Source organism: Oligosphaera ethanolica (genome assembly GCF_030814695.1).
Taxonomy (GTDB): domain Bacteria; phylum Verrucomicrobiota; class Lentisphaeria; order Oligosphaerales; family Oligosphaeraceae; genus Oligosphaera; species Oligosphaera ethanolica.
Map to the genome: position 1 here is coordinate 2536647 of NZ_JAUSVL010000001.1, position 57671 is coordinate 2594317.

At 61.7% G+C, this 57671-nt stretch carries 40 protein-coding genes (1 of these 40 only partly in view); 26 read left to right on the forward strand and 14 right to left on the reverse strand.

What is annotated here, in order from left to right:
* Positions 1–1136: 1136 nt before the first annotated feature.
* On the forward strand, positions 1137–3329 hold the full coding sequence (locus J3R75_RS08695; protein ID WP_307261137.1) for a family 20 glycosylhydrolase: 2193 nt from the start codon (positions 1137–1139) through the stop codon (positions 3327–3329).
* A gap of 437 nt (positions 3330–3766) precedes the next feature.
* Here the strand turns inward: J3R75_RS08695 and J3R75_RS08700 are convergent, their stop codons facing one another.
* From J3R75_RS08700 to J3R75_RS08710, 3 genes are all read right to left on the reverse strand, one after another.
* Positions 3767–4609 (reverse strand): IS1634 family transposase, encoded by an 843-nt coding sequence (locus J3R75_RS08700; RefSeq protein WP_307261138.1) that lies wholly within the window; start codon positions 4607–4609, stop codon positions 3767–3769.
* A 33-nt stretch (positions 4610–4642) separates the two neighbouring features.
* Positions 4643–6514: a transposase gene (locus J3R75_RS08705; protein ID WP_307259140.1), complete on the reverse strand. Its 1872-nt coding sequence runs from the start codon at positions 6512–6514 to the stop codon at positions 4643–4645.
* Between the two features lie 134 nt (positions 6515–6648).
* Positions 6649–7503 carry an IS1634 family transposase gene (locus J3R75_RS08710; RefSeq protein ID WP_307261139.1) on the reverse strand — a complete coding sequence of 285 codons (855 nt, stop codon included), beginning with the start codon at positions 7501–7503 and terminating at the stop codon, positions 6649–6651.
* A 384-nt stretch (positions 7504–7887) separates the two neighbouring features.
* On the opposite strand from J3R75_RS08710, the gene J3R75_RS08715 reads away from it, so the two are divergent.
* From J3R75_RS08715 to J3R75_RS08735, 5 genes are all read left to right on the forward strand, one after another.
* Positions 7888–8502 carry an NADH:ubiquinone reductase (Na(+)-transporting) subunit E gene (locus tag J3R75_RS08715; RefSeq protein WP_307261140.1) on the forward strand — a complete coding sequence of 205 codons (615 nt, stop codon included), beginning with the start codon at positions 7888–7890 and terminating at the stop codon, positions 8500–8502.
* Between the two features lie 2 nt (positions 8503–8504).
* Complete coding sequence (locus J3R75_RS08720; protein ID WP_307261141.1) at positions 8505–9590, forward strand: NADH:ubiquinone reductase (Na(+)-transporting) subunit F; 1086 nt, start codon at positions 8505–8507, stop codon at positions 9588–9590.
* 147 nt (positions 9591–9737) lie between these two features.
* A complete protein-coding gene (locus J3R75_RS08725) occupies positions 9738–10523 on the forward strand; it encodes an RnfABCDGE type electron transport complex subunit D (RefSeq protein ID WP_307261142.1) in 786 nt (261 codons plus the stop codon).
* On the forward strand, positions 10520–11746 hold the full coding sequence (locus J3R75_RS08730) for an FMN-binding protein (RefSeq protein ID WP_307261143.1): 1227 nt from the start codon (positions 10520–10522) through the stop codon (positions 11744–11746). Before J3R75_RS08725 ends, J3R75_RS08730 begins: the two co-directional genes overlap by 4 nt.
* Positions 11747–11770: 24 nt before the next feature.
* Positions 11771–12436, forward strand: coding sequence for a hypothetical protein (locus J3R75_RS08735; protein WP_307261144.1), 666 nt, complete (start codon positions 11771–11773; stop codon positions 12434–12436).
* Between the two features lie 149 nt (positions 12437–12585).
* On the opposite strand, the gene J3R75_RS08740 is transcribed toward J3R75_RS08735, so the two are convergent.
* The 6 genes from J3R75_RS08740 to J3R75_RS08770 form a co-directional block, all read right to left on the reverse strand.
* Positions 12586–14421 (reverse strand): VWA domain-containing protein, encoded by a 1836-nt coding sequence (locus tag J3R75_RS08740; RefSeq protein ID WP_307261145.1) that lies wholly within the window; start codon positions 14419–14421, stop codon positions 12586–12588.
* Between the two features lie 39 nt (positions 14422–14460).
* Complete coding sequence (locus tag J3R75_RS08745) at positions 14461–15390, reverse strand: dihydroorotate dehydrogenase (RefSeq protein WP_307261146.1); 930 nt, start codon at positions 15388–15390, stop codon at positions 14461–14463.
* Between the two features lie 160 nt (positions 15391–15550).
* On the reverse strand, positions 15551–19306 hold the full coding sequence (locus J3R75_RS08750) for a beta-galactosidase (protein ID WP_307261147.1): 3756 nt from the start codon (positions 19304–19306) through the stop codon (positions 15551–15553).
* Between the two features lie 63 nt (positions 19307–19369).
* Positions 19370–20413 carry a hypothetical protein gene (locus J3R75_RS08755; protein WP_307261148.1) on the reverse strand — a complete coding sequence of 348 codons (1044 nt, stop codon included), beginning with the start codon at positions 20411–20413 and terminating at the stop codon, positions 19370–19372.
* 745 nt (positions 20414–21158) lie between these two features.
* Entirely contained in the window at positions 21159–22241 is a 1083-nt protein-coding gene (locus tag J3R75_RS19850; protein ID WP_370882366.1) for a peptidylprolyl isomerase, read from the reverse strand.
* Positions 22238–23365, reverse strand: coding sequence for a hypothetical protein (locus tag J3R75_RS08770; RefSeq protein ID WP_307261149.1), 1128 nt, complete (start codon positions 23363–23365; stop codon positions 22238–22240). The genes J3R75_RS19850 and J3R75_RS08770 overlap by 4 nt, the downstream gene beginning before the upstream one ends.
* Positions 23366–23515: 150 nt before the next feature.
* On the opposite strand from J3R75_RS08770, the gene rph reads away from it, so the two are divergent.
* The 18 genes from rph to thiC all read left to right on the forward strand — a co-directional run bounded on the left by rph (position 23516) and on the right by thiC (position 49678).
* A complete protein-coding gene (rph, locus tag J3R75_RS08775; protein WP_307261150.1) occupies positions 23516–24250 on the forward strand; it encodes a ribonuclease PH in 735 nt (244 codons plus the stop codon).
* A 45-nt stretch (positions 24251–24295) separates the two neighbouring features.
* Positions 24296–25060, forward strand: coding sequence for a hypothetical protein (locus J3R75_RS08780; protein WP_307261151.1), 765 nt, complete (start codon positions 24296–24298; stop codon positions 25058–25060).
* Between the two features lie 920 nt (positions 25061–25980).
* Positions 25981–26838 carry a rod shape-determining protein MreC gene (mreC, locus tag J3R75_RS08785; protein WP_307261152.1) on the forward strand — a complete coding sequence of 286 codons (858 nt, stop codon included), beginning with the start codon at positions 25981–25983 and terminating at the stop codon, positions 26836–26838.
* A gap of 13 nt (positions 26839–26851) precedes the next feature.
* Positions 26852–28810, forward strand: coding sequence for a glycoside hydrolase 5 family protein (locus J3R75_RS08790; RefSeq protein ID WP_307261153.1), 1959 nt, complete (start codon positions 26852–26854; stop codon positions 28808–28810).
* A gap of 413 nt (positions 28811–29223) precedes the next feature.
* The gene (locus J3R75_RS08795; RefSeq protein WP_307261155.1) at positions 29224–30372 is read left to right on the forward strand and encodes a carbohydrate kinase family protein; all 1149 of its coding nucleotides are present in this window, start codon (positions 29224–29226) and stop codon (positions 30370–30372) included.
* 133 nt (positions 30373–30505) lie between these two features.
* Positions 30506–31846 (forward strand): sensor histidine kinase, encoded by a 1341-nt coding sequence (locus tag J3R75_RS08800; protein WP_307261156.1) that lies wholly within the window; start codon positions 30506–30508, stop codon positions 31844–31846.
* A gap of 9 nt (positions 31847–31855) precedes the next feature.
* Positions 31856–33226, forward strand: coding sequence for a sigma-54-dependent transcriptional regulator (locus J3R75_RS08805; protein ID WP_307261157.1), 1371 nt, complete (start codon positions 31856–31858; stop codon positions 33224–33226).
* Positions 33227–33861: 635 nt separating this feature from the next.
* The gene (locus tag J3R75_RS08810; protein WP_307261158.1) at positions 33862–34605 is read left to right on the forward strand and encodes a prepilin-type N-terminal cleavage/methylation domain-containing protein; all 744 of its coding nucleotides are present in this window, start codon (positions 33862–33864) and stop codon (positions 34603–34605) included.
* 57 nt (positions 34606–34662) lie between these two features.
* Positions 34663–35391 carry a DUF1559 family PulG-like putative transporter gene (locus J3R75_RS08815; protein ID WP_307261159.1) on the forward strand — a complete coding sequence of 243 codons (729 nt, stop codon included), beginning with the start codon at positions 34663–34665 and terminating at the stop codon, positions 35389–35391.
* Between the two features lie 731 nt (positions 35392–36122).
* Positions 36123–38723, forward strand: a complete 2601-nt coding sequence (locus J3R75_RS08820; protein WP_307261160.1) for a cellulase family glycosylhydrolase — start codon at positions 36123–36125, stop codon at positions 38721–38723.
* A gap of 103 nt (positions 38724–38826) precedes the next feature.
* Positions 38827–39723 (forward strand): hypothetical protein, encoded by an 897-nt coding sequence (locus J3R75_RS08825; protein WP_307261161.1) that lies wholly within the window; start codon positions 38827–38829, stop codon positions 39721–39723.
* Positions 39724–40176: 453 nt separating this feature from the next.
* Positions 40177–42030 (forward strand): ABC transporter ATP-binding protein, encoded by a 1854-nt coding sequence (locus tag J3R75_RS08830; protein WP_307261162.1) that lies wholly within the window; start codon positions 40177–40179, stop codon positions 42028–42030.
* Entirely contained in the window at positions 42027–44537 is a 2511-nt protein-coding gene (gene mutS / locus J3R75_RS08835) for a DNA mismatch repair protein MutS (protein WP_307261163.1), read from the forward strand. The genes J3R75_RS08830 and mutS overlap by 4 nt, the downstream gene beginning before the upstream one ends.
* Positions 44538–44549: 12 nt before the next feature.
* Positions 44550–45095 (forward strand): hypothetical protein, encoded by a 546-nt coding sequence (locus J3R75_RS08840; protein WP_307261164.1) that lies wholly within the window; start codon positions 44550–44552, stop codon positions 45093–45095.
* The gene (thiE, locus tag J3R75_RS08845) at positions 45092–45730 is read left to right on the forward strand and encodes a thiamine phosphate synthase (RefSeq protein ID WP_307261165.1); all 639 of its coding nucleotides are present in this window, start codon (positions 45092–45094) and stop codon (positions 45728–45730) included. The genes J3R75_RS08840 and thiE overlap by 4 nt, the downstream gene beginning before the upstream one ends.
* Positions 45731–45814: 84 nt before the next feature.
* Positions 45815–46780 (forward strand): UDP-glucuronic acid decarboxylase family protein, encoded by a 966-nt coding sequence (locus J3R75_RS08850; protein ID WP_307261166.1) that lies wholly within the window; start codon positions 45815–45817, stop codon positions 46778–46780.
* Positions 46781–46840: 60 nt separating this feature from the next.
* A complete protein-coding gene (locus J3R75_RS08855; RefSeq protein WP_307261167.1) occupies positions 46841–48001 on the forward strand; it encodes a glycosyltransferase in 1161 nt (386 codons plus the stop codon).
* Between the two features lie 375 nt (positions 48002–48376).
* A complete protein-coding gene (gene thiC / locus J3R75_RS08860; protein WP_307261168.1) occupies positions 48377–49678 on the forward strand; it encodes a phosphomethylpyrimidine synthase ThiC in 1302 nt (433 codons plus the stop codon).
* Between the two features lie 389 nt (positions 49679–50067).
* Here thiC and J3R75_RS08865 read toward each other — a convergent pair whose 3' ends face one another.
* The 5 genes from J3R75_RS08865 to J3R75_RS08885 all read right to left on the reverse strand — a co-directional run bounded on the left by J3R75_RS08865 (position 50068) and on the right by J3R75_RS08885 (position 55522).
* Positions 50068–51336 (reverse strand): hypothetical protein, encoded by a 1269-nt coding sequence (locus J3R75_RS08865; protein WP_307261169.1) that lies wholly within the window; start codon positions 51334–51336, stop codon positions 50068–50070.
* Between the two features lie 35 nt (positions 51337–51371).
* Complete coding sequence (locus tag J3R75_RS08870; RefSeq protein WP_307261170.1) at positions 51372–52301, reverse strand: glycosyltransferase family protein; 930 nt, start codon at positions 52299–52301, stop codon at positions 51372–51374.
* 58 nt (positions 52302–52359) lie between these two features.
* Entirely contained in the window at positions 52360–53397 is a 1038-nt protein-coding gene (locus J3R75_RS08875) for a glycosyltransferase family 4 protein (protein ID WP_307261171.1), read from the reverse strand.
* A 48-nt stretch (positions 53398–53445) separates the two neighbouring features.
* A complete protein-coding gene (locus J3R75_RS08880; RefSeq protein WP_307261172.1) occupies positions 53446–54897 on the reverse strand; it encodes a metallophosphoesterase in 1452 nt (483 codons plus the stop codon).
* Between the two features lie 286 nt (positions 54898–55183).
* Positions 55184–55522, reverse strand: coding sequence for a cupin domain-containing protein (locus J3R75_RS08885; RefSeq protein ID WP_307261173.1), 339 nt, complete (start codon positions 55520–55522; stop codon positions 55184–55186).
* A gap of 932 nt (positions 55523–56454) precedes the next feature.
* On the opposite strand from J3R75_RS08885, the gene J3R75_RS08890 reads away from it, so the two are divergent.
* Entirely contained in the window at positions 56455–56982 is a 528-nt protein-coding gene (locus J3R75_RS08890) for a MarR family winged helix-turn-helix transcriptional regulator (RefSeq protein ID WP_307261174.1), read from the forward strand.
* A 45-nt stretch (positions 56983–57027) separates the two neighbouring features.
* Positions 57028–57671: the 5' portion of a lysine 2,3-aminomutase gene (kamA, locus tag J3R75_RS08895; protein WP_307261175.1), read on the forward strand. 664 nt of this gene lie beyond the right edge of the window; only the first 644 of its 1308 coding nucleotides appear in the window; its start codon is at positions 57028–57030; its stop codon lies off the right edge, out of view.

Below are 57671 nucleotides of genomic sequence, written 5' to 3' on the forward strand. Positions count from 1 at the left end.
AAATCTTGTGATAGAAAGAGAGACTTGACACAGTAGTTCCGAACCCTTTGTCTGCGCCGTGGGCTCTATCCCTGGGCTGGTATGCGTCGTGCGCCCGTCTCCCGGCCGTGGTGCGGGCGTCCCGCCCGCACCGTCACCTGGGATCATGACCTTACCCGACCTCCAAACAGCCACACGCAAACGTGCCCGCCGCAGCAATCAATGAGTTCCATTGCCTCTTTGGCCCCAGTCAGCTGCGCCGACTGGGGCCAAAGAGGCCGAGGAACACGGACCAATAGGGCGCGCCACCCAGGGCGGCGCGCGCCTTCGGCGCCGCTTGCCCTGGGCTGGTATGCGTCGCGCTTTCAGCGCTTCTGCCGCTTCGCGGCGGAAATGCGCGACGAGAAAAGGCTGTCTGGCTGAACAAGTGCCATGGATACCGTAAAGTGAAGAGCATCGGTTTCATGGGAGCAGGTTAGTGTAAAAAGTTTTCTTCATAAGAAGAGAATAGCTCTTATTTACACATGGTATCATTGGTTGGCAACTACAAGTGTTCATCACAAGATTTCGCACATTAACAAAAACTAATGCCACATAGGAAACACCGGGCAATTAGACCGATCAGACCGATCAGACCGATCAGACCGATCAGACCGATCAGACCGATCCGTTGGGACCGTGGGGACGCCTTGGACTCCTGGGAGCGCCGCCGTCCCGGCGGCACTGCTTGGCGGCAGCGTTGTGGCGAGGACTCACGGACTCATGAGGCATGGTCCCATGCATTGGACCGTGGAGACTTTCTGGACCATGGGGAATGACGCCTTGGACTCCTGGGAGCGCCGCCGTCCCGGCGGCACTGCTTGGCGGCAGCGTTGTGGCGAGGACTCACGGACTCATGAGGCATGGTCCCATGGCTTGGACCGTGGGGACTTCCTGGACCATGGGGAATGACGCATTGGACGCAGGGGACTGCATGAGGACCTCTTGGACTGACCGATTACATCTGTAAAGTCCTCTGCGGTAAAAAAATAGTTGTTTTCTTACCGAAAGATGGTAGATTAATAAAGTATCTTCCGGTTTGTTGCAGGACAGCTGTAACATGTTGATAGTCAACGAGATTTGTGCATTGATTCACGCGCGAGCAAGGAGACGAGAACATGGCTAGCCGCCGAAAGTTTGAAGTCCCGGAATTATTTCCCCAGCCGAAATGTCTTGAAACTACCGGTGGTGACAGTGATCTCGCCCTGGATGTGCGTTTAGTCACGAGTGATGTTTCTCCCTTGCAGCGGAAGGCCGTGCGTTCAATTTTGACTGCTGCTGGCGTGCGGGTGGTGGCCAACAAAAAGAAGTACGTGGTTGACGCGCGGGTGGAAAACGCCAGCGCGTTTACGCTGGACGATGTTCCCGAGGCCTGCCGCAAGGACTACTACGAATTGCGCATTACGGGCAGCGAAGTGTACATTCGTGCGCCGGAGCAGGAGGGCACGGTCTGGGCGACACACACGTTGGCCGGGCTTTTCCGCCAGCTGATTCGGGGCCAGGTCCTGCCCAATTTGCTGATTCGCGACTGGCCGGTGCTGCCGATCCGTGGCGTCTTCGTCGAGAACAAGTGGGGCCCGGACCGCATGAGCGTCGCCGATTGGTGCCAGGTGATTGACGAGATGGCGGCGGTCAAACTCAACACCATTGGCATCGGGCTCTACGGCTGCTGGGGCCGCTGCCGTTTCGAAGGCGGCGACCGCCCCACGGAGTTCTTGATGGTACCCGTGCCTGGCCATGAAGAGCTTAAGAGCGAACACCTGCTGCGTTGGTATTCACCCGAACGCGATGAATGGAAATTCGAGAGCTATTTGCCGGCCATGTACGAGGGCGATTTCCTCCAGGAAGTGGAGACCTATGGCCGTGAGCGCGGTGTCAGGGTGGTGCCCTTCGTTAACAGCTTTGGCCACAATACACTGATTCCGCGCTTGATGCCGGAACTGTCCGCGAAGGACGCCAAGGGCAAGCCCACCGGCGTCGGCTACTGCATTAACTCCAAGGAGACGCGCGAGTTCGTCGAGGCCTTCTACGGCTCCATCGTTGAGCGCTATTTCCCCATGGGCACGGATTATTTCCATATTCAACTCGATGAAGTCTGGCCGGACTACCCGTGGCCGGACGCGCCGACCAAAACCGGCGAGCCATGGTGCCAATGCAAGACCTGCAAGAAAAACAGCAAGGAAAAGAATTTCCAGGACTACGTGCTCTGGCTGGTTGACATGCTGGTCAAGAAGGGCGTGAAGAAGGTCGTGATGTGGAATGACCAGCTCACCCGCCACATGGACGCTTTCGACACCGATTTCGTCAAGCGCCTGAAGAAGGCCGGTCTGCAGGACCACCTCGTCCTCCACTGGTGGTGGTACAACAACGACGCGCTCAATGACAAGACGCGCGTGGCCATAGGCAAGAAACAGGGCGTGGACGGCTGGGTCGCACCCATGACCTGCTATTACAACTGGAGCACCTACGACTATCGCCTGCCCAATATTGACATGATGATGCACATGTGCGAAGACGAAGGCGGCGTTGGCGCCGTTTCCTACGCCGTGCATGACCCGTCCCACCTCGATCACGAAGCACTGCTGGCCGCCTACGCATGGGAATCCTGCAAGGGCCAGACCATGGACAAAGTCCTCAAACGCTGGAAAAATGCCCACTTCGGCGTGGATGCGCGTAATTATACCCAGGCGACGGACAATATCCTCGCTGCCGTTCGCGAGCCGCTTTACGGCATCTGCCTGCAATACCAGTACAGCTACGTCGGCAAAGACCCCAACGGCTGGCCGCGCTTCTTCCCGGAAGAGGCCCTCAAGCGCCTGGAAGGGCAGCCGGCGGATAGCAAGGTCATTGAACGCCTGCAAGCCTGCGTCAAACTCGCGCAGGACGCCGATGCCCTCCTACTGAAGATGCTTGACAACGAGGGGCTCATTGACGCCGAAAAGGGCTGCCTCAAGAGCCTCCGCGGCGAGGCGCTGCGCATCCATGCCATCGCCGGACTCTTCGTCTGGCTGCTGGAGCTGCGAGCCGACCTGCAAAGCGGCAGCGTCAAGAAGAGCCAGGTCACGGCCTGCGCCAAAGCCCGCGACGAATATGTGCGCTTGCTGGAGCAGTTCGAGCACTGCAAGCCCCAGTGGGTCACCCCGGCAGCGCTCCAGGCACTCTGCGTGTCGCTGGCCTTCATGGACCAGCTCCACGGCGAACTCAAGTCCTTCGCCGGCAAAAAGAAGGCCGCCGATATCCGCTGGTCCGCCGAACTGCCGCCCCCGCCCCCGCCCGTGGTCAAAGAAGAAGATGAAGACGATAATTGCTGACGAATTTGCATTGATCGTCCCAGGCCCTATGGTAAGTATTGGTGATGTCACTACGGCCTCTGAACAATTCTTAAATCGGGATCACATTTGATCTTACTGTTACTTGAATAGCAGAGTGGACAGTTAAGTGACATCACCTTTTAGGTGACCTAATAACGAAGACGGACAGCCCCCCGCGGCTGCCCGTCTTCTTTTTTGTCCCCAGGCTAAAGCCTGGGGTTAAGCATGGTTAAGCGCCCACGGCGCAATAACATCGCCAGCGAATGACAGCGGTTTTCGGCCCGGATTGATAACCCAGGGACGGCGGCGCTCCCAAGAGTCCAAGAGGTCCCCAAGCAGTCCCCTGAGTCCAATGCGTCAGTCCCCACGGTCCCGAAAGTTCCCACAATCCAATCCATGGGATCATGCCTTATGACCTGGATTCCCGGGAAATATAACTATGCCTCCGGGGCGGGGGTGGCGGCGGCCGCCGCCTCCGGCTTGTAGGTCTTGGACGGCTTGCCATCGGGGGCCAGGATGCCGAAGGCCTCATAGATTTGCCGTTGTCTTTCAGTGATTTCGCTGTATCGTGCGCGTTGCCCCTGATAGTCGAAACGCTCAATGACGTCGAGTTCATCCAGCAGGCTCTGGATGGAATAGTTGCGGTACAGATTCCTGCTTTTCATGACCTTGTGGATGTAGGAGATGTAGATCAGAGCGACAAATTCCACGAACAGCTTGCCTTCGAGGTTTTCAACCGAACTGACCAGCGTGCGGTTGAAATCCAGGCGGTTCTTCAGATTGTTGAAGGTCTTTTCCACCAGGTCCTTGTTCCGGTAGCACTCCAGAGCCTTGTCTCCTTCTTTCACGTCATTGGACAACAGCACGAAGTAGCCAAAATCGTTCGTGTGCTGCTTGATAGCCTCATCATTGTACTCGACTCGAGTTCCCTTGACCGGTGTGGTTTTGATGGTCAGCAGCCGTTGCGCCCTCTTCAGCTGCGCGTCCGTGGCTTTGCCACTTTGCACGGCGGTCTTGAGTTCCTTCAGGTCGTGGTTGAACTGGGCCCTTTCCGCCGCCGCGCGCTGCTCATTATAGTACACGTGGACGTACATGCGGCGCTTCCCCCGTTCTTCACCGCCATTGCGCATGCTCCAGGCATAGTCCCAATTGATCATGGTGCTGATGCAATAGACATCGTCAGCCTCAATATAGTTGGCGTAGTGAACCAGCCCGTCCCTAACCGCTTTCACGCTGCTGCAGGCCAGGGTCGTGTCCGGATGCAGGCCGCCGATGAACACAGATTTTCATATTCCGAAAATACCCCTAATTGTCTAGGAGTTCGACGCCCCGAGGAATTCCAGCTTGCGACCACCGAGCCACGCAATTGGCTTCCCTTCCAGGCTCTTTGAAACTTTTAGCAGAAGAGGCAGGTCACGTTTCTTCTTGAGGCGGACGGTGACTTTCGCGTCAGCGAATTCGACGTCGGCGCCGTTGTCCACGAACTTGTTGAAGAGCGTTTCGGCCTCGCAATGTTCGTAGCCCGGCATCTCCATAGCCAGGAGCCGATAGAGGTTGTGCGCCATGATTGACATGGTCAGATCGAAATCGACCTTGACGACGATGGAGGATGAGGGTTTGTTGAGGTGGAAAAAGTAGATTTGCTCCGCGATTTCCTTCTCTATCAGCCAGCGCCGAGTGTAGGTGCGGATAAGCTGAGCGGCTGGAGACACGACGTCATTGGTGATAATCAACGCGGGTTTGATTTTGCCGTGGCCGGTGATGGCGATCTGCCTGATTTCGCCTTCGTAGTCTTTCAAGGTGACCTTGGCGTCATGCACTTTCAGATTTCTGAAGCCATCGGCGCTTTCCACCCGCATGGACTGCCACTGCGATTGGGCAAGGGCGGCAATCTCCTCCAGCATGTTCTTGCCACGCCTGCGGATGGTCAGGAACTGGATGCCCTCCTTGTTCAGCCGGTCCAGATTCTGGTAGGTGGTGAAACGGCTGTCGAAAACCAAATAGGTCGGATCCGGACCCCCGGCCTTGCGTCGAAAGTCAAGGAACTCCAGGACGACCTGTGATTCGCCCGAATGCCTTACCGTGCTGTCTGCGTAGAAGATGATCCCGGTGTCGGGGGAATGCGCCAGCGCGGCCTGTATGCTCTTGATGGCTTCGTGGCGTTTCCCGGACCAATTGTTTTCCAGATGACTGCCGTCTCCCCAGCAGGGGATGGCGGTGAAATCCAAGCTTTGCGGCCCATCCGCAAGGCCATGTTCCCGCCAAAGTTTGTTCATGGAGGCCAGCAACGCCATGTTCATGTCATGCGACACGCGAAAGGAGTAGCTGGAAAGCCACCCGGTCTTGGGCAACACGTTCAATCCGGCGAAGAGGCCCAGACCGGCGTCCATGCACCATTGGTCATCATGGCTGTAGCGCTTGCAGCCCGACAGTTTCAACGCGATGAATGCCAGCAGGGAGTTGACGCTCGGAATGACCCTGGTTCCAGGAAAGTCAGCCGTTTCCAACACCTTGTCGATGCCGTACTTGGACATCAACATCAGGAAAACGAGGATGCCGCCGCAGGACGTGGAAAAGTTGGCGGGAACGTCATCAAGCAAGGCCGAAACGGGAGCTTCCAGAACGTTTTCGGCCTCCTGCCCCGCTTCCCTCATGGACCTACGCCGCGGTAGACGATTAAACCCGTTTTGGTGAAGAACTTGCCAGATATACGACTGGGAAAGATGAGTTCCGAGGGCGTCCAGCTTCACTTTGATTTCCGGGACGGAAAGGTACTGCTTGCGCAGTGCGACGATCTGCTGGTCGCACTCACGTGAATCCTGCCTGGCCGGACGACCACGTCCGGCCGCCGCGAAGAAGAACTTTTCAGGATTGCCGCCCATACAGTCTTTTTTGAAATCCCTGATCAGCGAGTAGACGCTCATGACTGTATAGCCGAAGCGCCGGGCAATGGCATCGGCCGGCAGGTTATCCAAATAATAGGCGCGGAGAGCCTCGTACTTGCGTTGCAGAGGCAGGACGGGTGTCTTGAAAAAGGCTTCGGGCGTAAGCTTGGAAAAAGTGTCGACGTCGTTCATAGCCCATCCTGAATTAGGGTTAATTAGAATAATTAACACCAATAACATATAAGCTAAAAACAGGCCGTCAAGCGCAAACGCTTCAAGAAATCGCTGTTTTTCAGGCAAAAACAAGGCCTTTCATACGGTTATTGCCACTCGTCTTATATTTTTGGCTGACACTGAATACATTCTATAAACCCTAATACGGATGGCGTTACAAAGCCTCAGACACAGGCTTTGAACAAGGCGAGTAAAAAACATTAGGGGTAATTAGCGATGTGAAAATCTGTGATGAATTTATAGTGCGCGTGATACAGGGCGTTGACATTCTTCGCGCTGAAGAAGCCCATATCCCAGACCAGTTTCACCTTGGCGAACTCAAGGAACGCCGCGTCGGCAATCATGTTTTCCATGGTGCTGATGTCACTGATGTTACCCGGCAGCAAGCGGTAGTAAACGGGGAGTCCCGACTCCTCCCCAAACACCATGGCCAGATTGATCTGCGGCAGGCGCTCGCGATCCTTGTTGTGACCGTACTTGACCTGCTTGATCAGTTCGGAGTACGACGAGATGCTGGTCGTGTCATAGGCAAGGTATTCCCGTTCCAGGCGGCGCTTGGCCTGCAGGCGGAAAAAGTCCAGCTTGGCTTCCTCGGGGATGCTGCCGAACAGGCGACTGATGCCCTGTGACCCCAATGCGTGGGTGAGGCGATGCCAGTGGGAAAGCATCCAGCGCGGAAAACGATAGACGGCGCTTTCTCCCTCCTGTACCAGAAAGTAGGCCAAAGAGATGATCTGATCTTTCATGGACGGGAAGCTCTGGGCGATATCCGCCTCAACGCCAGTCACTTTGCCGATATGATCCAACAAATAGCCGGCACCGTAAAAACGACGGTCCGCCGATTTGACCACATCTACAGCCGACAAGGCCTGGCCGGCCAAGTAGGACTTGCTGGGAATGAAGGCGCCTTGCTCGTCCAGACGGCCGATGTAGGTGCGCCGATGACGGCATTGCTTTTTTTCCGTGTCCCAGTAAGGGTAGTCCTCGTAGACCCGCGGAACGCCATTGATCACCTGAACCCGCCGTTTCGGCGAAGCGCCTTCAGAATCTGCCATGGTCTTGCCTCCGTGAACCAGTGATAGACAACAACAAGATGGAACTAGTTATATAATATAACAATGAAGAGCAAAAAACAAGCCGGGCAAGAGCCCGGCAGACGTTTTTTTTAGCTCAAAATGAAAGGCGCGAGGCGCGCCTTGTTATATTTCCCGGGAATCCAGGTTATGAGTCGTGTGTCCTCGCCCCAGCGCCGCGCCAACCGGTCCCCACGATCCCAGACGTCCCCTGGGACCGGCTGCTATCAATGCGTGAGGCGTTACTGCGGGTAAAAAAGGTTCATCGCGTGGCTGCTTTCGCTTCCTGCCGGAGGTGTTATATTCAGTGCTTTTCGTTAAGGCCCGGCACCTCTGCCACTATTCATCACGCGGACAACACAACCCATGGCAAGCACGACCAGCTACACGTTGATCCTCCTGGGGTCCATACTCGCGAACAACATCCTCCTGGCCAAATTTCTGGGCATGTGCTCTTTCATCGCGATATCGCGGAGCATGCGGACAGCGTTTGGCATGGGTGCGGCGGTGACCTTTGTGACCTTCTGCACGACGCTGCTGAACTACGCGATCTACACGGGCGTATTGCGGCATGGGTCGCGCTTCCTGCCGGCTGTTGATTTGAGCTACCTGAGTTTTCTGATCTTCATCCTGGTCATTGCGGGCTTTGTGCAGCTGGTGGAAATGGTTTTGGAGCGCTTCATGCCCTCGCTGTACTTCAGCTTAGGCATTTACTTGCCGCTGATCACCGTCAACTGCGCTATTCTCGGCGTCAATCTGTTCATGATCGACCAGGGGCTGATTTACGACTTTGCGCAGACGGCGGTGTACGCGCTGGGTTCGGGCCTGGGCTTCTGGTTGGCGATCTGCCTGATGGCGGGCATCCGCCATCGTCTGCGTGAGGCCGACATCCCGCTGCCCCTGCAGGGCCTCGGCATGGCCGTCATCATCACCGGACTGATGGCCATGGCATTTATGGGCTTTACAGGGATGGTGAACTGACGATGATTTACCTGTATGCAATTCTGGTGCTGGCCGCGCTGGGCGGCGGCTTGGCCGTGCTGCTGCTGCTGGCCGGGCGCTATATCTGCAACTACGGCGAGTGCCGCGTGAAAATCAACGACCGCGAGCCCATAACCGTGCAGGGCGGCGGCAAGCTGCTTGACGCGCTCTACGCCAACGACATTTTCATCCCATCGGCCTGCGGTGGCCAGGGCACCTGCGGCTTTTGCAAACTCCGCGTTCTCAATGGCGGCGGGCCGGTCCTGCCTACGGAAACGCCTTTTCTCACCACGGTTGAACTCAACGCCGGCGCCCGCCTGGCTTGCCAAGTGAAAATTCGCAACGACCTCGAAATCGTCGTCAAGGATGAGTATTTGCTGGTGCAGCGTTTTGCGGCGACGGTGTCCGCCGCCCGCATGGTCACGTCGGACATCCGTGAGATCCGCCTCAAACTGCTTGATCCCGCGCGGATCGACTTCCGGCCCGGCCAGTACATCCAGATTGCGGTACCGCACAAGCGCGAGACAGTCTTCCGCGCCTATTCGCTGGCATCGCCGCCGAGCATGGCAGGTGAAGTCGAGCTGCTGGTACGCCTCATCCCCGGCGGCCTGGGGTCGACCTACTTGCACCGCGTTCAGCCCGGTGACGCCGTGATCTTCACCGGCCCCTACGGCGAATTCGAACTCGATACTGCGCCCGACACCGAGCTCGTCTGCGTCGGCGGTGGCTGTGGTATGGCGCCCATGCGCTCGCTGCTGCGACATGTCGCCGAAACGGCTCCCGACCATCCCTGCTGGCTCTTCTTCGGCGCTCGCACCAGCGACCAGCTGATGTATCGCGAAGAACTGGAGGCACTCGCCCAAAAAATGCCCAAGTTGCGCCTGCACTTCGCCCTCTCCGAGCCCGATAAAAGCCCCGACTGGACGGGCGAAACCGGCTTTATCCACCAGTCCGCCGAGCGCCACCTGCAGCCCGGACAGGCCCGGCAGGCTTTCCTCTGCGGACCGCCGCAGATGCTTGCCGCCGCCCGCAAGGTCCTCAAGGACAAAGGCTTGGACGACAAGGCGATTTTCGCGGACGAATTCTAGTCCTGCGGCCCCTGCGCGGCGCCCCTTTGGAGTATACGAGAAAACAGGTAGCTGATGTCAGATCAAGAACATAAGAAAACGTGCCCATGTCTTGCCCTGCGGCGGGTCCTGGCGGGACCGCCTGATGCGGTCGCGGAGGAGCGTTATTTGTTGGCAGCGGGCGCGTCGGCGTTGCTGTGTCTGGCCTATGGCGCGACGGTCCTCGGGCCGCGTTTGCTCTGGCTGGCGCTGCTGGCGGCGCTGTCCGGCCTGGCGGTCGAGCTCGTCTTTGCCCGTGTGCGGCGCAAGCCTCTGACCGGCGGTGCCGTGGTGCACGGCCTGTTGCTGGCGCTGCTGCTGCCAGTGGCGCTGCCGTGGTGGATGGCGGTGCTCGGCGCAGTCTTTGGCACGGTCTTTGCGAAAGAGGTCTTTGGCGGTGCGAAGAACTGCGTGTTCAACCCGGTGCTGGCCGCAGCGGGCTTCGTGGTCTACAGCTACCCGACGATCTTTTCGGGGGCGTCTTTTGCGCATTTGTCGCCCCTGGCCGATCCTGCGAACGCGTGGCAGATTGGCGCTCTGCTGTGTCTGTGCTGCGCGCTGCTGATGGTCGTCGTCCGGCCCAGCGCGCTGTGGATCTACCTCGGTATCGCCATCGGCGCCTATGGCATCGCGCGTTATGCCATCCCTGAAACCGCTTTGCCTTTCGACGGCGATCTGCGGCTGCTGTTCACGGCCAATGGCTTTATGACCATCGGCTGCCTGCTCAGCGTCGATCCCGCCGGCGCGCCGCAGCGCTGGTACAACCGGCTGCTTTTCGGCCTGATCATCGGCGTGGCGGCGGTGACCATGCGCTGTTTCTCGCTCTATGAAAACGCGATGCTGTCGGCGCTGCTGCTGGCAAACATCTTCGCGCCGACGCTGGACCTGCTCTTCGCGGGGAGGGCCAAGGCATGAAAGAGCACCCCCTGTACGTCGTCGCCTACACCCTGCTGGTCTGCGCGCTGTCGGCGCTGCTGCTGACCACGGCGCACGTCCATTGGGCCGGGCGCATCGCCGCCAATGAGAATTTCGCCCGCATCGCTGCCATGGTCGGCGCCGCCGGCTTCCTCCGCGATGGCATGGAAAACGACGACGTCATCGCCGTCTTTACGCGTCAGGTCAAGGCCGTTGAGCACGGTGACATGGCGCTCTTCGAAGCCCGGGACGGCGCTGGCGCCGTCGTCGCCTACATGGTTGATATCGAAGGCAAGGGCCGTTACGGCGCAATCCGCGGCATCCTCGCCTTTGCGCCTGACCGCCAGCACATCCACGGTCTGCGCATCTACGAGCAGAATGAAACGCCGGGGCTCGGCGGCCGCATTGGCACCATGGAATGGCTCAGCCAGTTTGATCAGCTACCCATGGTGGTCGATGGCCAGCCAGGCATTCGCATCAGTTCCAGCGAACGCGGCCCGAACGTGGTCGATGCCATCACCGGCGCCTCCATGACGACGTTTTCGCTGGCGCAGATCATCAACACCATGGTCCATCGCTTTCTGAGCGGTGGCGCCGCTGTGCAGCCCCTCGACCTCGGTGTGGGCGCCGACGCCGTTACCCGCGCCACGCCTGGCTACCCGAAGGGCTTTACGCCGCCGCCACACCTGCGCGAGGAAATCCGCCGGGCAGACTTCATGGTTCCCGATGGCATCAGCAATCTTGCGCTGAACTGCCCGGTCAGCAGCAACCTTGGCGACGAAGAGCCGTTGCGCGGCACGGTGTCGCAGGTGACCGATGGCATCAAGAAGAGCGACGAGCAGGACTACGTCGAGATGTTCCCCGGCGAGCCCCAGTGGGTGCAGGTCGACCTCGGCGCCAGCAAGGAAATCTTCTGCATCTGCGTCTGGCACTACTACAAGAATCCCATTGTCTATCGCGATGTTATCGTGCAAATCGCCGATAATGCCGAGTTCAGCGACAATGTCCGCACGGTCTTCAACAACGACCACGACAACAGCAGCGGCCTGGGCGAGGGCAAGGACACGGCTTTCTTCGCGCGCTGGTGGGGCGAGCTCGTGGATACCCGCAGCGGCGAGGACAAACTTGATGGCACTTTCGCGCGTTATGTGCGTGTCTATACCAACGGCGGCGAGGCGGATGAAGATACCCGCTTCGTCGAAGTCGCCGTGTACGGCCGTTAAGGCAGGAAAAAAGGAGTCGATACCATGATTTACCGCAGTTTTCTGGCGCTGGCAATGCTGTTTGCGGCGGGCGCCGTCCTTGCACAGGACGCCGCCGCCGACCTCACCGAGCTGAAGATCACGCTGCCGCGGCCGCTCTTCACCGGCACGCCGAAAGAACTCAAGACGCCGAACCTCGAACCCAGTCGCAATGGCGAAAAACGCCCGCCTTTCATGGCAGCCAAGGGCCTGGTCAATCTCGCCGCGAAGAAGAGCGTCACCAGCAGCGACAACGAGCCCGTCGTCGGCGACCTCGAATGCATCACCGACGGCGATAAAGAGGGCATCGAAGGCAGCTACGTCGAGCTCGGCCCGGGCACGCAGTGGGTGCAGATCGACCTCGAAAAGAAGGCGACCATCCACGCCATCGTGCTCTGGCATTTTCACTCGCAGGCCCGCGTCTATCGCGATGTCGTCATCCAGACCGCGGATGACCCGGACTTCATCATGAACGTCAAGACCATCTTCAACAACGACCACGATAACAGCAGCGGCCTCGGCGTCGGTAAAGACTACGAGTACATCGAGACCTACGAAGGCCGCCTCATTCCCGTCCCGGCCGTCAGCGCCCAGTACCTGCGCTTCTATAGCAACGGCAATACCAGCGACGATATGAACCACTATATCGAAATCGAAGTCTTCGGGAAATAACCGCCTTATTCCCTCACGCGAAGGCGGGAAATCTGTGGCCGCACGGCATGCCGTGCGGCTACGAAGATGCCCCGTGGGGCATGCCGAGCGGCTAAGAAGATGCCCCGTGGGGCATGCCGAGCGGCTTGTGCGCGCGTGCGCGGGTGTTCTCACCATGGTTTGACGCCCGGTGGGCGTGGCGGGCGGTAATGCCGCTGCAACTGCAGGTCGCGCCAGGTGCCGACCGGCGCGTTAGTGGTTCCCGCGTTTGCTCCGCCACCGGTGGCGGAGCCCGTTGCGGTATTGGTGTCGGGCGCAGCGTCGGCGGGGCCATGGGCAGCGCCGGCATTGGCAGTGCCGGGTGCAGTGCCGGCATTGGCCGTACCGTCCGCACTGGCGGTGGCGTCGTGCGCGCTTTGCGTGTCCTGCGCTTCATTGGGCCGCGAGCCGGCAGTTGCTGCCGCCTCCGCCTCGCCTATGGCGGCATCGCTTGATCCGTCCTTTCCCGACAGCGCTTTGGCCGCCTGGAGCACCCGCCATGCCGCGGCGAGAGTCTGCAGGGTCGCGGCGTTGCCGGGGTTGAGGCGCAGTGCTTCGCGACTGAGCTCGCGGGCCGCCGTGGCGTGCTGCGCAGCGGCGTCCAGCGCGCCGGTGCGGATGGCCTCCTCGGCTTCCACGATCAGCAGCGCCGACCAATTGCTCAGCAGCCTGGCGCGCTCCGCGTCAGTGCCGTCATGCCGGGCGATAGTTTCGCGGATGGCCGCCACGGCGTCCGCCCGCGCAGCGGCATTGCCACGCAAGCCAGCGGGGACGGCGTCGGCAGTCGCGACGAGTGACCACGTCAGCAACGCCAGCAGCGCGCTAGATATGGCAGAGGCCCGCCTACCGTGAGGAGTGCCCGGCGCAGCCGCACCGTGCCGTGCCGTGCTGTGTATTGTCGTGCTGTGTATTGCCGCACCGCGCGCCGCCGTGTTGTGTATCGTTGTGTTGTGTATTGCCGTGTTGTGTATTGCCGTATCGCGCGTTGCCGTGCCCTTTCCGGGTGTATGGCGGGCGCGGGTTGGTCGTCGCGGCCACCTTGCCGCGAGTAGCGCCGCGAGCGCGATGAGCCCCAGCGCGCGCGCAGCCAGCCAGCCGCTGCTGCTTCTACCATCATTGCCAACGAATTGCCGGATTTGCGCGCTAACGGCCGTTGCTGGTGCGTCTGCCGTGAAGAATTCGGCGGGTTGTGGTGACAGCGCGGCGAGCGTTTTCAACGCGCGGTCGTCTGCGCGGCTGGTGGCGACTGCGCCGCTGTTGGGGTCGTTGAGCCACAGCGGCCCCTGGGGGCTGGGCACGGGCGTGTCCTGCCCGGGGATGCCAGTGAGCACATGCAGCAGCGGGTAGGCTCGGGCGATCCACGGGATGTCCTGCAATAGCGGATTCGGGTCATTGATCTCGCCGTCACTGAGCATGATCAACACGGCATTCGCCGGCTGCTGGGCATCTGCGCCGACAAGGGCCTCCAGCGCCTGCAATGCCTGGCTCGGGCTGCTGCCGGCCGCCAGGGCCAGCGATGGCTCCACCGCCGCCAGGGCGCGACGGAATGCGCGCTGATCGCGGCTGGGAGGAAAATCTACAATGGCATTGCCGGCGAAGCTGACCAGGCAGAGCTCGCACTCGGGCATGGCCTCGACGATCGCCGTGACGAGCTCCTTGGCTTCAGCCAGGCGCGCACCGCGCTGGCCCGCCGCGAGCATGCTGGGGGAGCAGTCCAGGAGAAAATACAGTGTTGGCGGCGCCGCCTGGCGCGCGGCGCGGTCATGTCGGGCGAGGAGCGCGGCGGCCGCCATGGCGATGGCCGCGACAAGCAGGCACAGCGCGGTCACGCCGCCACCGTCGGGTATCAGCGTGGCCGGATCGCGGTAGCGGCTGGCAAAGAAGCGTCTCGTAGCCCGCCGCCGTCGCCATTGCACCAGCGCCGCGGCGCCGCAGGCGATGATGGCGACTGTCACAAGCGTTGGCATGATGGCGATCCTCCGGCGCGCCGGGCGGCGGCGTTGCGGCTAGGCCTGAGCCTGGTGCATGACGCCGACGATGTTATTGACGTTGGCGATGCCATGGCGGTCCAGCCAGGCGTCGATGCCGTCGATTATCTCCACGAGGCAGCCGGGGTTGCTGAAGATGGCGGTGCCGATGGCCACGGCGTTGGCGCCGGCCATCAGAAACTCAATGGCGTCAGCGGCGCTGTAGATGCCGCCCATGCCCAGGATCGGCACGGTCACGGCTTCGCGGGCCTGAAACACCATGCGCACGGCGACGGGCTTCAAGCCCGGGCCGCTCAGGCCGGCGATGCGGTTGGCGATACGGAAGCTGCGCGTCTCGATGTCGATGGCCATGCTCGGCAGGGTGTTGATCAACGATATTGCGTCGCTGCCGGCGTCGACCACGCTGCGCGCAAAATCGCCGATGTGGGTGACATTCGGGCTGAGTTTGGTGATCAGGGGCAGGGTCGTCACGTCGCGCACGGCCTTGACCACGGCCGCCGCCAGCTTCAGGTCCGTCCCGAAGGCAATGCCGCCCTCTTTGATGTTCGGGCAGGAAATATTGATTTCCAGCGCGGCAATGCCCTTCTTCTCGGCCTCTAGGCGGGCGGCGACTTCCGCGTAATGCTCGATGGTCTTGCCCCAGATATTGACGAAGACCGGGCAGGGCACCTGCCGCAGGTAGGGCAGATAATTTTCGTCGCTGATGAATTTGTCAATGCCGGGATTCTGCAAACCGATGGCGTTGAGCATGCCGCCGTACACCTCGGTGGTCCGTGGCACGGGATTGCCATGGGACGGAAAAGGCGACACGCCCTTGACGGTGACAGCGCCCAGGCGATTGAGCGGGACGACGTTGCTGTACTCTTTGGCGTAGCCGAAAGCGCCAGAGGCGGTCACGACCGGATTGCGCATGGCAATGCCGGCAAAATTGATGGATAGATCGGCCATGGGTGCTCCTATGTAGGGCTATCTGCGGTTGAGGCTGTACAACTGGTTAACTAACGGCGAAATCTTCATACAAGGATAAATCATAGCGCCGGAGGCGCAATCAATCGACAAGGCAAAATGAGAACGCTATAAATGCAATCGTCTTGATAACCAATCGGATTTATTCGAGGATGCGGCAGCCGCTGGTGAATATCGGCGTAGCCGGCACGGCGGCGGGGCTGCTGTGGGGCCAGAGATCGAATTCAGCCAGGATGAAGTCTTTCGGATCGATGCTGACGGCGTTGGTGAGATTGATGCGCGTCCGTACGGGGCTGTGGTTGACCTGGTTGCTGATAGCCGCCCAGGTCTTGTTCTGGGCACAGCGCCGCAGAGTCACGGCCATGCCGGGGCCCTTGCCGGTGAGCAGGTCCACAACCGTGCCTTTGTTGGCGGTGACGGATGCTGGCAGCGCGTCGCGTCGCTGTTGGCCGTTCATGTCGGTCTGCCACTGCGGCGCGGTGTCTTGATTGCAGCCCAGTTCATAGACAATTTTGCGGAAACGCAGCGGCTGGTTGCCCCGGTTGGTGAAAAACACGTCGGCCTTGAGGTGATTGGGATTGAAAGTCCAGACTTCGCGGACGCTGATGCCCGTGCCCTCGTTGCTGATGGTTCGCTCCAACTCCAGGGTGGCGCTGGTGGCACTGGCCTGATAGGAGAGCAGTGTGACCTGCTCGGCGTGCTCGGGGCCGACTTCGAAGCCGTCGTCGGTCAGCAGCACTGGCCCGCTGCGCTCGGGCATGAAAGGCATGAACTCGCCCTGCTCATTGCGCAGCGCCATGGACTCAATCCAGCCGAAGACGGTGTTGAAGATGATGCGGTAGCTATCGCCTTGGAAAGTCGCCCGGCCGTCCTGGTCAAGCTCGGTGGTCAGGCGCGGCGCCGGCGCCGGCAGGGCGCCGCCGGCGGCTGGGGTAGCCAGGGTGTAGACGGCGACGCCGTCGTCTGCAACGTCGGCATTGAAGCTGATGGCGTCGGCGCCGAGCGCATGGCGCAGGCTTCGGCCGTCCGCCGCAAAGAGCGCGAAGTCCTGCTCGGCAAGCCCTTCCGGCAGCGCCAGCGGCACCGTCACTGCTGTGCCCGGCGAGGCGCCACGGGAGCCAACGCCAAGCAACGCGCGCGGCGTGAATCCCGCCGGGGCCTGTGGCGTCGCGGCCGCCAACGTCGCCGTCACGGACTCCGAGCCGACCGCCGCCGGGAAGACGACGTTCGTCACCACGTCTGTCGTGCCGGCGCGCGCCTGGAGCGTGTAGTCGCCGCTGCCTGGTAGCGTGATGATCACCGGCAGCTCGCTTTCTCCGGCTTTGAGGACGGCGTCATAGCCATCCGCCGGGCGGATCGTGCCCCGCCGGCCCTGCTCGTCGCTCACACTAAGCACGAGCTCCTGGCCGGCGAGCTGCGGGGCAGCCGACAGCTGCAGCGTGACGGCGGCATCGCCACGGACGGCTACCGGCGCCGGCGGCGGCGTCACCACTTCGTTGTTCCAGCCCCAGCGCAAAATCGGCGGGGTGAATTCCTGCCAGGGGTTGAGAATGCGGTCCTGATAGACCATGCGCACGTCAAGCATGGGCTTGACCAAAGGCAGCGACTTGGCGCTGAGCACGCCGTCCATGCCCGCCGTGAAGCGCACCTGCGCGACCACGGGGTAGTCGATGGCAAAGAAGTCCGTCGCGGCATCCTCCGGCACCGTAATGCGGAAGCGTAGTTCGGCGCGCACGCCGGGAGCGAGGTCACTGAAGTCGTTATTCACGAGCTGGCCGAGAGCCCAGCCGGCTGGCAGCTGCAGGCGCACTTGGCCTGATACTGGCACTGCGGCGAGGTTATCGATGGTGACCGTCGCCTCGGCGACGTCGCCGGGATGCAGCACGTCGGGCATGCTGATGCCCACGACGGGCTGCCATTCGCCGAAAAGGAGCATGCCGGCTGGCTTGGGTGCCGGCAGCGTGAAGGTCAGGCCATCGGCCGTCGCCTGGCCTTCCAGACGCTGTACGTCGGCGCTCTCCGGGCGGAGATACAACGCGGGTTGCGTCTGGCCTGCCTGGCCCCCTTGGGCGATCGTGACAGTGACGGGCGCGTCGCCGTCTTCCTCCGCGAGATTGGTGATGGCGAGGACATTGAGTTTGCCGTCTTGCAGCAGGCGCGCGTCCATCTGCCCAGGCTGGAGGCCCTTGACGCTGAGCCGCAGCGCCGGCGCAATGTCTGCGTGGTCGCGCAGGATGGCGCCATAGGTCGCGCTGGCCGCGGCCAATTTCTCGGCGTTGGTGACGACGCCCCCGAGCTTGCTGCAATCCAATGCGCAGAAAAGCAGCTGGCCCTTGCCGATGCCTTCCCGGTGGCTGTAGCCGCTTTTGCCCTGCTCTTGCCACTGCCGGATTTCCCAGATGGCGCCCTTGCTGGCGTTGGTGGTGGTGGCCGCGAAGGGCTCGTCGCGGGTGATGTGGCCGAACTCATTGCGCAGCGCGCTGCCGGGGTGGCGGATGACCGTGCCGCCGGCGGCGGCGTAGTCCTGCAGCAGCTGGTAGCCGCAGTCGGAAACAATGGGCAGGCCCGGGAGAATCACGGCCTGATAGTCGCCGATGGCGTTTCCCTGGAGCTGATCGAGGTTGATGAAGGCGAAGCTGACGCCAGCGCCGTCCAGGAGCCGGGCGACATTAGCAGGGGCGTTCAGCTCGTTCCAGACGCTGCCGCCGGTCGCGTGGGCGAAGTACTGCGAGTCGTTGGAGAGGACGATGGCGACGCTGGCCGCGCTGCGGGTCCTGGCCAGCACCGGCGCGAGGCGCTCGGTGAAGGCGCTGATTTTGGCGACGGCCGTGTAGCGCTCGGTGGGCTTGCCGGCCATGTCGAGCATGCCGTGGATGCCCTCCTCGCGTCCTTGGGTGCCGGGTTTCCACATGTACCACATCAACGCGCGGCATTCGCGGGCGAGGGCGACATTGGCCTCAATGTACAGATCGCGTTTGTGCACCTTGGTGATCCAGTGGTTGGGACCGGCGTGGTATTCCATCATTACAAAGGGCTTGTTCCAGGCGGCCGCCGCGCAACGGCCGCGGTCAAGGCTGGGCAGTAGATTGTGCCAGCGGCCGATGGCGTAGAGGTCCAGCGCCAAGTACTCCGTCTGCCGGCTCAGCTCGTAGAGATCCCAGCCGTCCAGCCCCGTCGTGATGTAAAAATTGTCCGACACCGCCGCGCCCGGGACGACGCCGCGGATGAGATCGCCGGACTCGCGGAAATAACGGGCGAAATTCCACGCGGTGAAACGCCGCCATTCCAGCCAGTTCGGCAGCTGCTTGGCGAGGTCGTCGCGCGGCGCGTCGATGCTGGCGAAGTCCGCGTAGCTGCTCTGCCATTTGCGGTTGAGGTCGGCGATGTCGGCGTAACGACTGGCCAGCCACTGGCGGTACTTGCTGACGCTGCCCTCGCTGTAGTCGAAGATGTCGCCGCTGTGGTAGCCGAATTCGTTGTGGATTTTCCAAAAGCGGATGCGCTCGGCACCGGGCATGGCCGCTGCGCGCTTCGGTACGTAGCTGTTCCACCATTCCTCGACAGTCGGCGCATTGAAATTGACGTGGGTGAAGAGCCCGACGGAGTTGAAGAGCATGCCATTGGCGGCCTCAAAGGGCCGCGCGGCGGCCTGCGGTGGCTTGCCCGATACGCCGCCGATAAAGGACATGTCGTGCTCCTTGGCCCACTCGACCAGATTGGGGTTGTAGCCGACCAGATTCAAGCCGCCCTGGCGATAAAGCTCACGCCATTCCGGCGTGCTCGGGTAGCCCCAGGCGCCCGTGAGATACTGGCCGGTTTCCACACTTGCAGCGACGGCAGCGACGGCGGCGAAAGCATACCAGGCGGCGGTAATAACGACTATTTTTGCTGTCTTCATGGCAGGTTCTATCCTCTGTGACACATTGTGCGGGTGAAGGGCGCGACAATCAGGGCTTGGCGTTCAGGGCTTGGCGGTCATTTCATAGAGTGCGACATCGCGGATGCGAATGCCGCCGCGGTCGCGGATGCCGAAGACCAGATGGTAGCCGTCGTTTTCACGAGTCGTGAAACTGACGACGCGGCTGTTCGAGCTGCCCTTGGCGTCATACCAGTTCTGCCAGCCAACGTCGGCCTTGATGGTGTTCGCCGCCCGCACCAGCGAGTAGAAACGCGCGTTGGCGCCGGCCAAGCTCTGGGTGATGTCGTAGCTGAACTGCAGGCGGTAGGTCGTGTTGGGTTTGAGCGTGATCTTCGCGGTGTCGCTGTGCAAGAACTCATTCCAGCCATCCACCGTGGAGACGAATTCGGCCGCGCCGGCCACGAATTCAGCCGCGTGGTCATTCTGGTTGTTGTGGTCCTTGACGCGGACCCACCCGTCGTCGCTAAGCGGGCCCTGCCAGAGCGGCGTCATGCTCAGCGTCGCCGCGCGCTGCGGCGGCCATGCCGGCCGCGCCGGCGGCTGGTAGGGGAAGAGCCCGAGGTAAAAGACCACCGGCTGGCCAATGGGCAGAAATTCCTTGCGCGTCGGCAAGTACGCACTCAGAGCGGTGACCTGCTCCTTCTGCGACGCCGGCTTGTCCAGCGCTATGCTCAGCAGGTGCCACTGACCCATTGCCGGCGGCACGCCATCAAGCAATACCTGCGCTTCGTGCAACGATGAGTTGGCGCCGGGGGCATTCGTAGAGGTGATTTTCAGCCAGGGCGATGCCCCGGGCTGCTCGGCATAATAGGGCAGCGACAACTCCGTTTCCTGCCGCCAATCCAACGGCACTCCCGGCACATAGCGCACATCAAGCCAGTCCGGCGCGTGTGCCGTCAGATAAAAGGTGAGCTTGAGGGAGTACATGCCCTCTTTGCCTGGCGCCGGCGCGACCTCGGCCAGGACATTGCCGCAGCCAATGGCCTCGCCGCTGTACTCCCAGGCCGTCTGCGACGTGACAAAATCAACGCCGCGCGCCGCCATGACGCTCAGCAGACATAACACAACTAGTCGTTTGCAGATCATGGTGCCGTCCTCGTTTTCTGGCTGCTTCTGAACTCACGGCCGCCGGCAGCGCGAATCCAGCTTCTTTACGGGCAAAATCAAAAACTCAATATAAAAGACTATCGCCATAATTGCACCCGCCCGCCCGCGCAATGGCGAAAAAGAAGTTCGGACCGCTTGGACTCCGGGGACCGCTTGGCAGCGGCGTTGGGGCCGCTTGGGACTCCTGGGAGCGCCGCCGTCCCGGCGGCGCTTTTTGGCGCGGCGCTGGGGCGAGGACTCAGGGACTCATGAGGCATGATCTCATGGATTGGACTGTGGGGACTTCTGGGACCGTGGGGAATGACGCCATGGACGCCGGGGACTGGTTGAGGACCGCTTGGACGCCGGGGACTTCTGGTCGCGGCGCCGTCCCGGCGGCATTCATCCTGGGCGCGGCGCCGTCCCGGCGGCCATGAACCTGGGCGCGCCGCCGTCCCGGCAATGCGGGATTATGTCCATCGCGTCCATACTGTCCATACTGTCCATAGAAACGCCCGGTGCCTCGCGGGGTGAAAAAACAAAGGGCCGGGCGCGTCGATGTTATTCGACGCGCCCGGCCTGGAGAGTTGCTGAATCCGTTCCCTGGGAAGGGGGCGGGGCCGTTCGCTGTAAGTGGACTCCGAACCCGTTCCCGGTGAGTACTGGTTCCGTGCTACTTGAGTTGAGAACCAGTTCTGTTTGGTAGCAACAGTTACTGCTGGGGCGCTGGCGCCGGAGCGGATAATTACTGCTGGGGCATGGGGGCGGGGACCTGCATGGGCATGGCCGGCGGGGGTTCGGCGATGAGCATTTTCACGTTGTGGGCTTCGCGCAATTCCTTGGCGTAGTTGGCAAAGACTTCCTGGCCTTTTTCCTGCTGGAGGGACTGGGTGATGCTGTCCTTGACGTCGGCGAAGGCCTGGACGTTGGTGGCGCCGGCCTTGATCAGGTGGTAGCCGAACTGGGTTTCAACGGGGCCACTGACCTCGCCGTCTTTGAGGCTTTTCATGGCGTCCTCAAAGGGCTTGACCATCTGGCCGGGGCGGAAGGCGCCGAGGTCGCCGCCCTGTTCTTTGCTGGGGCAGTCGCTTTTTTCCTTGGCCAAAGCGGCGAAGTCGCCGCCTTTGTCAAGCTGGGCCTTGAGGTCCTCGATTTTCTTTTTGGCGGCGGCCTTGTCGGCATCGCTGGCGCCATCGGGGAATTTGGCCAGGATGTGTGCGGCGTGGTACTCGGTGAATTGGGCGGCGTTGTCGTCGTAGAATTTTTGTGCATCGGCCTCAGTGACGCCGGTGCGTTTGTCAATGAGGTCCTTGACGGTTTGTGATTCAGCGACGCGTTTGATGAGTTCTTCTTCGCTGACGCCATTGGCGGCGATGATCTGCTTGTAGACTTCTTCGCCGCGTTCGGCTTTGATACCATCAAGTTCGGCCTTGACCTTTGCGGTGTCGGGCATGATGCCCTGCTTGGCTGCCTCGGCGATCATCAGCTTCTGGGCGACGACGGATTCGGCGAGGTGGAAGGCGAAGGTGGCGATTTCGGCCTCGGGGATGTCCTGCCCCTGTTGGAGCGCCATCATGAGCTGCGGGCGGATGATCTGCCGGATGTCGTCGCCGGTGACCTTGCCATTTTCGTCGTAAGTGGCGACGACGTCTGGGATCACGGCGAGGAGTTTGTCGGCCTGTATGGCCGGATCGACGGCGGGCGCGGCGGGTACGGCCACGGCGTCGGCAGGTGCGGGCGGTGGCGGTGGCGGGGCGTCATTCTGGGCGAAGAGCGGCAGGGAAATCACGGCGCTGGCAATGATGATCGAAAGCGGCTTGCGGATCATGGTCGTTCCTTGTTTGATGCTACTGGTTGCGTTTCACCCACTTGTTTGAGCCGGGCGAGAAAATCAGTGACGCCCGGTGCCGGCGATCGCCAGCACCAGGCGGTTACGGCCTGTTTCGGTAGAAGGACAAAGTTAAGGTAGTCCTGCAGCAGATCTTTTGACAGCGGTGGTGGGCTGGGCAGGCTGTGCAGGTAGGAAAAGAGCTCCTGATAATGGCGCGGATGGTGATTGGCGCGGGCTTGGAGCCAGGCGCCGCAGAGCGAGGTCGTCGTCGGCAGTAGTTGGCAGTGTTTTTGGATGGCCAGTCGCACGGGCTGGCTGAGCACGGACCATTGCAGGGTAGCGGCCAACGCGGTGGCCAGCGTGGCTTCCTCGGCAGGAATGCTCTTGTCGGTTGCGGAAAGAACAGCATGCAGGGACGCGGTGGTGGTCTTTGCATTTAAGTGCATAATATAGCGTTGTAAAGGATGCCCGGGGACTGCGGTGGCAAATTCGTCCAGGATGGCTGCCTGGCGTTGCCGCAGGCCGCTGAAGAGCGCGTGGTCGAGTTCGCGGAGAAGGCGCAGCGCCGTCTGTCGTTGTTCCTGAGAGCGCATGGCGGCGAGCTGCTCTTTTTCGGTGTGATAGAATGCCTGAAAGGCTACCGACTGTTGCAGCACGGGGAGGAACGGGTCGAGTTTTGCCAGGGCCTGCTGACGCTCGGTGGCGTTTTGCCATGGGCCGTGGGCGAGGAAATCGGCCAGGGCGGCCAGGGCGGGAGCCACATCGCGGATGGCCAGCAGTTTGGGGCCGGCCTGGCCGTCGTGGATGACCTGGTCCAGCCAGAGACGCAGCGCTACATGATCGGCGCGGGCGATTAGCGCGTTGGCCTCGACGAGCAGGCGCCGCTGTTGTTCGTGATGCAGGGCGGCTTCGGCAAAGGCGTTATCGGCGTCGATGTCGAGCAGTCGTTGCAGGTCGTCGATGGCGGCATCGGTCTGGTCGTTGCTGATGTTGTCGCAGGCGCTGACGATGAGTTGGCTGCGCACGCGGTTATATGGCGGTGCCGACCGTTTACCGCAGCCGCATAGGAAGACCGCAGGTAGGGCGAAGGCGAGCAGGAGATTGAAAAAATAGCGCGGCAACTGGCAATGTTTCCCAAGTCATTCAAGTTATAGGCGCACAGGGCGCGAGCTGCAGGTACTGACGTCGTCGTCATTTGCAGGCATGCCAACGCTACTGTAGCTGTTCATGCAACGAAACGATAAGATACATCCGGCAAGGAGATAGACAACATGCCACGTTTGGACCAGCGGGAAGCGAATGAGTTGCGCCCGGTGTCATTTGTTCCTCATTATCAGCGTCATCCTCTCGGGTCGGTGCTGGCCTGCTGCGGCAATACCCGGGTGATTTGTGCGGTGTCGCTGGAGATGGCCGTTCCTCGCTGGATGAAAGAGCAGAATGTCGCCGGCGGTTGGATTACCGCCGAATACCAGATGTTGCCATCGGCGACGTCGCAGCGCAGTGAGCGCGAAGTCATGCGCGGCAAATTATCCGGCCGCTCGGCTGAGATCCAGCGCCTGATTGGCCGGTCCTTGCGGGCGGTGGTAGATCTGGCCAAATTGCCGGGCATGACCCTGCATATTGACTGCGATGTGCTGGATGCCGACGGCGGCACCCGCTGCGCGTCTATTACGGGCGCCAGCGTCGCGTTGGAGCTGGCGGCGGCCAAGCTGTTGCAGGACGGCTTGATCAGCGAGTCGCCTATCGTCGCGCGCGTCGCAGCCGTAAGCGTCGGCATGGTGAATGGTGAGCCCCTTTTGGATTTGTGTTACCAGGAAGACTCGGCGGCCGAAGTGGACATGAATGTGGTCATGACGGATGGCGGGCGCTTTGTTGAACTGCAGGGCAGCGGCGAAGAAGCGTCGTTTTCCGAAGATGAGTTGGCGGCCATGCTCAAATTGGCAAAAAAAGGCATGAAGGACATTTTCGCCCTCCAGGCTGGTGTGATGCAACAGGCCGGACGCTGATCCGACTGAGGAAAGAAACAGACCATGACAGAGGGCGGCGCACACATGAAACGGATAGCCTGGGGATGCTTTGGACTCCTGCTCTTGACTGCTTTGACTGCTGCCTCGGCTGCGGTCGCCTTCCCCGTGAAGATTCACGCCGGGACCATCGAGAAAATGGAACGGCTGGAAACGCCGCTGGCCTTCGTCAAACTCGGCGAGGCGTTGGCGGCCGGCGACACGAGCGCCCCGGAGATTGTGCCCGCGTGGCTGCGTGAGGACCGCCCCGCGCCGGAAGGACAGGTCTATGTGGTATTCACCGTCGCCGTCCTGTCCGACCGCAGCCTCAGCCGCTTCGACTACGCTCTCGCCGCCGACGGGCAACAATACCCGTGCCTGGGGCTGGCACTCGAACAGACCAATGTCTTCGATGAACGCCGTATCGAACAACGCGGCGCCGGCGTCGTCAAATTGGCCTTCGCTTGCCCTGCCACCGCCAGCGATGCTAGCCTTGTCAGCCGTTACCCGGACCTGCCGCTGAGCGCCGTGAACGATATCGTCCTCATCGAAAAAATCCCCGAACCCGAACCCGAACCAACACCAGCCGCGCCGGTCGCCGAGGGAGCCGCGCCGGTCGCCGATGGAGCCGCGCCGGTCGCCGATGGAGCCGCACCGGTCGCCGATGGAGCCGCGCCGGTCGCCGATGGAGCCGCGCCGGTCGCCGCGCCGGTTGAAGCCGCGCCGACCCCGGCTCCTGCCGCGGCGCCTGCCCCGGCTCCTGCCGCGCCGAAGCCGGCGCCCAAGCCGGCCGATGACATCTTCACCTTCTGACGTTTTCACCACGCGGGTCGTCGCCAGCGCGCCGCTATGGCTGGCATTGGCGCGCGGTGCTGTATTTCTCGGACGATCGTGTTCTGCCATGGCAGACCGTCCTCTGTCTAGCCTTTAGTCCCTCAGTCATATAATGTTTTCCGTGTTGGGAACCGCCATCCAAATTGCCCTGAAAGGGCACGCATTTCAACGTAGCCCCGGGCGCAGCCCATAAGCGTTAAGCAGTTCATTTTTTTCGATTTCCAATCCAAAATTCCCCTTTTCAAAGCGACAAAAAACAGATAAAAATGTCTTTTCTGCCAAAAATTAAGAATTTTGGAAGGCAACATTGAGACTTCTGGAAACAACTTAACGCTCATGGGGCGCAGCCCGGGGTATGAGGAGCAATAAAAGCATGCCCTATAAGGGCGTTGCAACAACATCAAGCATGCGTGGTGGGTTGCCCTTGAGGTGCCCTTTCAGGGCACTGAACGTTAGGTCGTTTTACCCCGGCCTACGGCCGGGGCTACGATGAAGACGCCCCTCCGGGGCTTCGGCTCCGGGGGTTCGGCTCCGGGGCTTTGGCTCCGGGGCTTCGGCTCCGGGGCTTCGGCTCCGTGGCTTCGGCTCCGGGGCTTCGGCAAGAGGAACACCACGGCGGTGCAGTCCTGATAGTGCTTTGTCCTTTTCCCTCAATTTTCGTTAATGTGCGAAATCTTGTGATGAACACTTGTATTTGCGCCAATGTGACCGAAACTCTTCTTTTGCGAAAGGCTTTTTTACAATAGACTCCTTGTTAGGTAGTTATGCATGAATTTGCCCCGTAGGCGCTGAGAAAGGCTTCAGAACGACTGTGTCAAGTCTCTCTTTTTATCACAAAACTTCGCACATTACCCAATTTTCCGGCCTACCGCCATTCCTTCTATTTTTGGTTCTTTAGGATGATACGCAATACCTTCCGGCATTTTTTGTTTGTTGTGGTCAGTCTGGCCATCGTGTTGTTGCTGGTGTTAGGCAGCAGCGGCGCTGGGCGGCGGTTGGCCCTTGGCGCGGCCACGCCCTTTATTTATGCGTGGCGCGGCGTTGAGCGCGGTGCCGCGGCGGTGATTGGTTGGCTCATGCCCGGGGAGGACCCCCGGACGCGCGAATTGCTTGAGGCCCGCACGGCCTTGCGCCTCGCGCAGATTGACGTGGCGGCGACGGAGGATTTGCGGCGGGAAAACAGCGAATTGCGGGCGCTGCTGGCGCTGCCGGGTCTCCCGGAGTGGCGCGTGGTCGCGGCGCCGGTATTGACGCGCGATCCCGCCAGTTGGAACCTTGGTTTCACGATTGGTCGCGGTGCCGCGGACGGCGTCACCGTCGGCGCCGTGGTGATGAGTGGCGCGGCGGTGCTGGGGCGGGTCAGTCGGCTGCATGAGCGTAGTGCGGAGGTCGTGACCATTGCTTCGCCGGCATGCCGTTTCAGCGTCGTCGTTGCGGGCACGTCGGCAACGGGCGTACTCAGCGGCCTCGGCGCTTTCAGCACCCGCAGTACACCGCTCTGCCAGGTCGATTTTTTGCCTCGCGACTTGCAGGTCATGCCGGGGCGGCAGATTGTCACCTCGGGGCTTGGCGGCTGGATGCCCGGCGGCTTGCCCATCGGCAGCGTCATTGTCGGTGACAATGGCGATACCACCACTATCCTTGACAATGCTCGGGCGCGGCTGGCTGTGGCGCCGTTGGCGGATTTTAGTACGACGCGTTTTGTGGCTATCATCTGCCCGTTGCCGCAGGCGCCACAGCCGCAGATCATTGAGTAGAAAGGACTTCACTATGCTATTTCAGACACCAGGATCTTTTGTGATCGGCTGCAATTATTGGGCGTCGCACGCCGGTACCGACATGTGGAAGGACTGGCGGCCGGACGTCGTCGCCAAAGACTTCGACACGCTTGCCAAAAACGGCCTGCAGGTCGTCAGGGTCTTTCCGCTGTGGCCGGATTTTCAGCCGCTGACGCAGCTATATGGCGGTGGCGGGCGCCGTGTCGAAATTCGCCACGGCGAAAAACCCTGGCCGCACAATGAACTCGGTCGCAGCGGCATTGACCCGGTGGCCATGGCGCACTTCCAGGAGTTGGCCGATCTTGCCCAGGAAAAGGGCTTGAGTCTGGTGGTCGGGCTGGTCACGGGCTGGATGAGCGGCCGCTGGTTCGTGCCGCCGGCGCTGGAGGGGCGCAATCCGCTGAAAGATCCCGTGGCGATGAAGTGGGAGCTGCGCTTCGTTCACACTTTCGTCAAGTATTTCCAGAAGCACCCGGCGATTGGCGCCTGGGATCTTGGCAATGAGTGCAATTGCATGGGCGGGCTGAGCGACCCTGCGGAAGCGTGGCTGTGGACGGCGGCGATCGTCAATACCATCCAGGCCGTTGACAGCACCCGGCCGGTGGTATCGGGCATGCACAGCCTGAAGCCGACGGGGGCCAATGGCGTCTGGCTGATGGAAGACCAGGGTGAGCTCTGCGATGTCCTTACCACGCACCCGTATCCGCGTTTCACGCCGCTGTGCGATCTCGACCCCCTCGACACTCTGAGGCCCTGCCTGCACGCCGTCGCCGAATCGCGGCTCTATGCCGATCTGGGTGAGGCGCCGTGTCTGGTGGAGGAAATCGGCACCCTCGGACCGATGTACGGCGAGGACGATACCGCCGCCGCGTACATTCGCACCGTGCTCTTCAATGCCTGGGCCGGCGACTGTCGCGGGCTGCTTTGGTGGTGCGGTTTTGAACAACTGCATCTGGAGCAAGCGCCCTACGACTGGCATGTCCTCGAACGCGAACTCGGACTCTTCCGCGGCGATGGCAGCCCGAAACCCGTGGTCAAGGCCATGAGCGATTTCCGCCGCTTCCTGGACGATCTGCCCTTTGAGGAGCTGCCCAAGCGCCTGATCGACGGCCTGTGCCTGGTCACCGCCGAGCAGGACAGCTGGGCGCTGAGCTACGCGGCGTATGTGCTGGCCCGGCAGGCCGGCGGCGAGCTGAGCTTCCAGAACGCCGTTGCGTCGGCGCCATTGGCGGACGCGCCGCTGTATGTCCTCGCTGGCCTCAATGGTCCTGGCTATATGAACCGCCGTCGCTGGCTGGAGCTGCTGGACAAGGTCGCCGCCGGCGCCACGCTGTACATGTCATTGGACGACAGTCTCATTCCCGAGGTCGAGAAAGTCATTGGCGCGTCGGTTGTCAGCCGTAGTCGACGCCAGCAGGGTGGACGGCTGCAGAGCTGCGCCGGTGCTGCCGTCGCGTTGGACCTGCCCATTGCCGCTGGCACCGTCCGCTACACCCTGCGGGCGAGCGAGGCAACGACGGTAATGGCCTGCGAGGACGACGGTAATCCCGTGCTCATCTGCAGTGACTATGGCAATGGTCGCGTGGTCACCCTCGGCGTGCCCATGGAAAAAAGCATGGCCGCGACTCCCGGTGTGTTCACGGGCGACGACGCCTGGCCCTTCTGGCAGCTCTACCGCTGGCTCTTTGCGAGCGTCGGCAGCAAGCGCGCCGTGCAGAAGCAGCACCCGGAACTGCTTTTGAGCGAACACCCGATGAACGCCCACACGCGTGTGCTGGTGGCGGTCAATGCGTCGCCGCAGGACATCTGTGACGAGTTGCAGCTCGAGGATGGCTGGCTCCCCAGCGAGGCCGAACCGCTGCGCGGCGCTCGTGGCGAGGTCCGCGACGGCCGCTGGCGGCTTAGCGTCGCCGCCAATGACGCCGTGGTCCATATCATCAAAAAACAGTAAGGTGCTGTTCGATAATTACATTTACAACTATATCCAGGCCCGCTGAAGGCGCCCACCCTCGCGAAAGCAGCATGCAAAGGTGAGACAGTGCAAACAAGAAAAGTGAGTTCCATTGCCCCTTTGGCCCCAGTCAGCTTCGCCGACTGGGGCCAAAGGGGCCTAGGAACACGAACATTGTCGCCGCAATACCCAGGGCGGCGCACGCTTTCAGCGTGCTTGCCCTGGGCTGGTATGTTTCGCGCTTTCAGCGCGTCTGCCGCTTCGCGGCGAGGGAAATAGTGACCGGTGGCAAGGCATTTCGGCAAAGAGCGTTTGCGTTGAAAAGTGTAAAGTTAATTAATGAACGACTCCTAATGTACTAGCACGGCAGTCGCGCTAGTTTTGCGGTCAGTCGAAGGAAGGAGAGCATGGGGATGTTGAAACGCGCAGTCGTCGCCGGGCATATCTGTCTGGATATCATACCACATTTTGATCATCACATCAGCCTGGATCCCGGGCGGCTTTACGAGGTCGGTTCGCCGACCATCGCCACGGGTGGCGCCGTCTCCAACACCGGCATGACCATGCATCTCTTGGGCCAGCCCGTCACCCTCATGGGCAAAATCGGCGACGACTCCTTCGGCAAGTCCGTGCTGGACGTCGTGCGTGCCCGGGCGCCCGAGCTGCTGTCGGGCATGGCGCAGTCGCCGGCGGTGGCGACGTCCTACACGGTCGTGGTGAACATCCCTGGCACAGATCGCATGTTCCTTCACTGCCCGGGCGCCAACGCCAGCTATTCCTCGGCGGATGTCAACTGGCCACTGGTGGCGGACGCCCATCTTTTCCACTTCGGCTACCCGGCCTTCATGGCTGCGATGTACGCCGACGATGCCTGCGAGCTCCTCGCCATGTACGCCCGCGCCAAGGAACTTGGCGTGACGACGTCGCTGGATCCGGGTATGCCCGACGCCGCCGGCCCGGCCGGCAAAGTCGATTGGCAGCGGGTGCTCACGCGCCTCCTGCCCAGTGTCGATGTCTTCATGCCCAGCGCCGACGAGCTGCTCTACATGATCGACTCGGCGCGCTTTGGCAAAGGCGACGAACTCAGCGGTAACGAGCTCGCCGAACTTGGCGCGAAGATGCTTGCCATGGGCGTGGCTGTCGCCGCCGTCAAACTCGGCAAGCGCGGCATGTACATCCGCAGCGCCGGCAAAGCGCGCCTCGAAGCCATGGGCGCCGGCCGGCCGGCCGCTCTCGACGCCTGGGCCGATCGCGAACTGTGGTTTCCCATCTTCCAGGAACGCTGTTTCCGCGGTGCCACGGGTGCCGGCGATGCCAGCATCGCCGCCTTTCTGACTGCCATGCTCCGCGGGCTCAGCCTCAGTGACGCTGGCACTTTCGCGGCCGCAGTGGGCGCCTGCAATGTCGAAGCGCCGGACTCCCTGTCGGGCATCCAATCTTGGGATGCGACCATGGCGCGCATCGCCGCCGGTTGGGCCAAACAGCCGTTGCCGGCGCTGGACCGTGGCTGGTCGCTGGATCAGGCCGGCATCGCCCACGGCCCCGCCGACAAGCAAAGCTGAGCGCGTTAGTCGGTCGGTTATTGGTTACAGCTAGTTCTGATGTCTTTGGTTTTCAGCGCCAAAGGCGCTCAAACACCGACGGGATGGCAGTTGCGGTAGGGTAGTCTATGAGGCGCAGAGGCGACAACAACCAATGGCTGACCGATTACAGATGACCGAACACCAAACCACTCCCGCCGCTTTGCGCCGGCGTCTGCTGTTCACGCTGGTGTTGCTGGCGTCGCTGAGCGCGGCCTTGGCTGGTGCACTGGGCCTGTGGATGGCCAGCGTCAGCCTGGAGCGGCGGCTGGTCCGCGCCAGCAGCGACAACCTTGCCGGCATTGTCAGCAAGCTGCATCTGCCCATCAGCGCGCAGCTCATGGCCAATTTGCGCGACGTCAGCGGCTGCGAGTTGGCGGTGACCAACGCCGGGCGGGTCAGCGTCAGCACCCTCGCAGATATCGACGCCGCCGAGCTGTCGCAGGCCTTGGCCGCTGCACCACCCCGCGTCACCCTGCAGGGCGAGCGCTACCGCGTGAGCTGGTCATGGCTGGATGACGCGACGGAGCAGCGCTTGTGGCTGCTGTTGCCACAAGCGAAGCTGCGGCAGGCCTTGCGCGAACAGACTCTGGGCATTGGCGTGATCACGGCGTTGGCGGCGTTACTCGCCGTCGGTGCCGGGGTGTGGCTGGCCACGGCCTACCAGGGGCTGATCGCGCGTCTAGCCGAAGCCGATCGCCGTCTCGCCCGGGCGGAAAGCCTCGCCCTCGCCGGCAAGATTTCGGCGGCGGTCGTCCACGAACTCCGCAATCCCCTCAGCGGCATCAAGATGAACGCGCAGGTTCTGGCCGAAGAACAGCGCGAGGCCAGCGGCGAAGACAACGAATGCCTCGCGCTCATCGTCCAGGAAGTCGATCGCATCGATCTCTATCTGCGCGGCCTGAGCGATCTGTCCAGCAGCCCGATGGAGCAGGGCGCCGCCACCGCCACGGCCGGCGGCGAAGGCGACGCTGACGCTGTAGCCCCGCCGGCGCCCACGCCTTTGGCCGAGGCGTTGGCAAGCCTGCGGGTGCTGTTGGCGGGGCGTTGCCGCCATGCCGGCGTCGCGCTAACCGTTGCGGTCCCGGTGGACTGCCGGCCGCTGCGGCTGGCCTGTCCGGCGGGTGACCTGCGGCGGGTGCTGCTGAATGTGGTGAACAACGCCCTTGAGGCCGTGCCGACCGGCGGCGCCATCGCCGTCAGCTGTTGCCAGCGGGATGCGCGTAGTGTGGATATAGCCGTGCGCGACAACGGCCCCGGCGTGCAAATTGCGCCCGGGGAGGATATCTTTGCGCCATTCACCAGCAACAAACGCCACGGCTGTGGCATTGGGCTGCATCTCTGCAAGGAAATCGTGACCCGGCACGGCGGCGGCATCCGCTGGGAAAACAATGCCGATGGCGGCGCTTGCTTTGTACTGACGCTGCCCCTGGCCACCGGCGCCCCGAAGGACTGAACGATCACTATGGCATCACCGCGCATTCTCATTGTTGACGACGAAGAAGCGATTTGCTTCGCCTTCTGCCGCTCGCTCGCGAAACGCGGCTATGACGTCCGCGCGGCCAGCAACGCGGTGGACGCGCGCCGGCTCTGCCGCAGCTGGCGCCCCGCACTGGTTTTTCTCGACCTGCGGCTGGGCGACAGCGACGGCATGGCGTTGCTCAAGGAATTCAAGGGGGCATGGCCGGAGCTGCCCGTGGTGATGATGACGGCCTACGGCTCGTTGGAGCTGGTTAGCCAGGCAATGGCCTGCGGCGCGCTGGATTATCTCACCAAGCCGCTGGACATGGGCCGCGTCAACGCCCTGGTCGCCGAGCTCTTTGCCAGCCACGCCGGCGATGACGCCATTGTCGAGCCCGAGGGCGGCTTTGTGGGCAGCTCGCCGCTGATGCAAGAGCTGTTCTCGCAACTGCTGCGCATGGCGGCGCTGGATGCACCAGTACTTCTCAGTGGCGAAACCGGCACCGGCAAAGACCTCGCCGCGCACTTGCTCCACGCCCGCAGCCGGCGCCACGGCGGGCCATTCGTCGCCGTGAACTGCGGCGCGCTGCCCGAAAACCTCGTGGAAAGCGAGCTCTTTGGGCACTGCAAGGGCACTTTCACCGGCGCGACTGACGACAAAATCGGCCGCTGCGAAGCCGCCGACAGGGGCGTACTCTTTCTGGACGAGATCAGCGAGTTGCCCTTGTCGGCACAGGTGAAGCTGTTGCGTTTTCTCGACCACGGCGTGGTGGAGCGCCTCGGCGCCAGTCGTGGCAACAAGGTGGACGTGCGCGTCATTGCCGCGAGTAATCGCGATCTGCCGACGGCAGTCGCGGCGGGGCAGTTCCGCGCGGACTTGTTCTACCGCCTGGCGGTCCTGCAGGTGCGGACGCCGCCCCTGCGCGAGCATCCCGAAGACATCCCCGCGCTGGCCCAGCACATCCTGCGACAACTTGACCAACGGCTGCAGCTGTCGCCCGACAGCGTCGCCGCACTGCAGGCCCGGCCCTGGCCGGGCAATGTCCGCGAACTGCGCAATGCGCTCTACCAGGCGGCCACGCGCGCCCGCGGCGATGTCATTACGCCTGCGAATCTGGCGGCGGTCATGGCGACAGTCGGTAGTGCCGTCGCCGGCGCCAGCGCCGGCGAACGCAGTCCCGGCCGGCTCCTCGCCGATTACGTCGAAAGCGTCGATCTCAACAGCGGCACGGCCATGAAAGACGCCGTCGAGGCACTGCAACGGCGCCTTTGCGAACGCGCTTTGCGCGAAGCCGACGGCAACCAGACGCAGGCTGCCGCCAAACTCGGCCTGCACCGCAATTCGCTGCGACGATTGCTCGACGACCTGCAGTAAGCGACGGCATTGAACCTGGGAGCGCCGCCTTTTTCCTGGCGGGACACTGGGCGTTGTTATGGACGCTATGGACGCTATGGACACTATGGACACTATGGACACTATGGACACTATGGACACTATGGACGCTATGGACGCTATGGACACTATGGACGCTATGGACGCTATCCTGGCCGCCCCAGTCAGTCTCCGGTATCTAGGCAGTCCACAACTAGTCCCCTGCGTCCAAGGCGTCATTCTCCATGGTCCAGAAAGTCCCCACGGTCCAATCCATGGGACCATGCCTCATGAGTCCGTGAGTCCTCGCCCCAGTGTTGTCACCAAGGCGTCCAGCCGGTCCCAGTCGTCCCTAAGCCCGTCCATCTCACTCCCTGACCGATTACCCGGGTGCCTTTGGCGCTAATGGTTCCGTAAGCGCCTAGAGATCAATGATAAATGTATATTTTCTGCATGGATTATTGTAGCAACAATGCACATCAAACACCCACACTATTGTTTTTTGCGGCAATTTTGTTATAATGTCGTTCGTTACTAAAAATTGACGATACTATCTCGCCGGCTGAGCAGTCATCGCCTTGGTGTTGTCTGGCCTGCGGGCAGAGCTTTCCACCCACGTACAAACAAGGAGTTCGTTCATGAAATTGTTTCGCTTTACCCTGATTGAATTGCTGGTTGTGATTGCGATCATCGCCATTTTGGCGGCCATGCTGCTGCCGGCGTTGTCGAAAGCCCGTGAGAAGGCTCGGCAGATATCCTGCACGTCGAATCTCAAACAGCGCGGTATTGACCTGATGATGTACGGCGATGAAAACGAGGGCAACATGCCTCTGGAACGCTGCCGTTACACCGGCGGTTGGAGTTGGGCGTATGAAATTCAGCCCGGCAACAATCCGACAACCGGCGATGCCGTCAAGTATATGGACAAATCCTGGCAGTGCCCCTCCGGTAGCACATCGGGCTTGTCTGTCTACAGCACCTATGGCAGCAAGAAGTACTCCTTTGGCACGACCTACGAAGCGAATTACGGCAATCCGCGCAACAGCGCTACGCACATGGGTGGAACGGTAACTGCCTCCGCCATCAACATGCACAAGTGCACCAAGCCCTCCGAGTACATGCTGCTGTCCGATTCGGCCAACGCCGCGACTGGCCGCATCCACTATTTCCTGAATCCTAACAGTACCACCGAGCCGGCCGGCATCCATTTCGTCCACAATGGCATGGCTAACCTACTGTGGGCCGATGGCCATGTCGACAGTTGGAAGTGGCGGCCGCTCCGCACGCTTTTCGTCAGCAATGGTGCCAATAACCTCGCGAACCTCGACGGCATGTACCTCGCCCTCGACGGCAAAATCACCTGCGCCGCCGCATTGCAATAAAATCGCGCTGATACCAAGGTAGTCCCGCCACCCAGAAAAAAAGAGAGGAAGGACAGCATGATGAACCGACAACGCAAGGCATTTACCCTGATTGAATTGCTGGTAGTGATCGCGATCATCGCGATCTTGGCGGCGATGCTGCTGCCGGCACTTGCCAAAGCCCGCGAGAAAGCGCGGCAGATTTCCTGCACCTCCAATTTGAAACAGCTTGGCTTGGCCCTGAATATGTACACGGATGATGCCGAGGGCATTCTTCCGGAAGGCTGGCGCAATCCCCCGGCCGTGAGTTGGTGGGATAAAATCAAGGGCTACATCGGCGATTCCACCAAGGCGGCGGTTTGCCCTTCGGCCAGCGATCTGACTGGAAATAACAGCCGCGGCTATGGCGGCAACCCCAACTACTTCGTGTACAACAACGCCACTTCCACCAACATCATGGCGGTAAATCGCCTCGCCAGCCCGTCCTTTTCATCCGTGTTCACGGACGCCCAGGACTGCGGTACCGGCGTGTCGAGCGTCATCACCCAGCCCACTCTCTGGGCCGGCCTGCAGCGCGTCGCCAGCCATTACCAGGCGTACCCGCCGTCTAGCCTGACCTGTAGTTCGAAATACTACGCGACCATCGACACCAACACCTGCCGCCTGCCCGTGCCACGGCATAACGACGGCATGAACGTGGCCTTCCTCGATGGTCATGTCGGCTGGCTTAATTGGCGCGGCTACTTCGGACCACTCCCCAACGGCTACCCGTACGGCGACGCCGCATGCCATTGGGACGATAAATAGCCCGGGCAGTTAACTCGTATCCCGCCGGTAATTGCCTGCAATCGACGGCAAGCGGGCAGGGGGCATTCCTGGCCAACACAGCAACACTCTCCGACCGATTTCCCGGCGCCTGAAATCGGTTAGTGATTGAGAATAGCCGGCTGCCCGCGCTGCCTCTTTACTGGCGGGACACTGGGTGTTGCTATGGACGCTATGGACACCATGGACGCTATGGACACCGCCAGTCAGTCCCCGGCGTCCTAGCAGTCCACAATCTGTCCCCGGTGTTTTCCCCACCGGGGTGGTTACTTACCGATTACGTCTCGCGGCCGTGGAGTGGGCGTCTCGCCCATTCCGACAAGACGGCTCATTAAACCGTCCTCGTCATCCACGCCGACCGTACCCGGCCCGTCTCCCCCGCCGCACGAGCCGTGCGCACAGCGGCTGGAAGCCGCTGCTACTCTGGGCCCGCTATGGCTCCGCTGCCGCGAAGGTCGGCGGAAGTCAAGGTCGACTGGCTGGGCGGCGACTGGCCGTGGGTTTTCGGCACATTGTCCCCGGTGTTTTTCCCACCGGGGTGGTGTCTGACCGATTACGCCCCCTTTCACACCTGCGTCGGGTTGATGCTGTCAAAAGGTCGCATGCCGGGCTATATTTGACGCTTGCGTTGCGTGCCGGGCGCCCTGCGTCCGCGCCGTCATTTGCGCCGTCCGTTGACACCTCTCACCAGTCAGGACACAAGGAGCGTCATCATGTGGAAACAGGTCTTGTTGCTGTGCACCCTGAGCCTATGCGTATCCCTGACCAACGCGCAGGATGAAGCGCCGCCATTGCCCGACGGCTGGCTGTCTTTTCCGGTGAGTCCCTATTTGGCGTCCGACGACAGCCTGGCGAGCGTGGCCTTTCTCAATCAGGGCAAAGCCGACAGTCGCATCAGCGTCAAGGGCGCGCACTATGTCGATGAGCGGGGCCAGCGCGTGCGCTTTTTCGGCTCGAACGTCTGTTTTGCCAGCGCTTTTCCGAGCAAGGACGTGGCGCCGCTGGTGGCCAAACGCATGCAGCAGCTGGGCTTCAACATGGTCCGTTTTCACCACATGGACAACCGGCACATCTGGAACCAGGAACAGACCGCGCTGGACCCCGAGCAGCTCGACCGCCTGCACTGGTTCCTCTTCCAGCTCAAAGAGCGCGGCATCTACGCCAATATCAACCTGCATGTTTCGCGCACCTATCCCGGCATGAAGGACTACAAGTTCCCGGCCAAGCCCCGCACCTTCGTCTATGGGAAAGTGCTGGACAAATACTTCGAGCCCTACATTGTCCTGCAGGAAGAATACGCGTCCATGCTCATGGGCAGCGTCAACCCCTACACCAAACTGCGGTTGGCGGACGATCCGATGATCGCCGTGGTCGAGATTAATAACGAAAACACCCTCATGAACATGACCATGGAGGGACTGGACATCATTCGCGACAAGGACCTCGGGCAAGCCCTTCAGGCCCAGTGGGGGCAGTGGCTTCAGAAAAAATATGCGACGCTCGCTGCTGTCCTCAAGCAGTGGAACACCGGCTGCAATGGCGTTGGCGACGAGATACTCGCCAATGGCGCTTTCGCCGCCGGCGAGACCAGCTGGAGCTTCGAGGGGCGCAAAGCCGGCGCCTGCGAGGTCAGCGTCGATGCCGAAAAGGGCGTTTGCCGGTTGGATATCACGGCGCCGGGCGCCGTGTCCTGGGCCTACCAGGTGCATTACGTCGGTTTGCCCCTGCGCTCCTTGCAGACTTACACTGTGCGCTTCCGCGCCCGTTGCGAAGGCGATCGCCGCGTTTCGGTGTGTCTGCGCATGGCTCACGAGCCATGGGATGTCTACACGACGCAGGTGCCCGTGCAGCTCAGCCCCGAATGGCAGGACTACGAAGTGGTCGTTGGCACCAATGAGCTCCCGGCGGGTGCCAAACACCGCCTCAGCCTGGGGCTTGGCGCGGCCGTTGGTGTCGTCGAACTCGCCGCGGTGTCGCTCCGGGAGGGGGCCGATCCCAAGGACTTCGGCAAGCCTGCCAGTTTCGCGGCGTTGCCCCTGCCGGAGCGCGGCAGCCCCGAGCTTTTCTGGAAGGACTTCCGGCGCTTCCTCTTCGAGACCGAATGCGGCTATGTCCGGCGTATGCGCAGCCACCTGCGGGAGAAGGTCGGCGTGACGGCGCCCATCGTGGACACCCAGGCGTCCTACGGCGGCCTCTATGGTTTCATGCGCGAAACGCGCCTCAGCGACTACGTCGATATGCATTCGTACTGGCAGCACCCGGTCTTCCCTAACCGCCCTTGGGACGGCAAGGACTGGCGCATTGGCAATACTCCGCTGAGCGCGGTCAGCAATGGCGGCACTCTCAGCAGCCTGTCCCGCTGGCGGCATCCGGACATGCCTTATTCGCTGTCCGAGTACGACCACGCCACGCCCAGTGAACACCAGTCCGAGATGTTCCCCATGCTAAGCTCCTACGCGGCCTATCAGGACTGGGACGCGCTCTATCAGTTCTGCTGGGAAATCCAGGACACACCCGATACGCCGGCGCGCCTCAAGGGCTATTTTGACATGGCCTACAACCCGGCCAAGTCGCTCATGGCGCCCTTTGCGGCGCTGGTGTTCCGCCGCGGCCTGGTGGCGCCGGCGGTCGAGCAGGTCACCCTGGAGATTCCCGAAGGACTGTTGGAGTCACGCCTGCCCTTCGGCTTCCCCGGGCCGGGCAGCGCTCTTGACGGCTACCCCGAAAGTGCGCTCTTCACCGCCCGGTTGGGCACCCGCGTCGTCCCCGGCGACGGCCCCGTGCGTGTCAGCAAGAGCAGCGAGGCCATCGCGACTGGCATGCCCTGGCAGACGCCGCAGATCAGCTGGACGAATCCCGCCGAGGGCCGCGGCCGCTACGCAGTCAACACGCCACAGCTACGCATGCTCACTGGCCAGTTCGCAGCCGGCGCCGAGGAGCGTCTGGGCGATGTCCTTTTCCGTTTTCAGGCGACCGAAGTCGACACCGTCACCGCCGCGCTGGCCGCGCTGGACGACCAGCCCCTGGCGCAGTCGCGGCGGATGTTGCTCTGCGTCGTGAGCAAAGTCGCCAACAGCGGCATGGAGTGGGACGAAGCCCACACGAGCGTCAGCTCGCGCTGGGGCAAGGCCCCGACCATCGCGGCGGCCGTGCCTTTCACCGTGCTGTTGCCCGGCGACGCCCGGCCGACAGTACGCGCCCTCAACCCCGCCGGCGAGCCCATCGCGGAAATCCCGGTCGCCGGCCAGGCCGGCCGCTGGGAAATCCAGGCCGATCCGGCCCAGAGCTCCCTGTGGTTCAGCATCAGCCGGTAATCGTATCTTGTCAGTATCCAGCCAAAACCCGTTGTTTTTCCATTCCCGCAAGCAATAGCCGCCAGCGATGGCGGTCCAACACCCCAACCAAGAGGCAGAGAACATGAAAAAATGCAGCGTCGGCACCCACAAGAACTGCGTTGAGCTGGTCAGCGGCGATTTCCGCATCGCCGTCACCACGGCCGTCGGCCCGCGCGTCATTGGCGGCTTCATCGGCAAGAGCGACAACATCTTCAAGGTGCTGCCGAACCGCGAGATGAAGGGCGTCAAGACCGGCTTCAAGCTCTACGGCGGCCATCGTCTTTGGCACTCGCCCGAGGCCGCGCCACGCAGCTACGCGGCGGACAACGAGCCCGTGCGCGTGACCGAAACCGAGGACGGCGTGTTGTTTGAGAACGATCCCGAGGGCCTGACCGGCATCCAGAAGAGCATCCTCATTGAGTCGCTGGGCGAGAACCAGTTCCGGTTGACGCATGTGCTGCGCAACTGCAACCAGTGGGACATCGCGCTGGCGCCCTGGGCGCTGTCGGTGATGGCTCCCGGCGGCATGGCGGTCATACCGCAGGCGCGGGATCCTCAGGGCTACCCCTATGCGCCCGACCGTTCCCTGACCCTCTGGGCCTACTCCACCTACGCTGATCCGCGCATTGTCTACGGCGACAAGTACATCGGCCTGAAACAAGATCCCGCCGCAACCGGCCCCTGCAAAATCGGCTTCAACGCCGATGAAGGCTGGATCGGCTACGTCAACGGCGGCGTCGCTCTCGTCAAGTACTTCGACGTGTACGACCGCAATGAGTACGAATACCCTGACAACGGCTGCAACGTCGAGTCGTACTCCTGCGCTGATTTCTGCGAAATCGAAACCGTCGCGCCGCTCTACACCCTGGCTCCCGGTGACGAATGCGAGCACGTCGAGGTCTGGCAGGGCATCGCTGGTCTGCCCGCGATCAACAACGAAGCCGACATCGTCAAGCACATCGAACCCAAGCTGCTCTGATAGGCGTCTGCCGTCAGCGGGGCGCTGTCCGGCGCTCCGCTGGCCTTCCTGCCGCTGGCCAGACCGGGTGTTCGTCATGATCGCCAGCCACGCAGGCGGCAACGTTGTTCTGCATAGACCTGCGACGAAGGGTAACAGTGCATAATCCAGTAGCAGTCAATGAGTTCCATTGCCTCTTTGGCCCCGGTCAGCTTCGCCGACCGGGGCCAAAGAGGCTGAGGAACACGGAATTAGTTGGCGTCTTACCCAGGGCGGCGCACGCTTTCAGCGTGCTTGCCCTGGGCTATTATGTTTCGCGCTTTCAGCGCTTCTGCCGCTTCGCGGCGATAAAATGCCGCGATGACATACGGTTGTTTGGATGAAACAACAAGCGCCAGGGAAGTCGTAAAGTTACGAGCATTGCTCCTATCCACACCTTTTCCACTGCTCCACAACTAGCATCAGTCCGAGGCCATGCCAGCGTTTTTACACGACATTCGCTATCTTTTCAATCGTCAGGACTTTCTGCGTTTTGCGCTGATTGTGCTGCTGATGATAGGCAGTACCCTGTTGGAACTGGCCAGTCTCGGCGCGGTGCCGTTGTTTGTCGCCATGCTGGCGGCCAATATGGCTGGGGGACCGGCGCCGGCGTGGTCGCAGCGCCTGCTGGAGGTCATCGGTCTTGACGCGACCGTCAACCTGCCGCTGTGGGGCGGATTGATACTGGCGGCGCTGTTTGTGTTTCGGACGCTGTACCTGATCGCCGTCATCTACCTGCAGGAGCGCCTGCTGCTCAACCGCCAGATCGCCCTGTCGGGCCGCTTGTTCCGCGCTTACATGCGGGCGCCTTATGCCTATCATCTGCGGCATAATTCCAGCGGCATGCTCAATAGCTGTTTTGGTGAATGCGAACGGCTAATACTGCTGCTGCTCAATCCCTTTCTGACCTCAATTCGCAACGCCGTGGTGGTTGTGGCGATCGTGGTCATGCTGCTGATTTACGACCCGCTGATATCACTGGGCACCTTTGTGTTTCTGGGGCTCTGCGTGGGACTGTATGTCCGCCTGACCACCCGTCGCATCAAGACGCTGGGCGAGACCGCCCATCACGGCCGCGAACTAGTCATGAAAATCCTCAACGAGGGCTTCGCGGTTTTCAAGGAAGCCCGCATACTCGGCTGCAGCGACTTCTTTTGCGGTCGTCAGCACCGTGGCATGGAAACGCTCGCTGAATGTAGCCGCGCGCTCAATGTGCTGCAGAAGAGCATGTGGCCGATGATGGAGATGATCACCGTCGCCGCGCTCCTGGGCGCCATGAGTGTCATGCTCTGGCAGGGCCTGCCCATGGCCCAGATCGCGCCGACCATCGCTTTGATCACTGTCTGTCTGGCCCGCATGAAGGGCTGCGTCACCGAGCTCATGATTCATTTCACCACTATGCGCTATAATCACAGCGTACTCACAAAAATCGGCCAGGATCTCCGCGAGTTGGAACAAGGCGCCGGCGCTGACGGCGACGACCAGGACGACGTCGTGGCGCCCATGCCCTTCATCCGCGACATCGCTGTCGAGCAACTCACTTTCAACTACGAAAGTACTAGCAAGCCCGCCATTTGCGATGCCACGCTGCGTATTGCCAAAGGCAGCTCGGTGGCGCTGGTCGGCCCCACCGGCTCCGGCAAGTCCACCATGGCCGACCTTATCCTCGGCATGCTCGTGCCCCAGCAAGGTCGCGTCATCGTTGACGGCGTCGACATTCGCGGCAATCTGCCCGGCTGGCACCGGCAAATCGGCTACGTGCCCCAGAGCATCAGTCTCCTTGACGACAGCCTGCAGGCCAATGTCGCCCTCGGCATCCCCGACGACGAGGTCGACCAGCAGGCGCTATGGACGGCGCTGTCGGCCGCGCAGCTGGCCGGGTGGGTCCGCGAGCAGCCCGCCGGCGTCCTCACCGAACTGGGCGAACGCGGTGTCAGGCTTTCCGGCGGTCAACGCCAGCGCATCGGCATCGCGCGTGCGCTGTATCACCAGCCCGCCGTGCTTATATTTGACGAAGCGACGTCGGCCTTGGACATGCGCACCGAGCGGGCCCTGGTGGATGCCATTGAGGCCCTCCGCGGTTCGCACACCGTCATCCTCATCGCCCATCGTCTCAGCACCGTGCGCGCCTGCGACCAGCTGTTCTTCTTCGACGACGGTCGCTTGCTGGCCCAGGGCAGCTACGACGAACTCATTGAGCGCCTCCCGGCCTTCCGTGCCATGACCCAGGCCGGCCGGGATGACGCCACGACGACCACCCCCGCAGCCGAGAGCCCAAGCGACCTATGACCACGCCCAATGAACTCACTCCTGCCATGCGGCAGTATATGCAGGCCAAAAAAGACCTGCCGGAAAAAACCATCCTGCTCTTCCGCATGGGCGACTTCTACGAGTTGTTCTTCGAGGACGCCAAGACGGCTGCGCCGTTGATGGACATCGTCCTCACGGCCCGTGCGGGCGTGCCCATGTGCGGCGTGCCCTACCACGCCATGCGCGGCTACATCGCCAAGATTCTTGACGGCGGCTACAAGGTCGCCATCGCCGAGCAGCTGGAGGACCCCAAGCTGGCCAAAGGCCTGGTCAAACGCGACATCACCGAGATCATCACGCCCGGGACCGTCTTGGAAGACAACCTGCTGCATGCCTCGCAAAGTCACTTCATTGTGTCGGTCATGCCCGGCAAAGAGCGCTTCGGCGTCGCCATGCTCGACCTCAGCACCGGCGATTTCCGCGTCAGCGAAGCCGCAAACGCCAGCGCGCTGGAGACCGAACTGCACCGGCTCAAGCCCGCTGAGTGTATCACTCCCGACTCTAATCTCAACAGCTGGCGCCAGCAGGGCTTCCCCGATTTTCCCGCGTCCATCAGCTGGACGGGCGTCGATGACTGGCATTTCGACCAGCAGATGGCCTACGACAGCCTCTGCCGGCATTTTGCCGTGGCGTCGCTCGACGGCTTTGGCTGCCGGGCATTGCCCCTGGCGGTCGCCGCCGCCGGCGCCTTGCTGCACTACGTTACCAACAATCTGCGGCGGGACGCCTCGCATATCACCAGCATGAGCAGCTACCAGACCGACGACGGTATGATCCTCGACCGCATCTCGCAGCGGAACCTCGAACTGGTCGAACCGATCTTTGCCGACAATAAGGGCAACACGCTGCTGTCCGTGCTGGACGAGACCATTACCCCCATGGGCGCGCGACTACTGCGCGAATGGCTCCTGCGGCCGCTGCGCGACCGCCTGGCCATCAATGACCGCCTGGACGCCGTCGAGAATCTCAGCCAAGCGCCGATGTTCCTGGCGGAAATGCGCGAGTTGCTTGGCACCGTCCGCGACCTCGAACGGCTTATTACCCGCATCAACCTGGGTAGCGCCAACGCCCGCGACCTCCAGTCCCTGCGCTACAGCCTGGAGCAGCTGCCGGGCCTGCAGGCCGTGCTCGCCGAAGCCACGGCACCGTTGCTGATCGGCCAGCGCCAGGCCCTCACGGCCCTGCCGGAACTCACCGACCTTATCGCCCGCGCCATCGTCGACGAGCCGCCCTTGGCCATCAAGGAAGGCGGCATCATTCGCGAAGGCTACAACGATGAGCTCGACGTGTTGCGCCGGGCGTCCAGCGAGGGCAAGGACTGGATCGCCAGTTACCAGGCCAAAGAGCAGGAACGCACAGGCATCAAGTCCCTCAAGGTCCGTTTCAACAAGGTCTTTGGCTATTTCATCGAGGTGACCAAGACCAATCTCGACATGGTTCCGGCCGACTACATGCGCAAGCAGACCATCGTCAACGCCGAGCGCTACATCACCCCCGAGCTGAAGGAAATCGAAGACAAGGTGCTCGGCGCCGATGAAAAAAGCACCGCGTTGGAGTACGAGTTGTTCCAGGACTTGCGGGTGAAGATCTGCGCGTACACGAGCGCGATTCAGCGCAACGCGCGGGCGCTGGCGGTGATCGACTGCCTGGCCTCGCTAGCCGAAGTCGCCGGCCGCCATCAGTACATCCGGCCGGAAGTCTGCGACGAGCCCGTGCTGGACATTCGCGACGGCCGCCACCCCGTGTTGGATGCGCGGCTGACGGAAGAGCCCTTCGTACCCAACGACGTGCATCTTGACGCGCGCCGGGACCAGCTGGCGATCATCACCGGCCCGAATATGGCCGGTAAATCCACCTACATCCGCCAGGTGGCCCTGCTGACCCTCATGGCCCAGATCGGCAGCTTCATCCCCGCCAGCAAGGCCCTCATCGGCATCACCGACCGCATTTTTACCCGCGTGGGCGCCGCCGACGACATCAGCCGCGGCCAGAGTACCTTCATGGTCGAGATGGTCGAAACCGCCAATATCCTCAACCACGCCACGCCGGCCAGCCTCATCATTCTGGACGAAATCGGCCGCGGCACCAGCACCTTCGACGGGCTCAGCCTCGCCTGGGCCGTCGCCGAGTACCTCCATGACACGCCTGCCGTGAAGGCCCGCACTCTCTTCGCCACCCACTATCACGAGCTGACCGACCTGGCCGTCACCAAGACTGGCGTCCGCAACTACAACGTGCTGATTACGGAGCAGGGCGAGCGCATCAGCTTCATGCGCAAGATCGTCCCCGGCGCCGCCGACAAGAGCTACGGCATTCACGTCGCCCGCCTGGCCGGCCTGCCGCGCGACGTCATCCGCCGCGCCGGCGAAGTGCTCGCAAACCTCGAAAACAACGAGTACGAGGAAGAGGGCAAGCCCAAGCTGGCGCAGTCCAAGCGCAAAAAGCCCAAAGACAACCCCGATCAGCCCCTGCTGTTCAATCTCTAGGATCTTCTACGCATGTGGGACATTGCATATACCGTGACACCCGAAAGCTGGCGGCAGGCCGCCGAGGCTCGCTATGATGCCCTCAGCACGCGCTGGCGTCGGTCGCTCTTCGCCGTCTTCGGCCTGTTGCTGCTCGTCGTGTCGTCCGTGGCGCTGGCGCGCCTGGGGCAGGTTGCCGATCCGGCGGTCGTCAAAGTGCTGTTGCCGCTCTTGCTGCTGCAGTTCGTCTTCGGCCTGTTGTTGTTCTGCAACCGCTGGCTGACCGTCGCCATCCACCGCCTGGCGGGCCGCCGCCACCCCAACATGGGCAAAGACCTGCGCTACGCCTTGTCTGTCGAGGGCATTGCCGGCGACCCCCTGGGTACCGAGCAGGTCTATCCCTGGCAGGCGTTCCAGAACGGCAAAAGCCGGGTCACCGCCAAGGGCATCATCCTCATTCACGCCAGCGGCGTCTGCCACTGGCTGCCCGCAACGGCCTTCGCCAGCCCACTGGACTGGCAGGACGCCGCCGCGCTCGCCGAAAACAAGCTCCGCTTCAGCAAAAGGAACCCCTCATGAGCGTCGCTATAGACTCACGGCTATATCTGGTCACCGACCGCTCGCGGCTGGACGGCCGCGATTTCCTCGGCGTCGTCGAAGACGCCATTCGTGGCGGCGTCACCATGCTGCAGTTGCGGGAAAAGGATTGCAGCAGCCGCGAATTTTACGAGCTCGGCCTGGCACTGCGCGAGCTCACCCGCCGCTACCGCGTGCCCTTCTGGATCAACGACCGCCTGGACATCGCCTTGGCGGTGGGGGCCGACGGCCTCCACATCGGCCAAAGTGACCTCCCGGCAGCCGTCGCCAAGAAGCTCCTACCGCCCGGCATGCTCCTGGGCGTTTCCGCCAAGACCGTCGAGCAGGCCATCGCCGCCGAGCAGGCCGGTGCGGACTGCCTGGGCAGTGGCGCTGTCTACCCCACCACCACCAAGGTCATCACCCGCACCCTCGCCCTTGACGAGCTCCGGCGCATCAAGGCCGCCGTCAAGATACCCGTCGTCGCCATCGGCGGCATTACCGCTGACAACCTCGCGCCGCTGATGGCCTGCGGTATCGACGGCGTCGCCGTGGTCTCGGCCATCATGGCGTCACCGCAGCCTGGCGCTGCCGCGCGCACAATCCTCGCCGCCGTGGACCGCCACCGCCAATTCTGAGCCACCGCTGTTCGTAGTATCCCATAGCCAAGCTATTTTCGCTCCATCAGAGGATACAATCACTGCAGGCAGAGGGTTCCCATCATGTCATCACATCTTCGCAAACGCATCCTGATCACCGGCGGCGCCGGCTTCCTGGGCTCGCACCTGGCCGACCGCATGATCGCCGCCGGCCACGACGTGCTCGTTGTCGATAATTTCTACACCGGTACCAAGGACAACATCCGCCACCTGCTCGACAATCCGCATTTCGAGCTGATGCGCCACGACGTGACCTTCCCGCTCTACGTGGAAGTCGACGAGATTTTCAACCTGGCCTGCCCGGCCTCGCCCGTACACTATCAGTTTGATCCCGTGCAGACCACCAAGACCAGCGTGCACGGCGCCATCAATATGCTCGGCCTGGCCAAGCGCGTGAAGGCCAAAATCCTCCAGTCCTCCACCAGCGAAGTCTACGGCGATCCCGATGTGCACCCCCAGACCGAAGACTACTGGGGCCACGTCAATTGCATCGGCATCCGCTCCTGCTATGATGAGGGCAAACGCTGCGCCGAAACGCTCTTCTTCGACTACTGGCGCCAGCACCAGGTGCGCATCAAAGTCATCCGCATCTTCAACACCTACGGCCCGCGCATGCACCCCAACGACGGCCGCGTCGTTTCCAATTTCATCGTCCAGGCCCTGAAAAATCAGCCCATCACCCTCTTTGGCGATGGCCAGCAGACCCGCTCGTTCTGCTACTGCGACGATCTCATTGAGGGCATGATCCGCATGATGAACACCTGCGACGACATCGTCGGCCCCATCAATATCGGCAACCCCGGCGAATTCACTATCCGCGAACTGGCCGAAAAAGTCATCGCCCTCACCGGCTCTAGCTCACAACTCGTCTTCCGGCCACTCCCCCAGGACGACCCCAGGCAGCGCCGCCCCGATATCACCCTCGCCAAGGAAAAACTCGGCTGGGAACCCACCATCCAACTCGAACAAGGCCTCAAAAATACCATCAACTACTTCGACGCCCTTCTCAGCGGCAAGCTGTGGCAGTAATTAACCGGGCACTGCGACACTTGATCCCGTAATACAATGCGTCATGGGAGTAGCAACGTTATGAATGCTGGAGGGGATGGCGCCAATTCGCTTGGTACAACACCGCGATTTTCGTTCCTGATGATCACTTACAATCAGGAACAATACATCGCTGATGCGCTCAACAGCGCCTTGGCGCAGGACTACCCCAACCTCGAAATCATTGTTTCGGACGACTGTTCCAGCGACCAGACCTTTGCCATCGCCACTGACATTGCCAGCAATTACCGCGGCCCGCACAAGATCATCCTCAACCGCAATGAGCCTAATCTCGGCATCGGCGGCAATTTCTACAAGGCCTACACGCTGTCTTCTGGCGAATGGCTTTTCATGGCCGCCGGTGATGACATATCGCTGCCCAACCGCTGCCGCGTTGTCGCCGAGGCCATCCCCAAATACCCCCGCGCGCTGGCCTTCGGTACCAATATCAAGGTCATTGATGGCGACAACACCCTCCGTGGCTACATCGGCATACCTTCGCCGTTGCAACCCGGCGCGGCTCTTGCCTGGCACCGCAGCATCTTCAGCCAGTTCCCAGCGTTGGCTCCAAGCAACAAAATGGAAGACTTTCCCCTGATGACGCGGCCCTTCTTCCTGAATAAGCAACTGGTGATGCTGCCAGAAGTGGCCTTGCATTATCGCATTGACGGCCACAGCTTTACCGGTATAAATCGCAATACGGCACTCAAGGTCATGCGCTATAAGGTGGTCCTTACTGACATGACCGTGGCCTGCGTCGAACAGCGCCTCCGTGATCTGGACTACGCTGAGCAACATTGGCGCGTGAACCACGCTGACAATCTTCGCGCGCGCTTTGCCTGGATGTTGCGCAGCATGCAACGCGAAAAAATATCCTATGAAAAAGCCGTGCAAATTATGGAAGCACCCTATTGGCAACGATTTCTTTATGTCATGCGGCCATCGTCGCTGATATTTCATCGCTCTGTTTTTAGCCGGCTCCGCACCGTCTTATCCAGCATGCCTCTGCTCATCGCGCTGAAACGCCTTTGGGGCCAGAGCGAGATACGCTATATGAGCACCTTGGTTGACGAGATCCTTCCCGAAAAACGGGACGCCATCGTCATTTCCACCGAGTTTTTTCTCAACGATCCGAGCTGCGACTGCTATGTCAGTGCCTTTCCCGAGTCGTTCTACCAAGAAGACAGCGGCCGACTTAACTGACTCGGTGCCCAGGGCCGGCGAGCTGGGCAGGCTCCATAGCCTCACTCTGGCATTTGAGCGCTGAAAGCGCTTCTGCCGCTTCGCGGCCAGGGATGCCTGGCGCGCGCCAGGCTCCGCCTGCTGACATCTGGCGACGGCGCGGGCTGAAAGCCCGCACCACGGCTGGGACACGGGCGTGCCTAGGGCCGCCTGTTGCTCTACCGCTCAATTATCAATGACTGAGCGATTACCGGGCGATTGGCATTTGTCTATCCTGGCGCTTTTTATACCGTGTTGGCGGGTTACATTAAAAGATTTTCCGGCCCGTCTCCGTTGCCGGTCGCATTTTGCCTGCGGCGCGGGCTTTTACGCCTCCAGGAGTGAAAAGAGTCTGTCATGTCAGAACGTCCCATTACGCAGATACAGCGTGCCTGCGCCGGCGAGATCACGTCGGCGATAGCGCAGGTCGCGGCCAGTGAATATCGCGAGGCGGAAGAGATCCGCGCGCAAGTTGCCGCCGGCACCATCGTCATACCGGCGAATATCAACCACGTCCACTTGCAGCCCATCGGCATTGGTCGGTTGTTGCGGACGAAGATCAACGCCAACATCGGCAATTCGTCCTTGTCGAGTTGTCCGCGCCAGGAGTTGGAGAAGCTCGAAAACGCGTTGAAGTACGGCGCCGACACTGTGATGGACCTCAGCACCGGCAGCAACATCAGCGGCATCCGCCAGCAGATCATCGCGCACAGCCCGGCGCCCATCGGCACCGTGCCGGTGTACGAAGCGCTGTCCCGCGCCGGCGGCGCCGATGGGCTCAATGACGAGCTTATCCTGCAGGTCATCCAGGAGCAGGCCGAGCAGGGCGTGGACTACATGACCATCCACCCCGGCATTCTCCTTGCTCACATCGAATACGCCAAGAAACGCCTATTGCGCATCGTCAGCCGTGGCGGCTCCATCATCGCCCGCTGGATGAAAAACAACCAGCGCGAAAATCCCTTCTATACCAACTTCGACAAGATACTCGAAATTTGCCGGAAGTACGACGTTACGCTGTCGCTGGGCGACGGTATGCGTCCCGGCTGTCTGGCTGATGCCAGCGACGAAGCGCAGTTCGCGGAGCTCGACACCCTCGGCGAGCTCGTTCGCCGCAGTCGCGCGGCCGGCGTGCAGGCCATGGTGGAAGGCCCCGGGCATATCCCCTTCGATGAAATCGAGATGAACATGAAGCGCGAGCGCGAGCGCTGCGACGACGCGCCCTTCTACATCCTCGGGCCGGTCGTGACCGACTGCGCGCCGGGCTACGACCACATCACCAGCGCCATCGGCGCAACCATGGGCGCCTACCACGGCGCCGCCATGCTCTGCTATGTCACGCCGAAGGAACACCTGGGATTGCCCAATGCCGAGGACGTCCGCAACGGCGTCATCGCCTACAAAATTGCCGCGCATGCGGCGGACATCGCTCTGAAACGCCCCCACGCCCGCGACCGCGATGACGCCATCAGCCGTGCGCGCGCGGATTTCGACTGGGAAGAGCAGTTCGATTTGGCGCTGGACCCTGACCGCGCCCGCGAACTGCGCGCCGAGGCTCTTGCCGAATCCGGCAAGCCTGCCAATCACGACCAGCACGCGCAGTACTGCACCATGTGCGGACCGGACTTCTGCTCCATGCGCATTAGCAAAGACCTGTAAGCCTGAGACGCTTAGGGGGCGCTCGATAATTGCATTTGCTGCTATAACCCCGGTACGCTGAAAGCGCGCAACCCCTGGAATGCGTCTCCCCCTCCTGAAGAAAAAACCTTGCGAGGGTGCGATATAGTAAGCCAGAAACGTGAGTTCCATTGCCCCTTCGGCCCCAGTCAGCTGCGCCGACTGGGGCCGAAGGGGCCGAGGAACACGGCCATAATGGGCGTCATACCCAGGGCGGCGCGCGCTTTCAGCGCTGCTTGCCCTGGGCTGGTATGTTTCGCGCTTTCAGCGCTTCTGCCGCTTCGCGGCTAGGGATATCTTGGCCGATGGCAAGGTGTTACATGAAAGAACGTTTGCACGGCAAAGTGTAAACGAAATATGTGAACAACTCCTTAGCCTGCCTGCGGCGGGCCTTGTCGCAACGTCCGCAGGCGTTTTTCCGCCTGTCGCCATAGTGCCAGCAGGGGCACGGCTGCAAGAAATCCTAGCTGTGGCGTGAAATACAGGGTGAAACGCCCGTCGTTGTCATTGAAGGTGAGGGCGACAATCAAGGCGTGGCCCAGGATGATCATGATGGCCAGCTGGCTGGCTGCTTCCTTCCAGCTCATTCCAGCGCCAGCGCCGGCCAGCAGCAGCAGCGGTAGGTAGATGGCGATTAGCAAGGCGTTGTGCGCCAGGGAATAGCCGGGGCGCACACGCAAAAACAGCACCCCGACCCGCTTCAAGGCCAGCCAGCCGCAGGCCAAGGGATGACGCGCCACATACTTTAGCGCATCGCCCAGCGTGGCGTCGTATTGCCCATGATCGGGCATGGCTACGCGCCATAGGTCTTCCTGCCAGACCACCTCGCCGCTGTACAGCCGGGCGAAAGGCCCTTCTTGCTCGATGCGCTTGCGGAAGTTACTGCCACTTAGGGCAATGATTACAAATACCAGGCACACTCCCACGGCCGCCAGCAGGCGCACACGCAATGGCCACGTCGCGCTGAAAAGCCAAAAGAGCAGGGCGATCGGCGGCAATATCCAGCCGTTGGGACGAATCAGCGCCATGAGAAATAACAGCGCCAGTACGCCCGCAAACGCCGGCGCCTGCCGCCATGGCCGGGCGGTTTCGCTTGCTGCTGCCAGTGCCGTCGTTTTTGCGTGCTGCCGCGCCCACAGGCACAGGAACATCGCCACACACACCGCGTTGATGTAGAGCGATTCCGTCATGATGAAGCAGTGCCAGAACGCGAACTCGGGGTTGCCGGCGTATATGCCGCCGCAGAGCAGGGCCAGGCGCCAGCCACTGCCATGCCAGGCGATGCGCATCAGCACATACAGGCCCAGCAGCCCCGCCAGCACCTGCGCCAGCACAACGCCGTTCAGGCCCAGGCCGCTCTTGATGCTCAACGCCACGATGGCGATATAGCCAATGTAGGACCGGGTGAGACCCGCCGTGCCCCGGCCGGCCGCAAGCTGCTCGCCGCCGGATATGTAGCGATAGCTGTCCCCGCTGAAACGGATGCCCGCCGGGCTGTCCTCACGCCAATGCGCTGGACCGCTGTAGCCGCCGGCGGCAAATACGTCCGGCCGCAGGAGCGCAAAGACGGTGAATGCGCTCATGATTGCCGCGCAGACGATATACGACCACCAGAAGAATTTCGTCGTGGGCTTGCCCATAGGTATGCTCTTTCCAGCTCAACTCACTCTGCGACTCAGCGTTGATTAGCGCGGCGTTTCAGGGCATTTTTGCGATCGGCCAGATAGACCAGGAACAGCCGCAGCCACGCCGAGAGCTTCAGCGCCGCCAGTGCCGGCCATGGCACGTGCCGGTACTCGCGATAATACAGCCACTGGCCAGCCAAATGCGTCTTCACCAGCGCCAGATTCGACCTGTGCTTGCTTGTCGTATTGCCGACGAAATGGCGTATTCGCACAGCCGGATAATAATAGACCGCCTTGCCTACACGTCGCAGGCGCTCGCTAAGAATCTCCTCCTCAAAATACAGGAAGGTCCGCGCGTCGAACATGCTGGCGGCTAGAAAATCCGCCGTCCGCAGCATATGAAAACAGCCACCGACGATATAGGCTTCGCCGGCCTCGCGAGGCCGTTCCGCGGAGGCCGGCGGCGAGAAAAAGCCCGCGCCGACGAAGGGAATGAGCGCGTTGATGAGGATGCTTCTGCCGACCGTCGTCGCTTCGTATTCCGGCCCCTGGTCGTGTTCATTGAGGTCAATCACCCGCGGCCCAATGCAGCCCACGGCGGGCATTTCGTCCAGCTTGGCGCCCAGTTGTTCGACCACGTCCGGCGTCAGCAACTCGATGTCGTCATTGCTGAACAGCAGCTTGTCGGTCTCCGGAAAATGCCTGAGGAGGAATTGCACGCCGAGGTTGTTGCCGCGGGCGTAGCCGAGGTTGTCCGGGCTGTGAATCACAAAGAGCCCGCTGCTGCGGTCCACGGTCGCTGCGTCAATAGCCGTCACCGCCGTGCCCAGCGCGGTGGCGATGCGCTCGGCCGATGCCAATGGGCTGCCGACATCCACAATTACCACCCGGTGTTCGCAGCCGACTTTGCTCAGCTCCTGGCTGACGTAGCGCAGGACCTGCTCATACGATTTGTAAACGAGAACGATAATGCCTGTCATGGGGCCACGTGCTGCTAGATGAAATGATGTTTGGGGCAATGGCTGATGTAGTTGCGCCTCAGGGCGCCTGCAGTTGCCGGTAAATGTCACTATAACGCCGGGCAATGGCGGCGGCGGCGAAGCGCGCGGCATTTTTACGGCCGGCGGCGACGAGTCTCCGTCGGTAGTCGTCGTCGCCGATGACGCGGTCGATGGCGGCGCGGATCGCCGTGGGATTATCCGGATCGACGAGGGCCGCGGCGGCTGCGCCGGCGGTGTCCGGCATGGGCTGCCGGTTGGAGGTCACTACGGGGCGGCCAGTCGCTTGGGCCTCAATGATCGGCATGCCGAAGCCCTCGGAAAGCGACGGAAACAGCAGTAAATCGCATTGCTGGTACTCGGCAATGATGTCGCGGTCGCTGAGATTCCACGCATTGCTGTAGTCGATGCGGCGCGCGGCCAGTCGCGCGCGCTGCTCGTCGTTGAGCTGGCCGATGATCCGCAGCTGGCAGGGCAGCCCCGCCAGCGCGTCGATGCTTCGCAGGAGATTCTTGTTCGCCGTGACATTGAAATGCAGGATGCGCGGGCGGGTCGAGCAGAAAGGCTTTTCGCAAAAGACGAAATCTTGGCTGAGCGGATCGGGAATGACGACGATTTTGTCCGGTCTGACGCAGCCCAGCGCGAGGAGTTCTCGCTTGGTTTGTTCCGAGATGCAGGTGACGATATCACAGCGGCGCAGAGGCCAGTCGAACCACAGTTTTTGGACCACGCGGCGGCGCCAGCCGTGCAGTTGCGTGAGCATAAGCAGGTCGTGCACGGTCAGGACCACTCGCCGGCCTGGCAAGGCCAGCACGCAGTAATGGACGTCGCCGGTAACATGCACCAGCCGACCGCAGTGGCGGAGGCACCACAGTAGATTGCGGACGATGTCCGGTAAGCGCCAAGGCCCCGCCGGCACCTGCAGCCAGCGCGTCTGTATAGTCGCCGGCAGCGCGTCGGCCACGATCTGGAAAACCCGCTCAATGCTGTAAGTGCCTGGACGCCGGCGCAACAACAGGTCAACCGGAATGACGTCTTCCGGCTGCTGCCCGCCGAGTTGCTCAGTGTCCGAGTGCATGGTCGTGGTCGTTTCTCCCGCGCCGACGCGGCGCGACCGGCGTTTTGTTCAGAGTCGCAGGGCGATATCCTGGAAATCGCCGTCGTAGCCGATGCTGCGGAGGAAGTCGAAGTGTGGATTGAAGAAGCCGAGTTTGAAGAGGCTGTGGGTATCGCTGCCGAAGCTGATTTTGACTCCGGCGTCGAGGCATTTGCGGAAGAATTCGGGTGACGGCCGGTTGTGATGGAAGCTCAGTTCGGCGGCCACGTTGTAGCGTTTGAGCATGGCCACCATGGTATCGAAGGTGTGTGCGGGTTTGCAGCCGACGCCGTCCCAGGTGAAGACCCGGTAGGGATGGGCAATGGCCCGGATGACGCCCGTAGCCATGAGCTTCTCGGCCATGAATAGAAACTGGTCGGGAGCCTCCGGGGCCTTCGGGTCGTCGAGAAAATGGATGGAGCCGATGAGGAAATCGAGGTTCTGTCGCAGACGGTCATTGATGAGCAGCTGGCCATTGTGGTCGATGTCCACTTCCAGGCCGCTGAGGAAGCGCGGATCGCTGGCGACCATGTCCTTGACGTGCTGGAGGTAGGCCTCGCTGCGGTCGTTTTCCGGCGGGCGGACCGGGCTGCCGCGGAACCAGTCGCGAATGCTCCAGTAGTCGCGCGCGGTGAAAAAGAGATGGCCGGAGTGCTCGGTGACGGCCACGCGCTCGATATTGAGCATGTCCATCAGCCGGCGCTCGATGGCGACATCGAGATCATCACAGCAGTAGGCGAAGCGGCTGTGAGTGTGGCAGTCATGCACGGGCTGGTCATGGCGCAGCTTGATCGTGCGGAAGCTGCAGCGGCCGTCGTCAGCCAAGGTCGCCAGCTGGAACGGGTAGGGACTCTCGCAAAGCCCTGGCACGCCGTGGTAGCTGCAGCCGCCGTCGTGCAGCGTGGGCAGGCCGAGATGGTCGTGGCCCGAGATGCTTAGAGCGATGCCCAGGCGGCGGTACTGCGCGCAGAGCTCCGCGGCGTTGACGTAGCCACAGCGGCTGTCGCCGGCGCCCGGCGGAAACAAGGGCAGGTGCTGCAGCGCGACCACCCGGCCGCGGAAGTCCCGGCAGAGGCGCTCCGTGCGCGCGATGTCTGCCGGCAGGCGTTCGGCGTTGTCGCCCGGACGCGTCGGATCCGCAAAGGGAATCACCCGTACGCCCGGCAGGTCAAGGTGCTCCGGCAGAGGAAATATCTCTGCGAAGGCATCGCGATTCTGGTCGCGATCGCCGGGGATGACGACGTAGGGGCAGGGCAATTTGTCCAGGATCGCTTTGACGATGCCCAGGGCGCCGCGGGTGTCGCCATCGTCCACCACGACGTCGCCAGCGACGCAGAGCAGGTCAATGCCGCCAGTGATGTTCACGTACTCGACAATGCGCTGTAGGAGATAGCGCGCTTCCGGCAACCACGTACAGTGCTGGCGGCCGCTGGCCTGTAGGGCAAAATGGGGATCGGCAACAAGAGCGATGGTCGTGGGCATGGTTCTTCCAAAAACAAAGATGGGTAAACACTGAAAACAGGCCGCCCCGGCGGCTCCGTGCCGCGCCGGGGCGGGGCGGAAAGGCAATGTCTTCTGCCGCCGGGACGGCGGCGCTCCCAGGATGGCTGCTGCCGGGACGGCGGCGCTCCCAGGATGGCTGCCGCCGGGACGGCGGCGCTCCCAGGATGGCTGCCGCCGGGACGGCGGCGCTCCCAGGATGACTGCCGCCGGGACGGCGGCGCGCCGGGGCGGGGCGGAAATGAAGCCATAATATACAGGCGCGGGCCTAAAGAATGCGCGTGGTTTCAGTCGGCCGGGGCACTTTTACCACCAGGATGCGCACAATGCTGGCACTTTCGTTGTACCAGCAATGCGGAATGCGCGCCGGGCTGTCAATCAGGGTGTCGGGGCCGACCTCCTGTTTCACGTCGCCGATCTCCACAATGCCCGTGCCCTCCAGCACATAGAAAAACACGTCCACCGGCGTGATGTGGCGCTTCAGCGATTGCCCGGGCTCCAGCGTGATGTGCATCACCTGGGCATGCTCTGTGTCGTACAATTTCCCGACCTGCACTTTGTGCGGATTCTCTACGCTCGGGACTTTCTTCGCATGCACTATCTTCATCGCCGGCCTCCTTGCTCTGAATACCCGAAACTCGACGCGAACCATTTGGCAGCGACCGTCTGCCCCATGGGGATCGGCCGCGCCCTGAACATACACGGCCGCAACAGGAAACGCAAACCGGGCGAAACGATGGCCTTCTTCGCGGACGGATCCGACGGATCTGTCTTATTGTCTTGTTTTCGCGGACGGATCGGACGGATCCGACGGATCGGACCGATCCGACGACTAGATCAGTCCGATCAGTCCGATGATCCGTCCGATGATCTTAACTTAATGACTTCCCTGGCGCCAGTTGTTTCAACCAAAACAGCCTTTTGTCATCGCGGTATTTCATCGCCGCGAAGCGGCAGAAGCGCTGAAAGCGCGAAACATACCCAGCCCAGGGCAAGCACGCTGAAAGCGTGCGCCGCCCTGGGGACAACGCCAACTATGGCCGTGTTCCTCGGCCTCTTTGCCCCCAGTCGGCGCAGCTGACTGGGGGCAAAGAGGCAATGGAACTCATTGACTGCTGCAGTATTGCGCGCTGCAACCCATCGTCGAAGCTCTTTTAGCCCGCCCCTTCAGGGCTCGTTGCGGGTGGGGCCCTTACCCAGGGCGTCGCGCCGCCTTCGGCGTCGCTTGCCCTGGGCTTTCTTAGGTCGCGCCTTCGGCGCTCAAAACCTCGGCGAATGGTCAAGCGAACAGTCACAAACCAACTCATCGCCAACCATTGCCAGTACACTAAGTGAAGAGCATTGGTCTGACCCGTCTGATCGGCGGCCTTATTCGCTGGCTAATCGGGCGGCAAAAGCGGCCCGTGAGGCTGCCGCGCTCCTGCCGCCAGCATGCCGTTATCAGGCAAATAAAGCTGCAACATATTGCAATATCACATAGTTGTGTTATAGTATTTCGTTCACAAATTATTTCACAACAAATTTTACTGGGAGTTGCTCATGTCAACTGGCATGACTTCTGACGACGCGTTTTATGCCGATTGCAGTTTACGGATCTTGCGGGCGATGCGTCGGATCATCCGCGCGGTTGACCTGCATTCCCGTGAGTTATACAGCAGCTTGCAGATCACCACGCCGCAGATGGTCTGTTTGTACAGCATAGCGACTGAGCGCGGCATCACGTTGACGCAGCTGGCTCGTCAAGTCAGTCTGAACGCCAGTACGGTCACGGGCATTGTTGACCGCCTGGAGGCGCGCGGGTTGGTTCGCCGCGAACGCGGCACGCACGATCGGCGGAAGATCACCTTGGAACTCACGGCTGCCGGCCGGCGTTTTATCGCCGCGGCGCCGCCGCTGTTGCAGGATCGTTTTTCCGAGCGGCTTCGCGCCTTGCCGGAGCTGGAGCAGGTGACCATCGCCTTGTCTCTGGAACGCGTTGTGGAAATGATGGAGGCCGGGAATATCACGACCTCGCCGCATTTGCTCCTCAATCCCGATGGCAATGCACCAGAAGCACAATCACAATGAGCCGGCTGTGGCCGGCCCGAACGAAACAAGCAGAAAGAAGGGCCGATGACGATTCAAGGAATAAACACAGAAAACACTCAATCACTTGCCAATAACCGCATTGAAAAATCTAAGTGGCAGGACTGGCGCTGGCAGATGCGCCATTGTGTCCGCGATGTCGGCAGCTTCGAACGGCTGTTGGGCATCAAGCTCGACCAGGCCGAACGGGACGCCTTCCACCAGACCGTATCGCGCTTCCCGATGTCCATCACCCCCTACTATCTCTCACTGATAGACAAGGACAACCTGGTCAACGACCCCATCTTCATGCAGAGCTTCCCCAATCATCAGGAGCTCATTATTCACCAGTCGGATATGGCCGACCCCCTTCATGAAGACAAGGACAGCCCGGCGCCCTGCGTAACTCATCGCTACCCCGACCGCGTGCTCCTCCTCGTCAGCAATACCTGCGCCATGTACTGCCGGCATTGCACCCGCAAACGCCGCGTCGGCGATCTGGACAGCATCCCCGACAAGGAAACCATTAGTCAGGGCATTGACTACATCCGCCGCACACCGCAAATCCGTGACGTGCTCCTCAGCGGCGGTGACCCTTTCCTCCTCAGCGACGACTATCTCGACTGGATTCTCACCGAGCTGCGCGCCATCAAGCACGTCGAAGTCATCCGCATCGGCACGCGCACGCCAGT

Bases quoted from the DNA above. Each gene is read 5' to 3' on its own strand.
- J3R75_RS08840 (WP_307261164.1), top strand. From the start codon at position 44,550: ATGTGGGACATTGCATATACCGTGACACCCGAAAGCTGGCGGCAGGCC.
- J3R75_RS08735 (WP_307261144.1), top strand. From the start codon at position 11,771: ATGATTTACCGCAGTTTTCTGGCGCTGGCAATGCTGTTTGCGGCGGGC.
- J3R75_RS08810 (WP_307261158.1), top strand. From the start codon at position 33,862: ATGAAATTGTTTCGCTTTACCCTGATTGAATTGCTGGTTGTGATTGCG.
- J3R75_RS08780 (WP_307261151.1), top strand. From the start codon at position 24,296: ATGAAACGGATAGCCTGGGGATGCTTTGGACTCCTGCTCTTGACTGCT.
- J3R75_RS08720 (WP_307261141.1), top strand. From the start codon at position 8,505: ATGATTTACCTGTATGCAATTCTGGTGCTGGCCGCGCTGGGCGGCGGC.
- J3R75_RS08715 (WP_307261140.1), top strand. From the start codon at position 7,888: ATGGCAAGCACGACCAGCTACACGTTGATCCTCCTGGGGTCCATACTC.
- J3R75_RS08755 (WP_307261148.1), bottom strand. From the start codon at position 20,413: ATGATCTGCAAACGACTAGTTGTGTTATGTCTGCTGAGCGTCATGGCG.
- thiE (WP_307261165.1), top strand. From the start codon at position 45,092: ATGAGCGTCGCTATAGACTCACGGCTATATCTGGTCACCGACCGCTCG.
- J3R75_RS08865 (WP_307261169.1), bottom strand. From the start codon at position 51,336: ATGGGCAAGCCCACGACGAAATTCTTCTGGTGGTCGTATATCGTCTGC.
- J3R75_RS08850 (WP_307261166.1), top strand. From the start codon at position 45,815: ATGTCATCACATCTTCGCAAACGCATCCTGATCACCGGCGGCGCCGGC.
- J3R75_RS08740 (WP_307261145.1), bottom strand. From the start codon at position 14,421: ATGCCAACGCTTGTGACAGTCGCCATCATCGCCTGCGGCGCCGCGGCG.
- J3R75_RS08790 (WP_307261153.1), top strand. From the start codon at position 26,852: ATGCTATTTCAGACACCAGGATCTTTTGTGATCGGCTGCAATTATTGG.
- J3R75_RS08730 (WP_307261143.1), top strand. From the start codon at position 10,520: ATGAAAGAGCACCCCCTGTACGTCGTCGCCTACACCCTGCTGGTCTGC.
- J3R75_RS19850 (WP_370882366.1), bottom strand. From the start codon at position 22,241: ATGATCCGCAAGCCGCTTTCGATCATCATTGCCAGCGCCGTGATTTCC.
- J3R75_RS08855 (WP_307261167.1), top strand. From the start codon at position 46,841: ATGAATGCTGGAGGGGATGGCGCCAATTCGCTTGGTACAACACCGCGA.
- J3R75_RS08880 (WP_307261172.1), bottom strand. From the start codon at position 54,897: ATGCCCACGACCATCGCTCTTGTTGCCGATCCCCATTTTGCCCTACAG.
- mreC (WP_307261152.1), top strand. From the start codon at position 25,981: ATGATACGCAATACCTTCCGGCATTTTTTGTTTGTTGTGGTCAGTCTG.
- J3R75_RS08870 (WP_307261170.1), bottom strand. From the start codon at position 52,301: ATGACAGGCATTATCGTTCTCGTTTACAAATCGTATGAGCAGGTCCTG.
- J3R75_RS08830 (WP_307261162.1), top strand. From the start codon at position 40,177: ATGCCAGCGTTTTTACACGACATTCGCTATCTTTTCAATCGTCAGGAC.
- J3R75_RS08815 (WP_307261159.1), top strand. From the start codon at position 34,663: ATGATGAACCGACAACGCAAGGCATTTACCCTGATTGAATTGCTGGTA.
- J3R75_RS08875 (WP_307261171.1), bottom strand. From the start codon at position 53,397: ATGCACTCGGACACTGAGCAACTCGGCGGGCAGCAGCCGGAAGACGTC.
- J3R75_RS08795 (WP_307261155.1), top strand. From the start codon at position 29,224: ATGTTGAAACGCGCAGTCGTCGCCGGGCATATCTGTCTGGATATCATA.
- thiC (WP_307261168.1), top strand. From the start codon at position 48,377: ATGTCAGAACGTCCCATTACGCAGATACAGCGTGCCTGCGCCGGCGAG.
- J3R75_RS08710 (WP_307261139.1), bottom strand. From the start codon at position 7,503: ATGGCAGATTCTGAAGGCGCTTCGCCGAAACGGCGGGTTCAGGTGATC.
- J3R75_RS08825 (WP_307261161.1), top strand. From the start codon at position 38,827: ATGAAAAAATGCAGCGTCGGCACCCACAAGAACTGCGTTGAGCTGGTC.
- J3R75_RS08885 (WP_307261173.1), bottom strand. From the start codon at position 55,522: ATGAAGATAGTGCATGCGAAGAAAGTCCCGAGCGTAGAGAATCCGCAC.
- J3R75_RS08745 (WP_307261146.1), bottom strand. From the start codon at position 15,390: ATGGCCGATCTATCCATCAATTTTGCCGGCATTGCCATGCGCAATCCG.
- J3R75_RS08890 (WP_307261174.1), top strand. From the start codon at position 56,455: ATGTCAACTGGCATGACTTCTGACGACGCGTTTTATGCCGATTGCAGT.
- J3R75_RS08800 (WP_307261156.1), top strand. From the start codon at position 30,506: ATGGCTGACCGATTACAGATGACCGAACACCAAACCACTCCCGCCGCT.
- J3R75_RS08695 (WP_307261137.1), top strand. From the start codon at position 1,137: ATGGCTAGCCGCCGAAAGTTTGAAGTCCCGGAATTATTTCCCCAGCCG.
- mutS (WP_307261163.1), top strand. From the start codon at position 42,027: ATGACCACGCCCAATGAACTCACTCCTGCCATGCGGCAGTATATGCAG.
- J3R75_RS08820 (WP_307261160.1), top strand. From the start codon at position 36,123: ATGTGGAAACAGGTCTTGTTGCTGTGCACCCTGAGCCTATGCGTATCC.
- J3R75_RS08805 (WP_307261157.1), top strand. From the start codon at position 31,856: ATGGCATCACCGCGCATTCTCATTGTTGACGACGAAGAAGCGATTTGC.
- J3R75_RS08750 (WP_307261147.1), bottom strand. From the start codon at position 19,306: ATGAAGACAGCAAAAATAGTCGTTATTACCGCCGCCTGGTATGCTTTC.
- rph (WP_307261150.1), top strand. From the start codon at position 23,516: ATGCCACGTTTGGACCAGCGGGAAGCGAATGAGTTGCGCCCGGTGTCA.